The 56,725-nt window shown below is 55.1% G+C and carries 53 protein-coding genes, 1 tRNA gene and 3 pseudogenes (2 of these 57 cut by a window edge); 35 read left to right on the top strand and 22 right to left on the bottom strand.

The genetic code is table 11. The annotated features are described in order from the left end of the window. The 8 genes from AC1D2Q_RS11635 to AC1D2Q_RS11670 all read left to right on the top strand — a co-directional run. Window positions 1-861, top strand: partial view of an NmrA family NAD(P)-binding protein gene (locus tag AC1D2Q_RS11635; protein ID WP_477813266.1) — the 3' portion only. Its footprint begins 21 nt before the window's first position; 861 of the gene's 882 nt are visible here — the last part of the coding sequence; its start codon lies beyond the left edge, outside the window; its stop codon occupies window positions 859-861. 208 nt (window positions 862-1,069) lie between these two features. Further along, entirely contained in the window at window positions 1,070-1,831 is a 762-nt protein-coding gene (locus AC1D2Q_RS11640) for an SDR family oxidoreductase (RefSeq protein WP_024777175.1), read from the top strand. 79 nt (window positions 1,832-1,910) lie between these two features. Beyond that, window positions 1,911-3,032: an alkene reductase gene (locus tag AC1D2Q_RS11645; RefSeq protein WP_477813267.1), complete on the top strand. Its 1,122-nt coding sequence runs from the start codon at window positions 1,911-1,913 to the stop codon at window positions 3,030-3,032. 102 nt (window positions 3,033-3,134) lie between these two features. Next, window positions 3,135-4,541 (top strand): aldehyde dehydrogenase family protein, encoded by a 1,407-nt coding sequence (locus AC1D2Q_RS11650; RefSeq protein WP_477813268.1) that lies wholly within the window; start codon window positions 3,135-3,137, stop codon window positions 4,539-4,541. A 78-nt stretch (window positions 4,542-4,619) separates the two neighbouring features. Beyond that, window positions 4,620-5,216 (top strand): SIS domain-containing protein, encoded by a 597-nt coding sequence (locus tag AC1D2Q_RS11655; protein ID WP_008071439.1) that lies wholly within the window; start codon window positions 4,620-4,622, stop codon window positions 5,214-5,216. 22 nt (window positions 5,217-5,238) lie between these two features. Next, entirely contained in the window at window positions 5,239-5,850 is a 612-nt protein-coding gene (locus AC1D2Q_RS11660; RefSeq protein ID WP_008071437.1) for a LysR family transcriptional regulator, read from the top strand. 35 nt (window positions 5,851-5,885) lie between these two features. Then, window positions 5,886-6,116, top strand: coding sequence for a hypothetical protein (locus AC1D2Q_RS11665; RefSeq protein ID WP_427544473.1), 231 nt, complete (start codon window positions 5,886-5,888; stop codon window positions 6,114-6,116). 42 nt (window positions 6,117-6,158) lie between these two features. Further along, window positions 6,159-6,779, top strand: a complete 621-nt coding sequence (locus AC1D2Q_RS11670) for a glutathione S-transferase family protein (RefSeq protein WP_008071433.1) — start codon at window positions 6,159-6,161, stop codon at window positions 6,777-6,779. A 495-nt stretch (window positions 6,780-7,274) separates the two neighbouring features. Here AC1D2Q_RS11670 and AC1D2Q_RS11675 read toward each other — a convergent pair whose 3' ends face one another. Further along, window positions 7,275-8,312, bottom strand: a complete 1,038-nt coding sequence (locus AC1D2Q_RS11675; RefSeq protein ID WP_427544470.1) for a GlxA family transcriptional regulator — start codon at window positions 8,310-8,312, stop codon at window positions 7,275-7,277. A 462-nt stretch (window positions 8,313-8,774) separates the two neighbouring features. Here AC1D2Q_RS11675 and AC1D2Q_RS11680 point away from each other — a divergent pair, with 462 nt between their 5' ends. The 5 genes from AC1D2Q_RS11680 (at window position 8,775) to AC1D2Q_RS11700 (ending at window position 14,050) form a co-directional block, all read left to right on the top strand. Further along, a complete protein-coding gene (locus tag AC1D2Q_RS11680) occupies window positions 8,775-9,314 on the top strand; it encodes a hypothetical protein (RefSeq protein ID WP_008071431.1) in 540 nt (179 codons plus the stop codon). Window positions 9,315-9,410: 96 nt separating this feature from the next. Then, a complete protein-coding gene (locus AC1D2Q_RS11685) occupies window positions 9,411-10,121 on the top strand; it encodes an SDR family oxidoreductase (RefSeq protein WP_008071430.1) in 711 nt (236 codons plus the stop codon). 1,380 nt (window positions 10,122-11,501) lie between these two features. Next, window positions 11,502-12,803, top strand: a complete 1,302-nt coding sequence (locus tag AC1D2Q_RS11690; RefSeq protein ID WP_008071429.1) for an MFS transporter — start codon at window positions 11,502-11,504, stop codon at window positions 12,801-12,803. A 156-nt stretch (window positions 12,804-12,959) separates the two neighbouring features. Beyond that, on the top strand, window positions 12,960-13,562 hold the full coding sequence (locus tag AC1D2Q_RS11695; RefSeq protein ID WP_063321038.1) for an SCO family protein: 603 nt from the start codon (window positions 12,960-12,962) through the stop codon (window positions 13,560-13,562). After that, complete coding sequence (locus tag AC1D2Q_RS11700) at window positions 13,562-14,050, top strand: copper chaperone PCu(A)C (RefSeq protein WP_063321037.1); 489 nt, start codon at window positions 13,562-13,564, stop codon at window positions 14,048-14,050. Before AC1D2Q_RS11695 ends, AC1D2Q_RS11700 begins: the two co-directional genes overlap by 1 nt. Window positions 14,051-14,300: 250 nt before the next feature. Here AC1D2Q_RS11700 and AC1D2Q_RS11705 read toward each other — a convergent pair whose 3' ends face one another. The 4 genes from AC1D2Q_RS11705 to AC1D2Q_RS11720 form a co-directional block, all read right to left on the bottom strand. Next, window positions 14,301-15,062 (bottom strand): NADPH-dependent F420 reductase, encoded by a 762-nt coding sequence (locus AC1D2Q_RS11705; protein ID WP_477813269.1) that lies wholly within the window; start codon window positions 15,060-15,062, stop codon window positions 14,301-14,303. Window positions 15,063-15,169: 107 nt separating this feature from the next. Continuing rightward, the gene (locus AC1D2Q_RS11710) at window positions 15,170-15,886 is read right to left on the bottom strand and encodes a nitroreductase (RefSeq protein ID WP_477813270.1); all 717 of its coding nucleotides are present in this window, start codon (window positions 15,884-15,886) and stop codon (window positions 15,170-15,172) included. 31 nt (window positions 15,887-15,917) lie between these two features. Further along, the gene (locus tag AC1D2Q_RS11715; protein ID WP_063321034.1) at window positions 15,918-16,349 is read right to left on the bottom strand and encodes a MarR family winged helix-turn-helix transcriptional regulator; all 432 of its coding nucleotides are present in this window, start codon (window positions 16,347-16,349) and stop codon (window positions 15,918-15,920) included. Between the two features lie 397 nt (window positions 16,350-16,746). Next, a complete protein-coding gene (locus AC1D2Q_RS11720) occupies window positions 16,747-17,505 on the bottom strand; it encodes an SDR family oxidoreductase (RefSeq protein WP_427544455.1) in 759 nt (252 codons plus the stop codon). Window positions 17,506-17,604: 99 nt separating this feature from the next. On the opposite strand from AC1D2Q_RS11720, the gene AC1D2Q_RS11725 reads away from it, so the two are divergent. After that, on the top strand, window positions 17,605-18,192 hold the full coding sequence (locus AC1D2Q_RS11725) for a TetR/AcrR family transcriptional regulator (RefSeq protein ID WP_063321031.1): 588 nt from the start codon (window positions 17,605-17,607) through the stop codon (window positions 18,190-18,192). Window positions 18,193-18,423: 231 nt separating this feature from the next. Here AC1D2Q_RS11725 and AC1D2Q_RS11730 read toward each other — a convergent pair. After that, window positions 18,424-18,558 (bottom strand): annotated as a pseudogene (locus AC1D2Q_RS11730) (arsenical resistance protein ArsH); the annotation flags it as partial. Window positions 18,559-18,874: 316 nt separating this feature from the next. Between AC1D2Q_RS11730 and AC1D2Q_RS11735 the strand changes: the two are divergent. After that, window positions 18,875-19,564, top strand: coding sequence for a haloacid dehalogenase type II (locus tag AC1D2Q_RS11735; RefSeq protein WP_063321030.1), 690 nt, complete (start codon window positions 18,875-18,877; stop codon window positions 19,562-19,564). A 78-nt stretch (window positions 19,565-19,642) separates the two neighbouring features. Here AC1D2Q_RS11735 and AC1D2Q_RS11740 read toward each other — a convergent pair whose 3' ends face one another. After that, window positions 19,643-20,104 (bottom strand): MarR family winged helix-turn-helix transcriptional regulator, encoded by a 462-nt coding sequence (locus tag AC1D2Q_RS11740; RefSeq protein WP_063321029.1) that lies wholly within the window; start codon window positions 20,102-20,104, stop codon window positions 19,643-19,645. A gap of 51 nt (window positions 20,105-20,155) precedes the next feature. Further along, the gene (locus AC1D2Q_RS11745) at window positions 20,156-21,037 is read right to left on the bottom strand and encodes an NmrA family NAD(P)-binding protein (protein WP_063321028.1); all 882 of its coding nucleotides are present in this window, start codon (window positions 21,035-21,037) and stop codon (window positions 20,156-20,158) included. A 544-nt stretch (window positions 21,038-21,581) separates the two neighbouring features. Between AC1D2Q_RS11745 and AC1D2Q_RS11750 the strand changes: the two genes are divergently transcribed. Continuing rightward, window positions 21,582-22,385, top strand: coding sequence for an HD domain-containing protein (locus AC1D2Q_RS11750; RefSeq protein WP_427544446.1), 804 nt, complete (start codon window positions 21,582-21,584; stop codon window positions 22,383-22,385). Between the two features lie 511 nt (window positions 22,386-22,896). Here AC1D2Q_RS11750 and AC1D2Q_RS11755 read toward each other — a convergent pair. Beyond that, the gene (locus tag AC1D2Q_RS11755) at window positions 22,897-23,490 is read right to left on the bottom strand and encodes a carbonic anhydrase (RefSeq protein ID WP_193861952.1); all 594 of its coding nucleotides are present in this window, start codon (window positions 23,488-23,490) and stop codon (window positions 22,897-22,899) included. 138 nt (window positions 23,491-23,628) lie between these two features. Between AC1D2Q_RS11755 and AC1D2Q_RS11760 the strand changes: the two genes are divergently transcribed. Next, window positions 23,629-24,246 (top strand): TetR/AcrR family transcriptional regulator, encoded by a 618-nt coding sequence (locus AC1D2Q_RS11760; RefSeq protein ID WP_477813271.1) that lies wholly within the window; start codon window positions 23,629-23,631, stop codon window positions 24,244-24,246. A gap of 418 nt (window positions 24,247-24,664) precedes the next feature. Further along, a pseudogene (locus AC1D2Q_RS11765) lies at window positions 24,665-24,745 on the top strand (HU family DNA-binding protein); the annotation flags it as partial. 130 nt (window positions 24,746-24,875) lie between these two features. On the opposite strand, the gene AC1D2Q_RS11770 reads toward AC1D2Q_RS11765, so the two are convergent. Further along, window positions 24,876-25,148 carry a LasR-specific antiactivator QslA gene (locus AC1D2Q_RS11770; RefSeq protein WP_427544440.1) on the bottom strand — a complete coding sequence of 91 codons (273 nt, stop codon included), beginning with the start codon at window positions 25,146-25,148 and terminating at the stop codon, window positions 24,876-24,878. A 168-nt stretch (window positions 25,149-25,316) separates the two neighbouring features. Between AC1D2Q_RS11770 and AC1D2Q_RS11775 the strand changes: the two genes are divergently transcribed. The 5 genes from AC1D2Q_RS11775 to AC1D2Q_RS11795 all read left to right on the top strand — a co-directional run bounded on the left by AC1D2Q_RS11775 (window position 25,317) and on the right by AC1D2Q_RS11795 (window position 29,873). Beyond that, window positions 25,317-25,571: a helix-turn-helix domain-containing protein gene (locus AC1D2Q_RS11775; RefSeq protein WP_477813272.1), complete on the top strand. Its 255-nt coding sequence runs from the start codon at window positions 25,317-25,319 to the stop codon at window positions 25,569-25,571. Window positions 25,572-25,676: 105 nt separating this feature from the next. Beyond that, on the top strand, window positions 25,677-26,633 hold the full coding sequence (locus AC1D2Q_RS11780; RefSeq protein ID WP_477813273.1) for a TIGR03756 family integrating conjugative element protein: 957 nt from the start codon (window positions 25,677-25,679) through the stop codon (window positions 26,631-26,633). Further along, on the top strand, window positions 26,630-28,012 hold the full coding sequence (locus AC1D2Q_RS11785; protein ID WP_477813274.1) for an integrating conjugative element protein: 1,383 nt from the start codon (window positions 26,630-26,632) through the stop codon (window positions 28,010-28,012). Before AC1D2Q_RS11780 ends, AC1D2Q_RS11785 begins: the two co-directional genes overlap by 4 nt. 3 nt (window positions 28,013-28,015) lie before the next feature. Next, complete coding sequence (locus AC1D2Q_RS11790) at window positions 28,016-28,324, top strand: hypothetical protein (protein WP_477813275.1); 309 nt, start codon at window positions 28,016-28,018, stop codon at window positions 28,322-28,324. Between the two features lie 10 nt (window positions 28,325-28,334). Continuing rightward, window positions 28,335-29,873, top strand: coding sequence for a conjugal transfer protein TraG N-terminal domain-containing protein (locus tag AC1D2Q_RS11795; protein WP_477813276.1), 1,539 nt, complete (start codon window positions 28,335-28,337; stop codon window positions 29,871-29,873). Here AC1D2Q_RS11795 and AC1D2Q_RS11800 read toward each other — a convergent pair. Next, a complete protein-coding gene (locus AC1D2Q_RS11800) occupies window positions 29,866-30,273 on the bottom strand; it encodes a DUF3742 family protein (protein WP_122419340.1) in 408 nt (135 codons plus the stop codon). The genes AC1D2Q_RS11795 and AC1D2Q_RS11800 overlap by 8 nt on opposite strands. Window positions 30,274-30,727: 454 nt before the next feature. Between AC1D2Q_RS11800 and AC1D2Q_RS11805 the strand changes: the two genes are divergently transcribed. Together AC1D2Q_RS11805 and AC1D2Q_RS11810 are read left to right on the top strand one after the other, a co-directional pair. Continuing rightward, window positions 30,728-31,066 carry a hypothetical protein gene (locus AC1D2Q_RS11805; protein WP_477813277.1) on the top strand — a complete coding sequence of 113 codons (339 nt, stop codon included), beginning with the start codon at window positions 30,728-30,730 and terminating at the stop codon, window positions 31,064-31,066. Window positions 31,067-31,191: 125 nt separating this feature from the next. After that, the gene (locus AC1D2Q_RS11810) at window positions 31,192-32,151 is read left to right on the top strand and encodes an ArdC family protein (RefSeq protein WP_477813278.1); all 960 of its coding nucleotides are present in this window, start codon (window positions 31,192-31,194) and stop codon (window positions 32,149-32,151) included. 129 nt (window positions 32,152-32,280) lie between these two features. Here the strand turns inward: AC1D2Q_RS11810 and AC1D2Q_RS11815 are convergent, their stop codons facing one another. Next, window positions 32,281-32,478, bottom strand: coding sequence for a DUF7740 domain-containing protein (locus AC1D2Q_RS11815; RefSeq protein ID WP_007901093.1), 198 nt, complete (start codon window positions 32,476-32,478; stop codon window positions 32,281-32,283). 223 nt (window positions 32,479-32,701) lie between these two features. Here AC1D2Q_RS11815 and mobH point away from each other — a divergent pair, with 223 nt between their 5' ends. Then, on the top strand, window positions 32,702-34,432 hold the full coding sequence (mobH, locus tag AC1D2Q_RS11820) for a MobH family relaxase (protein ID WP_477813279.1): 1,731 nt from the start codon (window positions 32,702-32,704) through the stop codon (window positions 34,430-34,432). 128 nt (window positions 34,433-34,560) lie between these two features. Here mobH and tnpC read toward each other — a convergent pair. Beyond that, window positions 34,561-35,213, bottom strand: a pseudogene (gene tnpC, locus AC1D2Q_RS11825) (IS66 family transposase); the annotation flags it as partial. A gap of 245 nt (window positions 35,214-35,458) precedes the next feature. Here tnpC and AC1D2Q_RS11830 point away from each other — a divergent pair. Beyond that, window positions 35,459-38,068: an AAA family ATPase gene (locus tag AC1D2Q_RS11830; RefSeq protein ID WP_477813280.1), complete on the top strand. Its 2,610-nt coding sequence runs from the start codon at window positions 35,459-35,461 to the stop codon at window positions 38,066-38,068. 118 nt (window positions 38,069-38,186) lie between these two features. On the opposite strand, the gene AC1D2Q_RS11835 is transcribed toward AC1D2Q_RS11830, so the two are convergent. Continuing rightward, window positions 38,187-39,053 carry a GIY-YIG nuclease family protein gene (locus AC1D2Q_RS11835; protein ID WP_477813281.1) on the bottom strand — a complete coding sequence of 289 codons (867 nt, stop codon included), beginning with the start codon at window positions 39,051-39,053 and terminating at the stop codon, window positions 38,187-38,189. A gap of 482 nt (window positions 39,054-39,535) precedes the next feature. Then, window positions 39,536-40,702, bottom strand: coding sequence for a restriction endonuclease (locus tag AC1D2Q_RS11840; protein WP_163854410.1), 1,167 nt, complete (start codon window positions 40,700-40,702; stop codon window positions 39,536-39,538). Window positions 40,703-40,967: 265 nt separating this feature from the next. Between AC1D2Q_RS11840 and AC1D2Q_RS11845 the strand changes: the two genes are divergently transcribed. Next, window positions 40,968-41,588 carry a hypothetical protein gene (locus AC1D2Q_RS11845; RefSeq protein WP_477813282.1) on the top strand — a complete coding sequence of 207 codons (621 nt, stop codon included), beginning with the start codon at window positions 40,968-40,970 and terminating at the stop codon, window positions 41,586-41,588. After that, window positions 41,581-42,693: a helix-turn-helix domain-containing protein gene (locus AC1D2Q_RS11850; RefSeq protein WP_477813283.1), complete on the top strand. Its 1,113-nt coding sequence runs from the start codon at window positions 41,581-41,583 to the stop codon at window positions 42,691-42,693. Before AC1D2Q_RS11845 ends, AC1D2Q_RS11850 begins: the two co-directional genes overlap by 8 nt. A 109-nt stretch (window positions 42,694-42,802) precedes the next feature. On the opposite strand, the gene AC1D2Q_RS11855 is transcribed toward AC1D2Q_RS11850, so the two are convergent. The 7 genes from AC1D2Q_RS11855 to AC1D2Q_RS11885 form a co-directional block, all read right to left on the bottom strand. Next, the gene (locus AC1D2Q_RS11855) at window positions 42,803-44,644 is read right to left on the bottom strand and encodes a tyrosine-type recombinase/integrase (RefSeq protein WP_477813284.1); all 1,842 of its coding nucleotides are present in this window, start codon (window positions 44,642-44,644) and stop codon (window positions 42,803-42,805) included. Between the two features lie 222 nt (window positions 44,645-44,866). After that, window positions 44,867-44,942: transfer RNA gene (locus AC1D2Q_RS11860), tRNA-Gly, on the bottom strand. Window positions 44,943-45,005: 63 nt separating this feature from the next. Continuing rightward, entirely contained in the window at window positions 45,006-45,566 is a 561-nt protein-coding gene (gene pgsA / locus AC1D2Q_RS11865; RefSeq protein ID WP_007933765.1) for a CDP-diacylglycerol--glycerol-3-phosphate 3-phosphatidyltransferase, read from the bottom strand. Window positions 45,567-45,599: 33 nt separating this feature from the next. Continuing rightward, window positions 45,600-47,423: an excinuclease ABC subunit UvrC gene (uvrC, locus tag AC1D2Q_RS11870; protein WP_007933764.1), complete on the bottom strand. Its 1,824-nt coding sequence runs from the start codon at window positions 47,421-47,423 to the stop codon at window positions 45,600-45,602. A gap of 2 nt (window positions 47,424-47,425) precedes the next feature. Continuing rightward, on the bottom strand, window positions 47,426-48,067 hold the full coding sequence (gene gacA, locus AC1D2Q_RS11875; protein WP_477813285.1) for a response regulator transcription factor GacA: 642 nt from the start codon (window positions 48,065-48,067) through the stop codon (window positions 47,426-47,428). Window positions 48,068-48,194: 127 nt separating this feature from the next. Continuing rightward, window positions 48,195-48,638 carry a GNAT family N-acetyltransferase gene (locus tag AC1D2Q_RS11880; protein WP_477813286.1) on the bottom strand — a complete coding sequence of 148 codons (444 nt, stop codon included), beginning with the start codon at window positions 48,636-48,638 and terminating at the stop codon, window positions 48,195-48,197. After that, complete coding sequence (locus AC1D2Q_RS11885) at window positions 48,639-49,397, bottom strand: carbon-nitrogen hydrolase family protein (RefSeq protein WP_477813287.1); 759 nt, start codon at window positions 49,395-49,397, stop codon at window positions 48,639-48,641. A 644-nt stretch (window positions 49,398-50,041) separates the two neighbouring features. On the opposite strand from AC1D2Q_RS11885, the gene AC1D2Q_RS11890 reads away from it, so the two are divergent. The 6 genes from AC1D2Q_RS11890 to AC1D2Q_RS11915 all read left to right on the top strand — a co-directional run. Next, on the top strand, window positions 50,042-51,130 hold the full coding sequence (locus tag AC1D2Q_RS11890; RefSeq protein WP_477813288.1) for a 3-deoxy-7-phosphoheptulonate synthase: 1,089 nt from the start codon (window positions 50,042-50,044) through the stop codon (window positions 51,128-51,130). Between the two features lie 276 nt (window positions 51,131-51,406). Next, window positions 51,407-52,288, top strand: a complete 882-nt coding sequence (locus AC1D2Q_RS11895; protein ID WP_019649160.1) for an esterase/lipase family protein — start codon at window positions 51,407-51,409, stop codon at window positions 52,286-52,288. 95 nt (window positions 52,289-52,383) lie between these two features. Then, on the top strand, window positions 52,384-52,665 hold the full coding sequence (locus AC1D2Q_RS11900; RefSeq protein ID WP_175378130.1) for a peptidylprolyl isomerase: 282 nt from the start codon (window positions 52,384-52,386) through the stop codon (window positions 52,663-52,665). Window positions 52,666-52,800: 135 nt separating this feature from the next. After that, window positions 52,801-54,669 (top strand): extracellular solute-binding protein, encoded by a 1,869-nt coding sequence (locus tag AC1D2Q_RS11905; RefSeq protein WP_477813289.1) that lies wholly within the window; start codon window positions 52,801-52,803, stop codon window positions 54,667-54,669. Continuing rightward, window positions 54,669-55,730 (top strand): microcin C ABC transporter permease YejB, encoded by a 1,062-nt coding sequence (locus AC1D2Q_RS11910; protein ID WP_018927670.1) that lies wholly within the window; start codon window positions 54,669-54,671, stop codon window positions 55,728-55,730. The genes AC1D2Q_RS11905 and AC1D2Q_RS11910 overlap by 1 nt, the downstream gene beginning before the upstream one ends. Next, window positions 55,730-56,725 carry the 5' portion of an ABC transporter permease gene (locus AC1D2Q_RS11915; RefSeq protein ID WP_305412210.1) on the top strand. 27 nt of this gene lie beyond the right edge of the window, so 996 of the gene's 1,023 nt are visible here — the first part of the coding sequence; the start codon lies at window positions 55,730-55,732; its stop codon lies beyond the right edge, outside the window. Before AC1D2Q_RS11910 ends, AC1D2Q_RS11915 begins: the two co-directional genes overlap by 1 nt.

The following is a 56,725-nucleotide window of genomic DNA, read 5'->3' on the forward strand; positions in this document are numbered from 1 at the left end:
GTCACCGGGGCCACCGGAAAAACAGGCGTGTATACCATTCGTTATCTCCTCAACGGAGGGCACGCGGTACGAGCTTTCGTTCACAAAGAAGACGAACGTAGCGAAGCACTAAAGAATGAGGGCGCCGAAATATTTGTTGGCGATCTCTTGGAGCATGACGACATCATCCGGGCGATGGATGGGATCACAGGTGCTTATTTGTGTTACCCCGTTCGGCCAGGCTACATCCAGGCGACTGCCTACTTTGCAGATGCTGCTAAACGAGCGGGCGTCGAGGTCGTCGTGGAAATGTCGCAGATTTCTGCTCGTGAAGACTCGTTGAGCCACGCGGCCCGCGACCATTGGATTGCCGAGCGCATTTTCGACTGGTCTGGTGTGCCGACCGTCCATATCCGCCCGACGTTCTTTGCTGAATGGCTGATCTTCCCGTGGGTCCTTGATCAGATCGTTAAAGAAGACAAGATCACGCTGCCATATGGTGATGGAAGACACGCGCCGATTGCCGCTGAAGATCAAGCTCGATTTATCGCCACCGTTCTCACGCAGCCTTCTGGTCATATCGGAAAGACCTACCCACTTTATGGCCCGGTCGAACTGGACCACGAAGAAATTGCCGATGAGATCAGCAGCGTTGTAGGCCGAACTATCACCTACAGCCCATCGACCATCGAAGAATATAGCAAGCACTTGGAGACCTACAATCTGCCGGACTTTTTGATCCAGCATTTCCTTGCCGTTGCTATCGACTACCAGAACGGAATTTTTGCTGGTGAAGATGGAGTGATTGGCGAGGTGACGGGTCAGCCTCCACAAACAGTTAGCGACTTCGTTCGTGCTAATAAAAAAGCATTTGAATCGTGATTTTTTTTGGCGCATGCGTTGGGTGTTTGTTGTCTTCGCATGCTCCATTTTTAACTCTTGGATTGACTGGGTGCAGGCGTCATCTGACTGGCTGCCGGCTGTATTTCACTTCCTGCGGCCAAACTAAATCAGGTAAGCGTAAACATTTTCATTAAGGTTTTTTCGACGAAAAAATCCCTAACCACAACTCTCCACAGAGGTACCTGCAATGAAAATCAGTGGCAATACTATATTTATTACAGGAGCAACTTCTGGCATTGGACGCGGGCTTGCCGAGGCCTTTCACAGTAAAGGAAACAAGGTAATTATCGGCGGCCGCCGCAAGGCACTGCTGGATGAAATCACACAAGCCAACCCTGGTATAGATTCGGTAGAAATCGACGTGAGTAACCCGGCGGAGATCGCCAGCGTCGCGGCAGATCTCATCCATAAGTACCCGGAATTGAATGTCGTCATCAATAACGCCGGCATCATGCCGTTCGACGATGTAACGGGCCCGCTCGACGATGCACAATCCACTTACCTGGTAGACACGAACCTGCTGGCACCGGTACGTATCAGTGGCGCGTTCATCGAACACCTGAAACGCCAACCACTGGCGTACATCATCAACAATAGCTCCACCGCTGCTTTTATTCCGATGGCAATGTTCGCGCTCTATTCCGCGACCAAAGCCGCCATCCACTCTTATTCGCTTTCCCAACGCTTCGCGTTGCGCAACACCAGCGTGCACGTCCTGGAAATTGCGCCACCTTGGGTTGATACCGACCTCGTTTATAAAAGCGGTGACGAACGCGCCTTGCAACTGGAGCCCTTCATCGAGCAAACGATGGCGTTGCTGGAGACTGCGACAACCGAGGTCGTCGTTGATGCTGGCCGCCAACTGCGCAATAGCGCAGGCCCGGGCGAACACGATGTCGTGAACTATCTCAACCAAATGTTCATTGACCATCCACTTCCGAAACCTTGACCTCGGGTCGGCAGGCCATCAAGCCATCGATGGCCTGCTGATTGCGCCAACGTCAACATTCCACGCGGGAAATTTTACCTTGAGTCTTTTTAACGATTTCAAACTGGGCGACCTGGTTCTGAAGAACCGCTTCGTCATGGGCCCGATGACACGCTCCCGTGCTTTTCAAGACATCGCCACTGAACAAACGGCGCTGTACTACACCCAACGCGCAACAGCTGGCTTGATAGTTACCGAAGGTACGCCTATCTCGCGAGAGGGCCAGGGCTACCTGTTCAACCCAGGCATTTACACGCCAGAGCAAATTGCTGGCTGGAAACTCGCCACTGATTCGGTGCACAGCGTCGGCGGCAAGATTTTCGCCCAGTTGTGGCATGTGGGTCGCGTCTCCCACACCTCGCTTCAAATCGACGGTGCCGCACCTGTCAGCGCAACCGGGAAGGCTGAAAATGGCGCTACAGCCTACGCCTACACCGAGAACGGTGAGCCAGGTTTTATGCCGACATCCACGCCCCGTCCCTTAGCGACCGACGAAGTACGCCGCGTGGTCGAAGACTTCGCCCAGGCCGCTGCTAATGCCATAGAAGCTGGCTTCGATGGTGTTGAGCTGCATGGCGCCAACGGCTATCTGCTCGAGCAGTTCATCAACCCGATGGTCAACGACCGGACCGATCACTACGGCTCGCAGAACCTGGAAAACCGCCTGCGTTTTGTTTTCGAAGTGGTGGACGCTGTGTGCGAGCGCATCGGCGCAGATCGTGTGGGCATCCGTATTTCGCCTTACGGTCAGTTGATGGACATGCCGCTCTACCCGGAAATCGACGAAACCTACATGGCCCTCTGCGCGGGTCTGGGCGAGCGAAATATTGCCTACGTTCACGTCATGGATCAAACACACTTTTTCCTGGCAGCTGAGAATTCGATAGCCCGCGAGGATGCATTGAAGGCACTCCTACGCAGCTGCCGCAAAGGCCTGAACACGACCGCATTGATCCTGGCTGGAAACATGACACTGGAGCGTGCCCGCGAATTGGTCGAAGCCGATCTGATCGACTTGCCGGCGTTCGGCCAACCCTTTATCTCCAATCCCGACCTGGTGGCGCGACTGCAAAATGGCTGGCCGCTGACGCCGCCGGATCGTGACACCTACTATCAGGGCGAAGCCGAAGGCTATATCGACTACCCGCCGTACGCGGGATAGGTTACCGCTTGGATGATTGCCCCCCCAGACCAGAGTAGGCGGCGAAACCTGCTCACTTTGGCTAGGGGCATTGCGTATCGCGTTAATGGATAGGTGAGCCCAATGTCTGAACAAACCCTGGCTGTACACTCCCCTTACGATGGCACTGTCATTGGCAAAGTGGAGGTCTCTACCCTGGCAGATGTGGAGCAGGCGCTGGCTGTCGCGCATAGTATTTTCCGCGACCGTAACCAGTGGCTGTCAAAGCCAAAGCGCATAGAAATCCTGCACCGCGCCGCCGAGTTGATCAGTACGCGCAAGGTACAGATTGCGACCCAGGCCGCCAACGAAGGCGGCAAACCGTTGAAGGACTCCATCACTGAAGTAGAGCGCGGCATCGACGGAATCCTCAACTGCATCGAAGTACTTCGCACTGAAGCCGGTCATGTTGTCCCCATGGGCTTAAACGCTACTTCCGCAAATCGTGTGGCGTTCACCCAATATGAACCTATCGGCGTAGTCGCCGCGGTCTCGGCGTTCAACCATCCGTTCAATTTGATTGTGCACCAGGTGATACCGGCCATTGCTGTCAGCGCGCCAGTGATCGTAAAACCCGCATCCAACACTCCGCTCAGTTGCCAGACCCTGCTCGATATTTTGGCTGAAGCTGGCCTGCCAAAAGGCTGGGCTCAAATGGTGCTGCCAACTGAAAACGCTATTACCGGCAAGTTGGTTTCTGACCCGCGAGTAGGTTTTTTTAGCTTCATTGGGTCCGCTGCCGTCGGTTGGATGTTGCGTTCGACCCTTGCCCCAGGCACTCGTTGTGCTTTGGAGCACGGCGGCGTGGCGCCGGTGATCGTCGCTGTCGACGCTGACCTTGACGACGCCCTGCCACGTATCGCCCGCGGCGGTTTCTGGCACGCCGGACAGGCATGCGTCAGTGTGCAGCGAGTTTTCTGTCACCGCAGCATCGCCACACAGGTCGCGGTGCGTCTAGGCCATATAGGTAATGCTTTGATGGTCGGTGATCCAGCTAGCATCCATACCGACGTCGGCCCACTGATCGCCGAACGCGAAGTTGAGCGAGTTGGCCAATGGGTCGATGAGGCCATTGCCGGTGGTGCACGCTTGATCACAGGCGGTAGTTCGCTGAGTCACAACTGTTATGCGCCCACGGTGTTGTTAAATCCGCCGATTAACTCGAATGTGATGCAGAAAGAAGTGTTCGGACCGGTGATCGCGGTGTACGCCTACGAAGACCTCGCAGATGTAATTAAGCTGGCTAACGCCCTGCCGTTTGCCTTTCAGGCCGCAGTGTTCACCCAGGATCTGGACACCGCCATGCAGTGTTACCAGAACCTTGACGCTACTGCCGTCATGATCAATGAGAACACACTGTTCCGAGTGGACTGGATGCCGTTCGCCGGAGCGCGGTTGTCCGGTCATGGCGTAGGTGGGATCCCGCACACCATGAAGGAAATGCAAGTCGAGAAGATGATGGTCTGGCGCTCTCGGGCGGTACTCGGTTGAAAGCATGATGCTTGGCCAGACAAGCTTCTGGCCGAGATTCCCACCGCATAAAACTTCCATAGGCGCGAGGTACTCGCCATGAGCCAAAGACTGAATAGAATCAAAGGTATTTTGGCTGCAGAAGCCAAGGCTATCAGCAGTGTTGAAATCGACGATCGTTACGACCAAGCCATTGAACTGATGAAAACCTGTGAGGGAAAACTGATCATCACCGGCATCGGCAAAGCGGGGTTTATCGCTAAGAAATTCGCGGCGACGCTTTGTTCAACGGGAACCCCTGCTGTCTACATTCATCCCGCAGAGGCCGCTCATGGTGATCTCGGCGTCATCGAGAAAAATGACCTGATTTTTGCGTTTTCTACCAGTGGGAAAACTCGAGAAGTCATTGAACTGATTAAGTTCAGCCGGCACCTTACTTCCGGGAAAGTTATCGCTATCACTTCTCATCCAGAAAGTGAACTCAGGGACAACGCTGATCTGGTTCTCGATATGGGAATTATAGAAGAACCCTGCTACTTGGGCTTGACTCCAAGCGCGAGCATCGCAGTCATGAGCGCGATTAGTGACGCTATTACTCTAACGCTGATGGAGGAAAAAGGAATCACGCGCCACGATTATGGTATTCGCCATCATGGTGGTTACCTAGGCCATAAGGCCAGGCTGGACAATGAATAAAAACTTAAAGCGACCGTAACCAATGAATCGTAGCAATCTGTACGGTATCGATTTTAATTTGTTAGTCATTTTTGAGACGCTGTTTCAAGAGCGGAGTATGGCTGGTACAGCGGAGAAGCTGTCGCTAAAACAACCGGCTGTCAATGCAGCGCTGAAGCGCTTACGCACACTGCTTGACGACCCCTTGTTTGAGTACATTGGGCGGAAGATGGAGCCCACAGCCATGGCAATACGCGCTGCACATATGCTTACCCCAGCTCTGGATTCAGTCTGTACTGCAGTGAGTGCGATGAGCAACGTTAAGCCAATGATCAGCCCTGTTGAGTTTCACATCGGTGTCAATCTTGACATTGCACCCGCTCCGCTCTCTACGTTGACCAAGAGAATCACGTCAGCAATGCCTGGTGTAGGGTTAGTCGTACGGTATACAAGTGCCGAACAAATGTCTGAGATGTTAATGTCTGGCGACATTTCAGTGGGTGTAGGCCACGCACCCAATTTAGCGCCTGAACTACAGAAAACCGCACTCGGAAAAACTGCTATCTGTCTTGTTTGGCGCCGCGCAGATGAATCTGATCCGGCCGAGGTCTGGCTTCGAAGTGAACTATTGAAATGTTTCAACGAGAAAACCTAAACCCCATAGCCCTTACGAGATCAGAAAAGGAACGGATGACCAATGTCGATCTCAAGATGATCACAGCACTGCACACGTTTACTCGCTCGTTCAACATGATTGGCGGACCATCGGTAACATTGTCTTGTGGCGTGGGTGAAAGCACGACTCCTATTGTGTTTCAGCTGGTAGGAGCGCAATTTTCCGAGGACAGGCTACTGAATCTTGGCCACGTGTTTCAGCAGAGTACCGAATGGCATCGCCGTCGCCCCGACCTCGCATCCTGAGGCAGCGCGTGCCTAACCAAATCCCGCGCGAGGGAGTGTCTGATGAACGCTGTTATAGAGCTGTACGGCGCCCAAACCGGCAACAGCCTGAGGGCTGCAATCGCCCTGGAAGAAGCAGGTGTGCCGTACACGGCACGCCTATTGAATCTGCGGGCACTTGAGCACCGCGCCCCGGCGTACCTGGCGCTCAATCCCGCTGGAAAAGTCCCGACGCTGGTTGATAACACATCAGTACCGGCACGGATCATCAATCAATCAAACGCAATCATTCAGTTCGCCGACGCTAGTGCTCCCGGCCGGCTAGCACCCGCACAACTTGGATCGGAACGTGATCGGGTTTTTGATCGGTACTTCTTTTTCGTGACTGACGTCATTGCGCCTAGCCATGCAGCTTTCTTCTTGCGCCAAACTGGACTTGACGATGCAGCTGCAAAGATCGAGCGGCTTGTCATCGAGCAACTGGTCTATTCGGAAAGTTTTCTTACCGACGCCTTCATGGCTGGCGATCATTTCTCCATGGCGGATATCTCAGCGTTCACCATTGCTGCATCAGTACGTGACAAATTGAACTGGGCAACGCTGCCTCGCTTATCGCGGTGGTTCAATGCAGTCGATGCTAGACCTGCCGTACAACGGGGAATAAGAGCTTTCGAGAATCCGTAGTCGCAATTTTGGGGAGCACTCTGACAACCAGATTCTCGGCCCACGTGCAAATTCTAAATTTGGCAAAAATCATCCAAAAACAGCCAATTTTTACTGATGAGGAATACTTAAGCTTATCCGTTTAGGGCTGCCGAGTTCTCGCGAGAATGAGTATGTACCAGGTCGCGGATCGTGCGTGGTTGTTCACTTATCACCTGTTCAGGCCGCTTACCTTGTAACTATGAGAGGCAATGAGTTCCACGCCCTCTCCAAGAAGCAAACCTATGCTTTCCGGATGGCTCTCTAGTGTCCTCGCCCGACGTAGTATTCACACTGCTGAGCTATCTGCCCACGTTCTTTACAGAACGCGTACTCTGCTTGATCGCCGCTGGAAGTCGTCCGGATCGACGTCGCCATAGAACCCAGCATATTGGCCGATGATTTTCTCCAGCCTGCTCGGTTCATGCCTCAGAAGGTAGGTTTGGGGGTATTGCTTGTCGGAGCTGGAGGCCGATATCAACCGGACTCCGTCGGCTCGGTGCCTTTGCCGAAATGGTGGGAATATTCCATTGGGCTCAAGCCGAAGCGGCGCGTAAATACCCTCCTGAGCACGTCGACGCTGTGGTAACCGTTCCGGCGACTGATGTCGTGCATCGATTTCTCGCCAAGCGCAAGCGAACGGCAGACAGCCTCCAGCCGGACGTTTTCGACGTATTTTGCAGGTGTGGTCTGCAATTCTCGCTGAAACATTCGTATCAACGTTCTGACGCTGGTTGAAACTCTGGCTGCCATTATCTCGACTGTGAGATCCATATGCAGATGCTCACTGATCCAGAGGCATAATTCGCTCAGACTTGAATTGTGCGCATGCTGTGACTGAAGCGCGAAGCTAAACTGCGCCTGTCCGCCCGGACGATGCAAGTACAGAACCAAATTCTTCGCTATCTCCATGGCGAAGTCGTTTCCAAGATCTTCACTTACCAGCGATAGCGCGAGATCGATTCCGGACGATATGCCAGCCGACGTGTAGACATTGCCGTCTTTCACCCAAATGGGAGACGGATCGACCTGTACCTTGGGATAGCGCTCGGCCAAGCGTCGTGCCACGCTCCAATGAGTCGTCGCCCTGCGGCCGTCCAGAAGACCCGCGGCAGCCAGCGCGAACGCCCCAACACATATAGAGCACACGCGTCGCACAGTCTTCGAGCGCGCTCGAAGCCACTCTATGGCTTCCTGGTCGATCTGTTCGAACGACCTGGAACCCATTGTCACGAGCAAGGTGTCAATGGGTTTGTTCGCACGCCGCTCTTGCTCGAGTGTGCTATGCCCTCTGAGTGCAATACCTGTTTCGCTCTCGAGGTGCACATCAGCGGCAGAGCTAACTAGTTCGAGCAAGTAAGGGGCAAGTCCACCGCGGTCCAGTTGATTCGCCCACGCGAATACTTCCGCTGGGCCGATCACGTCGAGCGCGTCCACCGGTGGCAAACCCAATATGACAATCCGCTTATGCCTCATGTTCGCAGGCGGAGCAGCTGGTTTCGTCAATTTTTTCATTGGAAGTGGCCCCGTGCGTCCGGGCTTAGAGTGAACATTTGTGGCAGAAATAGTCTTGGATCTGTCACTTGTGCTCCGTCCGAACAGCATAGACTGAAATTCGCTGCCCCTCGCATTCCTCGGCGAGCCTGCCATTCGTGAGCTCGTAGATAGACGCGGAGAACGGAAATGTTTAGCACTGGACACCTGTCACCGCTCGAAAATCCTGAGGCGGTCGCAACGGCTATTCGCCAATTTATGCAACATCTGAGGACATAGCTCTAAGGAGATGCCCGAAGGGCTGTTCGCCCTATGACCGTCGCTTGTGGGCCAAGTGGACAGGCCGGTTGCTGCAGAGGCTTGTGGCGTGGGTGGGAGCCAAGCGCACTATAACGAACCTTACCCAATCGGGGTAAGACGGAACGAGCGAACCGAGCATTCGCTTTGCAGTGTCAGTGCTAACTATTTGTTTAGGAGGTAAAGATGCGCTTCTTTCCGAAGGTAGTTGCTGCGCACAAGATTGATCCCGATAAGCGAGCGAGTGCAGTTGATTTCGTCAACCGAGTCAATTGGCTGTTCGAGACATGGGATCTCGAGGAAATGATCAGTTCATTTACTGCTGATGCGAAGGTCATTCATTTCAAGGGTGAAGTAAGCGGCGAATCCAACATCCGCCATTTTCTCACTGAGATCTATCCTTATCTGGTTCCAGGAATCAGTCGTTGCGGCTCAGGTCACATTGTTGATGAAGAAGAAAATGGACTCATCGCAGTCCGATATCACAACCTTCTTGTGCGCTACGCCGTACCGGAAGACGCTCCGAAAATGAGCGACGGTGAGCTGACCGAGAGCGATTATCTACCGATGATCTGGATGTATTCGCCAATGCTTGATCGACTTCGCGAGACCGAAAACGGTTGGAGGATCGCCGAGCGCTACATCGGCGGCTCAACGACGAATCGCCGACTGACGCCGCCAGATATCTCTGCCGCGGCAATACGACCTTTCCTGCCTGGTACTTAAGGAAAGCCAAGAGCGGGCTGCTCGGGCTGGCCAGCACTGGACATCCCGAGCAAGGGCCTTCGATCCTTCTATTGCACTGCCCCTGGAGTTTTGAATATGAAGATCAAGAATTCAGTCGTGTTCGTGACGGGAGCGAGTCGCGGACTCGGCCTGGCATTTTCCCGTGAGGCGCTCGCTCGCGGTGCTAAAAAGGTCTATGCAGGGATCCGCAACCCCGAAGACTTCACGGAGCCCGGCCTCGTTCCAGTCAAGCTCGACGTCACCGATCCAGAGTCCGTCATCGCGGCGGCAAGGATCGCATCCGATGTGACTCTTCTGGTGAACAATGCCGGGATTGCGGAGATCACCGAGTCGCCGTTTTCCGAAGGCGCAGATGATCAAACGCGGCGAATCTTCGAAACGAATTTTTATGGCCTTATGCGAACGACTCGTGCGTTTCAGGCTTCCCTTCCCAGCAATGGCACGGGCGGTATCATAAATGTATTGTCCGATGTCACCTGGAGAAGCGTGCCAATGCTTGCACCGTATTCAGCATCGAAGGCAGCGGCATGGAGCTATACCAACAACATCAGGGTGCATCTTAAAGAAAGAAGCATTCAGGTGGTCGGTTTGCATGTTGGCTTCGTAGATACCGACCTCACGAAGGGTTTCGACGTGCCGAAGGCGAACCCGATGGACGTAGTCCGCCAAGCCTACGATGCCCTTGAGGCGGGCGAAAGTGAGGTTCTGGCGGATGAAGGTACTCGTGCATTGAAGCAAACGCTTTCGTCCAAGGTTCCAGCGTACATCGATCCTGAAATTCTCTAGTCGAGGGACGCATGAACTGAATCTCACTCGAGACTCAGGCACTTTACGATCAAATTCAGCTCATTAAAACTTTGCACCAGATTCGCGCCACGTGCTGGTTGCACGTGCCGATAGTGAATGCTTCAGAAATGTCGTTAAGGGCCCTGTCACCTAAGAGCATCAGAGGAATGAGGTACTGGGTGATTCGGAGACTCGATGGCTCAAGCTGAGCATCGTATAAGCGAGTGATCTGCCGACTCGCCTTCCTTATTGCGGAACAATTGCACTGATCGATACCTAACGATTGGCTAACCGGCAGCACCTCTATATTGACTCTCTGCTACTGATGATTGCTTAAGCATTTGCGTACTGGTTACGCATAGACATCTCGGTATTTTTCAATGAAAGCCTGCATGGACTGCGCGGGTGCGCCGGTACCCTTCCCACTACGTCATTCACAGCCGAGCCCCCCCCTCTTAGTAGTCCTGAGCGACTTCAACCAGATGCCGTACCAAGGCTGGCGGAAACTTGGAATCCTTCGTCAGGCCCGCTGTGCAGCGGAGATTAAAAGCGTTCGAGGATCTGTAACGCTGCCGGCTGAACTGTTGGACTCCGGGTTTTCTCCTGAATAACGCATGGGTTTCGATCTTCGCAGCCCCCCCCATAGACGAATGTGTTTCTTGAGAACGAACGGTGACGCTTGGCAGAGGCACGTGAACAGCAGTGAAAGTCGGGGCCCGCGCGTGGAGTGATGATTCGGTATGCCTACAAGGCCAGAATAGATCCGCCTCAAAATTTGGCACAAATCATCCAGAAACAGTCAATTCTTACCTATGAAAAACACATAGAGTCGGTTTCGGCTAGCTCTTGCTGGTGGATGCAAGATATCCGGTATCCAGCCCCCCAGTAGCGGCAGCCCAGGAAATCAGCCGTAGAAACCGACCTGTCGGGTCGGTTCGGAAAAGATCCAAATACTCACGGAGGAGGCTTTCTGGTTGGCCAAACGCGATGTGATACATCGCTTCATATGACGATAATAATTTAAATAACAAGCTCGCCATTGACAGTGACTAGGCTGGGTAGAAGTTCAAACCGAGGTAACGCGAGCGATGCCTTTTGCGGCAAGCACTTCGCTCGGAATCACCCGGTTGCGAAAAGAAGCAGCCAGTCCCGTCCGTAGCTGTATCGGGCGCAGGCTAGGAGCCGGCAGGCCGCTAGTTCTCCTGTTGTTCAGCGATGTTGAATACCTCGGTCGAATGAAGACTGACGAGTGATTCCTTGGAGCTTGAAACGCACGGTACGCGAGGCGAGAGCCGCTAAAAAGCTGTTGAATTCATCGTTCGACAGCTCTCACTTTCTTGCAATCGTAGTGGCGATGAGTGCCACAAAAAAGGAGTACCTATGATTTCCGGATGGCTCTCGAGCGTTCTCGCCCGTCGTAACATTCACTACGGCTGGGCCATGATCGCGGTCACTTTCTTAACCGCCCTGATCAGTGCTGCATCGGTAGGTGCACCGGGTGTCTTCATTGTGCCGATGCAGATGGAGTTCGGCTGGAACACTGTGGAGATATCCTCCGCCCTTTCGATCCGTTTCGTGCTCTTCGGGCTGATGGCTCCTTTCGCCGCCGCACTGATGAACAGATACGGCTTGCGCCATGTCACCCTCACTGCATTGACGATCATTGTGGTCAGCCTATTGCTTTCGCTCGGCATGACGAAGGTCTGGCAACTGGTAGTCTTGTGGGGCGTCGCAGTCGGCATCGGCGCTGGCATGACCGCGTTGACACTCAGCGCCACTGTCGCGTCGCGTTGGTTCAGTGCTCGTCGAGGTCTCGTCGTTGGCGTTCTCACCGCCAGTACAGCGACTGGGCAGCTTATCTTTATGCCGATTCTCGCAAGCATCACCGACCAATGGGGATGGCGCTGGGCTCTCGGTTTGATGTGCGTCATGTTGGTGATTGCTGCATTGGCGGTGCTGCTGGTAATGCGTGATCGTCCGAGTGACATGGGCTTGAGGCCCTACGGAGATGTCGGAACTGATCCGATCACTGTACCTACGTCAAGCAGCGCGTCGATCATCGCCGCCTCAATCGGCGCCCTGCGCGACGCCGCAAAAACCAAGGTGTTCTGGATCCTGTTCGGAACATTCTTCATCTGTGGCGCGACAACCAACGGCCTGGTGCAAGTTCACTTGATCCCGATGTGCGGCGACTTTGGTATTTCGCAGGTGAAAGCTGCCGGCTTACTCGCTGCCATGGGTGTATTCGATCTTGTCGGTACCATCGCGTCCGGCTGGCTGTCCGATCGCTTCGACAACCGCCACCTGCTGTTTTGGTATTACAGCCTTCGTGGATTGTCATTGATCGTGCTGCCTTTCACTGACTTCTCGATCTACGGCCTTTCATTGTTCGCTGTGTTTTATGGCCTCGACTGGATCGCGACCGTTCCTCCAACCGTGCGTCTTGCGGCCTCCCGTTTTGGTGCGGAGCGCGCAGGACTTGTATTCGGGTGGATTTTTGCCGGTCATCAAATCGGTGCGGCCGCCGCCGCTTTTGGGGCCGGTTGGTCACGGGTGACACTCCTGAGCTACCTGCCTGCATTCTTCACAGGCGGTGCGCTTTGTCTGATCGCTGCGGTAGCCATCATGACGATCAGACAGCAGGAAAAGAAAATCGCAACGACAGTCCCAGCTGCGAGTTGAGCAAAACGAGATAGGTCAATTCATGCGGTTGGTGGCTCCGTTCGCGCAAACCGCTAGGGTGTCGAATTCTGATGCTTTTCGTTAAATCCTTAGCTCAGGGAGGAGCACACACACTGAAATTCGGCAGCACATTCATCTTCATATAGGCACCTGCACATGAATACGCTTTTAACTCGCCGCAACGTGATCGCAGGCATGGGTGTGCTCGGCCTGGGCATTTTTGTAAGCTTCAATAGCTTCGCTTCGACCTTTAAAAACGGCTGGGATTTGAGAGGTCAAACTCGCGGACGTTCGTTCACCTTGAACGACACGCAAGGCAATCAAAAGACACTGTCGAGCTATCAGGGCTCGGTCGCGATGATTTTTTTTGGCTTTACCCAATGCCCTGCCGTTTGCCCTATCACACTGTCCAAAGCCGCAAAAATCAAAAAACTTTTAGGTCCTGATGGCGACCGACTGAAGGTCGTCTTTATCACGTTAGATCCGGAGCGCGATACGCCAGCCGTCCTGGACGCCTATGTAAAAACTTTCGATCCAACGTTTGAGGCACTGTATGGAAGCCTCGAAGTCACGGCGGCAACAGCTGCAGAATTTGGCGTCATCTATGAAAAAGTCCCCCTCGGCGAGACCTACACCATTTCTCACACCGCAATGAGCTATGTCTATGACTCCAAGGGGACGCTGTGTCTTGGGTTGAGTCAGTCGCTCACGGAACAGGAATGCGCGGAAGATCTACTCACTGTCATTAAGGTCAGCTAATGAAATCTCAATCCTACAAAAAATCGCTCATCAAGCCTCTGGGGCAAATCGCGCTTCTTTTTTCTCTGCTGGGAATGGCCTGGCAAGCGAGCGCTCAGACCAAAATTGAAGACGCATGGATTCGGGCAACCGTGCCTGGGCAGCAATCAACCGGAGCATTCTTGAAGGTTACGTCCAGTACGGACAGTAAACTGGTTAACGTTCAATCCCCGGCTGCAAAAATGGTCCAGATTCATCGAACGACCATGCAAAACGAAGTGATGCATATGGACCCCGTTGATTCGGTCGCGTTACCTGCTGGCAAAACCGTCGTCTTTGACCCAAGCGGCTACCACGTGATGTTCATAGGGTTATCCGCCCAAGTGAAGGAAGGTGACAAAGTGCCTCTGACACTGACAGTGGAAGACGCTACCGGCAAGAAGGAGTCAGTCAAGCTGGACGTCGATGCACGAGCACTGAATGCGTCTGACAGCGACGACATGAAGTAACCCTTCCCCTTCTCACTCGACGAAATTTGATCCTGGCAGTTCGGCTACGATTGCCAGGATCTGCGGCAAAAAACTTGTCAGAAAGTAAAACCTGAACACCTTACTGCGCCAACAATGGGAGATTCGCGGTCTCATCCAGACGCTGAGTTTGGCGCCCGTTTGCACCGCACCCTTTTTATGTAAACAGCTGAGCTTACCGACGTCATCAAGTAGGTGGGAGTCTAGATATGGATCCCACCTAATCCGGTAGTCAGGTCGTCATAGCGCGATTCGTGGCAACAATCTGCTCATGTGTAAACTGACTGCCGGGTGCCATAAACTTGGCGATCAGTACGTCGCGGTTTTGAGGCGCCCGTGCCTTGTCTGCCGCTTGCAGCGCCAACTTCAGCTCCGGCAATGTCAACTCGGTACAGTAGGCAGGTGTACCAGGTTGCTGACGCCATGAGTCTTCAAGGTTGCCAGCGGCAAGCGCGATAAAGCCAGTATCCTCAACTAGATCCTGCGCGATTGCCTCAGCGGTGATATCCCTCCCAGCTACAGGTAGAGCTATACGCGTTATAGACCCGGCTGGTTGGCCTTTGTCAGCAAGGGTAGCTGCGAGGACGGCGTTCCATGCCTTAATGACCGGGCGGCCAATCTGCTCGCTTACCCAAACGCTCTCAGGCTTGCCGTCGTCAACTTCTTTAATCGCCCCGTCGCGTCCCGGGTAGTAATTGGACGTGTCGATGACAACGACTTTCTCGGGGACATGACTCAACGTCTGTTTGAGATCCGGGTATTTTGCGAAGGGGATCGAGAGGATCACAACGTCTACCTCGGACACAGCATCTTCCTTGGTCACCGCGTGTACGCCGATTTCATTGGCAAGGTTCTGAATGCTCTGAGGGTCTTTCGAGTTTGCCAGTTTAACTTCATGGCCGCACGCAGCGAGCTTACGGGCAAGGGTAGCCCCAATATTGCCGGCGCCGATAATTCCGATTTTCACTTCAATAACCTCCTTACCTACAACCAATACTTAAGTGACTGGTTGGCTGGGTGTGCGAATGAATTAAGCGTGTCGCGAAGCCCCGCGATTTGGGGTGTGCATGCATGTCGCCTGACTCAAGTAAATACGACTCTTCAAGAATGAAAGGTCACGCTGTTGGTAATCGGCACACGATCCATATGCATGCGGTTGCCTGGAGCGCTCTCATCCGGGTAGCCGAATGACATCCCAAAGAGCATTTTCATTTCTTCAGAAATGCCTAGCGCCTCTCGGATCGTAGCTGCATAGAAACCAAGCGAGGTTTGTGGAATGCCGCCTAACCCTCGGGCAGCAAGCGACAGTAGGAAGGTCTGCCCGTACATGCCAATATCGCCAGCAGTTCGAACACTGTCACCAAACACCGGCATGAATAAAAAAACCGCTTGGGGGGCATTGAAAAAGGACAAGTTCATGGCTGCCGCGCGCCGGCGCCCCTCCTTGTCTTCGCGCATAACATTCATAGCCTCGTAGTAGGCTTTGCCTTGTGCATTCTTACGATCCCCATAAATGCCGTAAAAAGCATCCATATCGAACGAAAAGTCTGGCGTGAATTCGCCAGCAGTATTTTTCGCGTGGAGAATTTGCGAAAGCTCTTTCAGTTTTTGGCCACGAACGATGTGTACATCCCAGGGTTGGGTGTTGCAGTTAGAGGGAGCGCATTGGGCATCCTTCAACATCTCCTGAATGGTCTGATCGGGCACAGGGGTGTCTAAAAATCCACGAAAAGACCGACGCGTACGGGCCGTCTTTTGAAATTGTAGGGTTTCATCCATCGCTGTATCAGCATCAAATCTAGCCATTGAAATGGTCATGATTTCCTCTTTGTGCAAATGTGAAAAATGTTCAGTCGGTTGCCGGATGACCGAGCGCATCGAGTGTTTGCCGAAGCTCATCGATACCCCGCTCATCAAGCTGGCAAGCTGACTTAATTTTGCTAGTGATTCCCCGAATGTCAGCTTCCAACATGCGGCTATTAGGCGTTAGGTCGATCATCACGCGACGCTCGTCGGCAGGATCCCGTGTGCGGCTGACGAGCTCGGCAGCCTCAAGCCTTTTCAGCAATGGCGTGATGGTTCCAGCGTCCATCGCAAGCCGGGTTCCGAGGGCCCCCACAGTAAGTGGCGAGCCGTTTAGAAGTTCCAAGATGACCAGGTACTGCGGGAAGGTTAGACCCAACGGCTCCAGATAAGGTTTGTGCAATCGCACCACCCGATTTGCCGCCGCATAGAGTGAAAAAGACAGCTGGGTACCCACCCGCTTCCGGTTCGAAGTCATTTCATAGCTCGCTATTATATAGTGCACTATATATTCTAGAAGGAGAGTTCTGCTGTCAACCGACGCCTTCTGCCCTCGACGAATGGCTCATCTGGCTAAGTAGACTATGCCTTACAGTCCCTACGATTTGAGGCGGACGTCGGGTCATGCGGTAGCGAATGACCAATCCCACTTGCCATCTGCGTCAGCCAGCGTTTCAGGCTGTAACAGAGTGCTCTGCTGGTAGCCAAACCTTCGGGCGCGAGATTGCGCACCGCATTCATCCAAGAGCTCCAATTGGGTGATCAGCTTTGCCCACCTTTCCCCAATATGAATCGGAGCAAGAAGAAACTGTGCCTCCAGGTAGGCAGAGGCAATCTGCTTGCCTGGACGCAAGGCGCGTCCTACAAGGTAATCGTCACTCTGCCGGTGGTTTGTATCCCGCAAGCATTTTCAACACCTCATCATGTGCACCGCTCGCTTCAGCGAACCGTAATGGCTTGGCGCGCTCGACTACGAGTTCGGGTGGGGTCGGAGAAATCTCGAGCAGTTCGAAAATTTCATCTAAAAACTCTTCCAAGGGCATCGCATGCTCGTCATTTTCCTGCCCAAGCAAAGTAGTACGTACCCCCGGCGGCGCAAGCTCGACAACCTCGACTGACGAGGCCTCTAGCTGCACTCGAAGACTTTGAGTGAACGAATGAACTGCCGCTTTGGTTGCACTGTAGGTCGGCGTTGCAGGCAGCGGAACGAATGCCAAAGCTGAACTGACATTCATAATCGTGGCACTGGGCTGCTTGATCAGCTGGGGAGTAAATGCATACACCATACGAATCGTGCCAAGTAAGTTCGTTGTCACGATATCTTCGGCTGTGCTCAGGTTTTCCGGATCAGTCAGATCCTCCCAATGCATGATGCCAGCGTTGTTTATGAGAACGTTCAGATTCGGGTAGCTGATCGCAAGCGCTTCGCTGTTGCCCTGGATGGATTGTGGATCGGAGACGTCCAGCAATACTGATTCAATACCCGGATGTTCCGACACGATCTTTTCGAGCAGAGCCTTGCGACGTCCCGCAATAATGACTTTATTGCCCGCCTTGTGAAGCCTAAGTGCCAGACCAAGGCCGATACCTGAGGTACCGCCAGTAACCAGAATCGTGTTGCCAGTACTGTTCATAGTAAACTCCAGAAACGTTGAGTAAGCGGACAAGTGTCCACTTGCAAACCGTACCGGACAACTGTCCGCTTAGCAATGCAGTGGAGGAAAAATTTGCTCATGACTGACAAGTTGGTGATGCGTTCTGACGCCAAGAAAAACCGGGAACGGATACTGGAGGTCGCGGTGGTAGAGCTGACTAGCGATCCTGCGGTTCCGCTGAGTACGATTGCGAAGAAGGCTGGGGTAGGACAGGGAACGTTTTATCGCCACTTCCCTACCAGAGAGAAGCTGGTATTCGAGGTCTATCAATTCGAAATGCAGCAGGTGGCCTCGTTGGCGGAAGTGCTGCTCGCGACAAAACCACCTAAGGAGGCCCTCCGAGAGTGGATGGACTGCCTCGCTGAATATGCAATGACAAAGGCAGGACTCGCTGCTGCGATACAACAAGCTGCGTCTATTTACGAGTTCCCAGGGAAGTCGGGATACGCTCCAGTCCAGGCAGCTGCCGAGTCGCTTCTGAGGGCAAATGAAAAGGCCGGAACGATTCGTAGCGGGATTACTAACGACGACTTTTTTCTAGCCATCGCTGGAATATGGCAAATGGATGTCCAGAGTGAATGGCGCTCGCGTCTCGCCAGATTGATGAACTTGGTGATGGATGGTCTGTGCACTGGTAGCCCCGAAAGCCTAAAGAAAAACGTGTAGCCTTAAAAACCGGATATCGCGTCGTACGGCTAAAGGAGTGGAAGCTCAGTGCCCTTTAGCTAAAGCCGTTTTAGCTTGATGCGGCTTAAGTAGGTGCCTACCGAGAAGGTGCGCTCTATCCAATAGGCGGCCACATTGCCAGCGACGTTGAGGTCACTCCGTCCACCTGCGTCCTAGCCCGAGGACATTCACGAATGTCTCTAGGTCGCTGTTCTTCGAGACCCATAGGCATAACTCCGCGACGCTGGGATGGGTATCAGATGCATCGTCCGAACACGGCAGCTCTGAGTGATCGAAAATTTTCGTTTCCGCACCAAACTACTCCAGCAGGCGTGGTGCCTCTTTGATGACCCGCCGGCTGAAAGAAGCAGGTGGGCTGAGCGGGGTTTGAGGTTTTCTGTCCTCGTGAAACCTTTGCTCATTTTGGCTTTAGCGTGATGACCTTTCTTGATCTCACTCAGCGATAGCCGAAATCCGTCTCACGCCCACGCAACTGAGAGCGCTTTACGCCCCCATTCAGTATCTAGGGCATAGTAGAGCAGCGACGCCAGCGAGTTTTCAGAAACAGCCCAAGGCTTTGATGCATCGATTAAGCGCTTTAACGCTACAGAGAGCGCTGCACGATAAGCAAATGCGCGAGCTCCAAACCCTGTTAACCAGTTAAGAATGTTTAGGGGCAATCATGACCACACCACGAATCTCCGCCTGCGTGTTTGATGCCTACGGGACTCTTTTCGACGTCCATTCTGCGGTCGCAAGACATGCCGATGAGTTGGGTAAGCACGCTCGCGAAATATCGATCTTATGGCGCACCAAGCAACTGGAATATTCGTGGGTTCATACCCTGATGCGGCGCCATACAGATTTCTGGACGTTAACCGAGGCAGCACTCGACTATGCCCTGGCTTTTTACAATGTGAAGAATGAGCGGCTAAAACAGACGTTACTAACAAGCTACCTGACGCTGGACGCCTACGCTGAAGTCCCAGCAGCATTGCACAGCCTTCGCGAAGCTGGCGTACGAACAGCGATCCTTTCGAATGGATCTCCCCGGATGCTGGAAAGCGCGGTTCGGTCTGCGGGTTTGGATATTTTGCTTGATGAGTGCCTTTCCATTGAGCAGGTACAAATCTACAAGCCGGATCCGGCGGCCTACGAGATTGCAGTAGCAGCACTGAATGTGTCGTCGACCAAAGAGATCGCTTTTTTCTCATCCAACGCTTGGGATGCCATTGGGGCTCATGCGTTCGGTTTCCGTGCGTTTTGGCTTAATCGATCCAAGCAGCCCGAAGAATATGGGTTGTATGAAAAGGCAACGAAGCTCGAATCGTTGAGCGGCATAGCTTCGCGTGTGACTGCACAGATCCGCTAATTGATACGAAGGCAGGACTCGGAGGAATCTGTCGGTGATTGTTGTGCACGGGTTCGCCCTGGAAGGCAGTGCAATAACTCAGTCATTCGATACAACGCGCTCGATATCACCGACCACCACAGCAGCCAGCCCCTGCCGCAACGAACTTACTTGTTCCGTGCCGTTCAATCGTTCAAATTGCCGTTGAGCCTCTTCCCATAGAGGCGCTGTTTTTTCAAACAAGTTCCGCCCCGCCTCGGTTAATTCAACGAGGCGACTCCTGGCGTCGGATGGCGAAGGACTGATCGAGATCAATCCATCGCGCTCCAGTAGGCCGGTCATTTTTCCCATCGCCGTGCGCTCGATGTCGAGCCGCTCAGCAAGGGTATTGATTGCAGCACTTCCCAATTCATTAAGCGCTGCCAAGGCAAGGTACTGAGTGATTCGAAGCCCCGAAGGCTCGAGCTGCGCATCATAGAAACGGGTGATCTGCCGGCTCGCCTTCCTTATGGCGGAACAGTTGCAATGGTCGATCCCTAGTGGTTGTTTCACCGGCAGCATCTCTACTTCCTCTTCACTACTGTTTGATTTTTTGTGCCCTGGGTATTCAGGTCACACGTACACGTCTCGGTACTTTTCCACGAAGGCCTGCACCGACAGTGCGGGCGTACCGGTAACCTTCTCGACTACGTCGTTCACACCCGCAAAGACACCCTCGCGGTAGTTCTGAGCAACCTCGACCAAGTGCTGTACCAGAGCCGCTGGAAACTTGTACTCGTGCTCCATCTTATGCTCGAACGCCTCGATTGATGTCGGTGCGTACTGGATTTCCGCGCCAAGCACTTCGCTCATGGCGGCGGCGATTTCGGTATGGTTCATTTCGACCGGGCCATGAAGGCTGTAGATCTTACCTTCGTGCCCCGCTGGGTTAGCCAGGATATGGGCAATCACCCGGCCTTGGTCGTCAGTAGCAATAGGCGCGTGACGGCCATTTTCAAAGGGGAACTCGATTTTTTTCTTGGCCCAGATTTCTTTTGCAAAGTGAGGATACGCCAGCCAGTCTGCGAAAAAAGTGGGGCGAAGATGCGTTGTCGGTACGCCTGACCAGTCGAAAACGCGCTCTGAGATCCAGTGATCCTGCGCCAGGTGACTTTTGGAATCGCGGCGCGCGGAGATCTGCGACATGTTCACGATTGCCTTTACCCCAGCCTCTTTCGCTGCCTGGGCAAAATAGGCTGCACCTTCGACGATCCCAGGTGCCAGTGGATAAAGGAAATAGGCCGCGCGAATTCCTTCCATTGCCGCACGAATAGCATCGATGTCGGTGAAATCGCCAATAGCAATTTCAACTCCGCGCTGGCGCAGAGCAGCAGCCCTTTCGTCGTCCGAACGCACGTAAGCGCGGACGCTCTTGCCCAATTTAAGCAGTTCATCGATTGCTGCTGCACCAGTTCGCCCGGTCGCACCGCTTACAAGAATATCCGCTGCGCTCATGTTCGTAATCCTCTCAATTGGTTAGAGCATATGCTCGTTGATTCACGATAAGAGCATATGCCCCTATGTGGAATTCAAGATAGGAGCGTACGCACCTATTGTCAATCAATGATCATGACCGTTCAGCGGGTCGACCAGTCTATGCACCCACGCGGCCTCCTTGCTGACCGGACGCGGGGCCTCGTACTACATGGGGTGGAAGCCTATTTAGTGGCCGATCCAATGGTTCCGCGAGCAGCATGCGACAGCGCACGAGGTCATTGATGTCAGTTAGCCGGCGAAAGCGAAGAGTGTCGATATCGACTCCGATTATGTCGATATCGCCAATGGTTACCACAAACCTCCCCCCGTATTCTCAGTCTCATGCGGGTAGCTCTAAAGCCCGCAGGTAGCTGTCGCAAGATCGGAGCGCAGACCCAGCGAGGTTCTCGGACCATTTTGCTTCGGCAGGACAGTAAAAAATCAAATCCCTACTTACAGCACTTTGCTGAATTGCAATAAGTAGTAGTCGCAACACCGTGACGAAAACGTCCAGGAGTTAAGAATGAAGATTGTGTCTAGCTCATCAAGCGCACTCGATGTTTCAGTCGGATCCGTGGAATGGGGAGAATCCACCAAAGGCATTCTCCGTGAGAGCGAACAAGTCCAGCTCATCGAAAATTTGAAGTACATATTTAGCCAAGAGAAGCTGGATGCAGAACGCCACCGACTTGGCCTTCTGAATCCAAAGTACATTTCCATCGATGACCTTTTACCGCCTGATACCAAAATGGTTAGAGAGTCTCTAGCCTATGTTCAAGACTTGTATAAGCCGACTTTGATGCGACACTGCTGGCGCACCTACTACTTCGGGTCAATGATCGCGTTGCACGATGGTATCGAATTTGACCGTGAACTAGGTTTCGCCTCGGCCATGCTTCACGACCTTGGCCTAACACCCACAGCTGACCCGCGCCCGTGTGACTGTTGCTTCGCCGTCAACGGTGGCGTGCACGCACGAGACTTCCTGTTAGGACAGGGCTTCGCGCGCGCGCATGCCGATACGGTGGCGCACGCCATTGCGGTGCACCTTAATTATCACGTTCCGGCTGAGGAACATGGTGCAGAGGCATTCTTGGTTACGCGCGGCGCTATCTGTGATGTCTTCGGCACAGGTGTGTCACGAATGTCTCAACAATCAGTAAAAGATGTGCTCGCCAAGTACTCCCGAGACGAACTCTACAGCGTGTTCAGCGCGACAGCATTTGAACACCTCGTCGGCACGCGATTTGAAGTTTCGTTTAAGGCCGTGACAAGTGGGCTGGTGGAAACAGTTCCGCACGCACTTGATTTACCTCCTTTCGTTTAATCTGCTTACAGAATGTCCAGACTGCGACTTACTTAGGTAGTAGTTCGCAGCCTGGCTTCTGCCCTTCCGAAACATCTTATAAGCCAACTGACGTTGTGGCGATCTGAATCAGTGTTAAAAATACAAACGAGTTGGACGCTTACAAGGGAAAGCTCTGTGGATACTTGTCGAGCATGCGATAAAGCGGAGCGCAGCGAGATCGTCAGCAGTAGGCTAAGGGAGAATACTGTAGCGAGTCGCCTACCAGACCTTCACGTGCGTGGTTAGCACAGGCGAGATGTCAGGGACCCAAGCGCCGGGGTTTTCATCGATCGCCTAAAACAGCTTAACAATTAAGTAAATAGTTCAACGTTGCCGTTCCACTCCGAGCGAGAGTCGGCAACGGCCGCACCGCCATTTATTCGGCGGTCGAGGGCTGTTCAATGAGAGACGTGCAGCCACCTGGGGGCTGAAGACCACATCCAACTGCACGTAAATACGGCGACCAACACTGTCAGTCGCCGCTCTGAAATCAGGCCTTGGCCTGGTCAGGAATGTCGCTCACTACCTCAGTCAGTTCCAGCGTATCGATATTGTAGAAGAAGCCGTAGATCTTCACGTGCGCTGGCACCCCTGGGTTTGCTCGAACAACTCCGACATCGTATTTGAGCGAGGTCTCGAAATCCGAAATGCAGATGCTGTCATGGTCAAACGCCGAGGAAATATCGCTGCCGTGCTCATGTTTGAACGCGTCAATGATGCCTTCGTTGGTGAAAGACGTAGCACCGCAGAATGAGTGGTGCACAACCACTACCCTTTCGATGCCGAAGAGATGGACCATCGTGGCGATCGACTGCACACCTGCGACGGCCCGACCACCAGCGACAGACACTGGGAACAAGGTCGTCGTATGTCCTACCCGGTTTCCAGCTTCGTCGAGAACGTTCTCGCCTGGGTAGACCTCACCAAAATGCTTGGCAACAACGGCCGGTATTTCCGAAGCACGTGGATCGAAGCAGTGGATGACGATGGTGTTGAGACTCACCGCCTTGGCAAAGAGCGGGCGGAACTCCGCTTCGTTGTACCAAGGCTGTGCTTTGAAAGAGAAATCATTGAAGTTGGGCATTTTGTGTCTCCAGCGCTCTTGAATATTTTGTGACTGGGCCGAGCCAGCCAGCTAAAAGTACACAGATCTGTCTACCCTTTCAAGAAAAAAGTAGACAGATCTGTGTACCCCTGCTACGGTGCAACCTGGAGGGTTTCCATGACGAATTTTGCTTCAGGTTTCAAAGACCTTCGCTTCGAGGACATTGCATCTCTCAAGCCACGGGATCGTATATTAAAGACGGCAATCATCCTCTTTAATGAACGTGGTGTGCACACCGTCGGAATTGATCGAATTATCGCTGAGAGCGGTGTATCGAAGAGAACCTTCTATAACTACTTCCCTTCGAAGGCCGACCTTATTGCCGCCTATTTGGATTTTTGGCATTGGCTTCGATTTACAAACCTTAATAAATACGCTGCGCGAGTTAGCGGCGACCCAAAAGCTGAACTGTTGGCAATTTTTGATTTCCTTGAATATTGGTTTTCTGAACAAGATTTCAGAGGCTGCGCATTTGCCCGAGGTCTGAATGACTTTAATGACGACGCATCGAAAATTTTACGCGCCAAAGTCAGCGTGCATTTCGATGAATGGGCTAACTTCATTATGGTGCGCTTATCCCTGTTCGTGGAACCTGAAAAGGCAGACATTATTCTCCCACAGTTTCTAAGCCTTATTACCGGAACAACGGTTGTTGCGCACGCCTCCGGCAACGTAAAAATCGCGCAACTAAACAAGCAAATAGCCGAAATATTATTAACTGCCAGTGCAGGTTAATTTTCAGGACTGTATCTATCCTCGGCGACTTCTTGATCCCAACTTTTCCTACCTTTTCGCTTTGCGTTTCAAGTCGTTGTCGCCGAACGACATTGAGCTTATGGCGCCCCCTGCCTCTAGTTGATATTGCGACATTACACCTACTTAACCACCTAAATACGTTGTTAATGACCACCTAATTATCGTCGAATTAACCAATCGGCTTTGAAATGGTGACTCACTGGGAGCGGCTCGGCGAGAGGAGCAACTCGTCTCAGCGTAATTGGGTGGACAGGCACAGCGCATAGATACTCAAATAAAAAGATCAAAACCTTCGCCAATTTCATTTAAAGTGAAAAAATCCCGAAAGGAATGGAATAACTTTCGTCAACCTACTGATTTATCGTAACCTTCTCTTCAACCGTACTGAAAATTCATGACTGGGGCCATCATCAAGATCGCAGCCGCGAAGACGCCTAGGTTCAAAGCCGGTAAGTCGCTGAAAGACGCGGTTAACTAGAAGCTGGTGGCGATTGCCCAATACCAACTCTGCGAGAGCGCTGGTATTGGGGCTTCGGCAGCCGAAACGCTTGCTGAACTCCGAGAGCCGTTCAAGCATGAGTATGAACGCGTCTTAAACGTCGTTTTTCTCAGCTTTGATTTGGGCTGGGTGAAACACTGCTTAGCCGCTGCTGAATCCTCAACAAGAATCCGGCTTCAAAGGCATCCTGGCAGTCACCGACAGGAAAGGTCTTGCGCGCTTGTGCCAACTCCCACCACAGTGGAATCTCGTCGGACGTATCGAGCCAAGCCTGGGCGCATTGCACACCACGTTCGATCATCGAGGCAAATTCGTTGCCCCAAGGTGTCAGAAGACTTGGGCAACCATCCGCCGCCGGAATTGAAATGTAGTTTTCGTCCATACACACCCTAGACTTTGATTTTTTGTTAGACGCTGGGCCCAGCTTCAAAAAGTTTAACGTCACCAAATGAATGCTCAATAACAGGCATGAGCATCAAATGGCCTAGATCAATACCAATGTAGACTATATCCCGTGGATTGAGAGTCCCTCAAAGCGCAATTTGCGCGCATGACTCAAGACTACGAACAGCTTCGTCTGCATCTGGCGGAAAACATCCGCTTGATGCGACGCGTGAAAAACCTTACCCAAGAGCAGCTCGCGCTCATGGCCGAGGTGGATCGCACCTACGTCAGTCAAATCGAACGATGCACGGGCAATCCGTCGCTGTTGGTCCTGTGCAAGCTCGCCAATATTTTCGAAATTACCGCAGATCAGTTACTTGTGGACCCCGACATCCTGCGCAGCGCCCTTCACGTCAAATAATAGTCTCACGTCTCACAAACCCGATAGACCCGCCTTCATAATTTCCACTGACAGTCTTCAGTCCCTAACCGAACCTGCCCAGGCCATACACCGAGAGCCTGGATCATGCCTGTTGCCTGCTCGTCAATCCCGCCCACAAAGCTACGGCCCTTGGCGCTGAGCGTCCTGCTGGCGTGCGGCCCAAGCATGGCGCTGGACACCGGCAGCATCACGTCCTCCGTGCTTTCTCCAAGCTGTCTCGACTACCGGATCGTCGGCATTTGTTTCTGGCTCCTCTGCACGCCCTTCGGCTGCACAGTCAAAACCTCGACCAAGGTTCGTCATTTCATTCCTGAGCTGGTGGTCTCGAGCTACGCCACCACCGGCAACAATCCCTGGACCGAGATGGCCACCCTCTCCGCTCCCATCAGTGGTGCGGAAGGTGGCGGTAACTTGATCACGCCAAACACCCAGCGCGACAACCTACCCCGCTTCAAGAACGTCGATGGCATCGGTCACCCCGCTGGCTGGATCGCAACACAACTGGCTTCGCAATCAGGCTACGCCTGCGCCAGCGGCGCTACTGCGTTCATGCCCTACTACCTGAGCACCTTGGACTCACTGGCCTGGCGTCATGGCATTCCGGAAAGTCTTTACCCCGAGTCGCTCATGCCGGGGATCCGTGAAATCGGTCGTCAGGCCTCAGGAAACATGTGGGGCAACGTTTATCCCCGGCAGGGTTTTCTGGTGCAGCCCGACGATTTCAAGGCGGCCGCCGTCATGGCGCAACGGGCCGGCGATGTGATTACCCGCAATCGGCAGCCGCATGCGTACTTACCACTCACGCCCGCCAAACGCGACGGCTACTGGCCGCCGGGTCCGATCGTTGAAAACGACGCTTCGACCCACAAATGGCAATTGCTCTACCCCCAGGTGCAGCCCACATGCGCCATCTTCCCCAGCGATCCGGTACAGAGCGCGGATGGCGGCTACGCCTGGTCACTGTGGCGGCCCTATAGCTGCTGCAAACGTGAGGGACAGACCTTCCTGTTCAGCATCGACTTCGAAGGAGGTGCTTCATGAGTCGACTTCGCGCGCGACCATGGTTGGGCGTGGTGAGTTTGTTGCTCTACGGACTGCTCACCATGGCCACTCATGCCCACGCCGCCGAGGGCGATTACCGCCTGGGTACTCAAGGCGAAGTACTCGACGACCGAGTGATGTACACCATTGGTGGCGGCTCGGCAGTCGGCTCACCGAGTTCGCTCTACCGACCCAGTGGTCTCGGTGTCGGCGGGTCCTGGCGAGCAAACATGATGTGCGGAAACATGAGCCTCACCAATACCCTGCAGAACCAGCTGAACGGCGCCACCGAAGGTTTCCAGCAGATCATGGGCAGCATTGTGCAGAACGCGACCCAAGCCGTGATGTCGCTGCCAGCATTGATCATCCAGCGCGCCAACCCCGGACTCTATGAGTTACTCAGCAACGGGGTGATGCAGGGGCGTATCGACTTCGACCGCTCCAAGCTGACCTGCCAGGCCATGGCCGAAAAGATGGCGGACAAGGTCGGTCAAGCCGGCTGGGGCGCGCTGGCTAAGAACCAAGAAATGCAGGGCAATCTGGAGCAAACCGGCGGTGATGCGGTGGCTGCGGTAAAAAATACCGAGACCCATAACGGCAACAATGGGGTGTCCTGGGTCGGCGGGCAGAAGGCTGGAGGTAGCGGGCAGACGCCCATCCGGGTGACCTCCGACGTAGTGCGCGCGGGCTACAACCTGCTGCATAACCGGACGGTGGACGACAGTGAGTCAATCAGTAGCAGCGACTGCTTAGGCGGCGCTATTTGCCAGACCTGGGCCTCGCCCCAAGAGGAAACCGAATGGGCTGTTCGCGTGTTGGGCGAGAGCGAAGTCGCGACCTGCGACACCTGCGAAACCCTGCGTGCGACCGCTGGCAGCGGATTGACGCCGCTGATCCAGGAGGCCTACAGCGAACGCCTCAAGGCCCTGCAAGGGTTGCTGTCCGGCTCTCTGCCGCCTACTTCTGACAATCTGGCTAAAGCCTCCAGCCCGATGCTGCCGGTGACCCGTGGTGTGATCGAAGCCCTGCGCGATGATCCCGACCAGGATCTGCTGGCACGGCGTCTGGCCAGCGAGACGGCCTTGTCCAGCGTACTCGACAAGGCGCTCCTGCTACTGCGTACGCTACTGGCGGGCAGCCACGAACCCAATATCGCCTCCGCCGAGCCAGCACAGAGCGCTTTGACGAAAAACATCGACGCCCTGGAGCGCGAAATACGCCTGCTGCAGACCGAACTGCAGGTCCGGCAGATGTTGGCCACCAACACCGCCAGCCTGGTGCTCGATCGGCATGCCGGTGGTGCCGATGCTTCGCGCACCGTCGAGCAAGGCGACCCGGAGCCGGGACGACTCAATGATGCTGACGCCAGGCGCAAGTGAGCCATGAAACGCTCACTCCTATTCACTTTGCTTTCAGGTCTGGGGATTGCCGCGGTGATGATCCTGAGCGCCGCACTGGTCGCCTGGATCGGCCGCACTGCGCTGGGCAGTTTCGAGGTCTGGCAGCAGGCATTCGAATCCGTACGGCCCTATCTGCGGTGGTGGCGCGTCCTGCTCTACGTCGCCCTCTTTGCGCTCTGGTGGGACCTGCTTCGGCGCTACCGACATCGACCACAGGATCGACTGCGCGTGCAGCGCATTTGGGCAATGGGGCTCGCACTCTTCATCTGCGTCGAGTTCACCCGATTGTGAGGTTGTCACCATGCTCATGAGCACCAACAGCTACCTGGAGTTTTACCTCTCCCTGCTGGCCTGGATCATCAACAACGGCCTCTGGAGTGTCCTGTCCGACACCGGGCTATTCGCCGCGCCCTTTGGTGCAATCATCTTGCAGGAATGGTTGTCGGCCCGTCAGCAAGGCGCGGATGAAGACAACAAGGGACTGCTCTCGGTGCCGCGGATCGAGAACCGGCTGTGGCTGGCCTACATCGTCGTCTTGTTCGGCTGCGCGCCTGTCTTTCCGTTGAGCCTCTCGTCAATGACATTCGATGATGTAGCGAGCCAGCGCTGCGGAGTCAGTGTGGCTAAGCCAGCAGAAACCGCCTGGGGGACGACCTTCAATACCATTGGCGAACGCTCTGCCAACGTGCCGATCTGGTGGTTTCTGGTGCATGCCTTGAGCAAAGGGGTAACCGCCGCGGCCACCGCCTCCATCCCCTGCGCACCGGATATCCGGCAGATGCGCATGGAGATCGACAGTTCGCGCATCGATAGCCAGGTGCTGCTGCAGGAAGTCACCGACTTCACCCGCGACTGCTATGGCTATTCCCGTTCTCGGTTGTTTACGAATCGCCCCCAGTTGGACAAGGCGCAAAGTCACGACGCGTCTTGGATCGGCTCAAGCTATTTTCTCGACACGCCCGGCTACTACGATACGGATCGTTCACGCACACCGCGCGTCAGCTGGCCGTATGACGAAAGCCGCGACATTTCATTACCGCGGCTGGAGAATGGCGCGGGCTACCCCACTTGCAAACAATGGTGGACTGACAGTGGTGTCGGCTTGCGCGAGCGTTTGATTGAGCAGGTCGATCCTTCACTGCTGACTCAGCTGAAAGGGTGGTTGGCTGGCCGCTCGAGCAACGAGATTGAGGACGCCACCCTGCGCGAGCTGGTCAGCCCGCGCCAGCAATCAATGTCCATGTCGCCCGGGCAGGTGTACCAGGACTATGGCTCCAGTGCCCGCGGCGGCTCGATCAATCAGGGCCTCAATAACCTGGCCACCAATACCGGATTGGCACTGGGATCCTTCAGTAATTTTCCCGCAATGAATGCGCTACGCGCCGCCCTGCCGATGGTGCAGGCTTTTCTGATCATGGGCGTCATCATCAGCTTGCCGCTGATTCTGTTGGTCAGTACCTACCAGTTGAAGACCGTCATGACGGTGACGTTTGCGTTGTTCACCTTGCACATGCTGAGCTTCTGGTGGGAACTGGCCCGCTGGGTCGACTCCAGCATGCTCGACACCTTGTACAACCAGGTTTCGGCGTCCAATCAGGTGCTGTTGTCGCTGCCCACATCCGGGCTTATGTATGGGACTGTCACCGCGCAGGTGATCGAGTACGTGATGGGGGCGATGTTCTTGGTGCTGCCTGGACTATTTTTGGTCGCCATGAGCTGGGCTGGCTACTCAATCGGCAACAGCCTTGAGGGGATGTTAGGAGGTGCAARCAAAGCCGCGCATGGAGCAGCGGGGAAAGGAACAGATCAGTTGATGGGTGCTACGAAGAAATTCATCTGACGTCATCAGATGATTTGAAATGACCTATGTAGTGGCCATTGTCATCGTAGTTGCCAAGATAGGAGTTAGCCCCAAGATAGTCTGGACCTGGATTATCCCCTTCAAGATCCGTGTCAATGACAACCTGGGACTGCAGAAAAGCAATCACAGCGATCATCACCACAACAGAAGCGACCAGCCAGAAACCGATAAAGAGCAGTCCCCCAACCAACGCCAACTTGGCAGTCAGAAAACACCCGCGAACAAGCAATTTACCTGCAGGCATACCTGCCGTCACCGCACGCTCAACCACGCGGGACTCAAACGTTTTCAACTTGCGATACCCGCGTTTTATCGACATGCCACAGGTATACGCCCAGCGGTGGGCACGTGAATTCCGAACAGGTTGCTGAGTCGGCATGGTCTCGCCCTCTTTTGAGCGTTTTCATGGTGAGACAGGAGTAACAGCCTACTACTGAAAACGGTCCGTGCCTGACCGTTTATCAGTTTGCCCAGCCGAAAAATCTTCACTGGAAGACAGAAGACAAGCCCCGTGAACCAGCTTCTCTACAGTGATTGACCCATATAAATCGTCCGGCTAAATACTAGGTACGGATCGCTGTTATCGACAGCACCCTGCCCAGGTAGCCAGAGCCTTCAAGGCTACGTCACTTTGGTGATGGTTCTCCCCAAGTGCGATTAGCGTTCGGTGGCTCGCACGGTGACCGTTGCTACGGTGATGAACGCCTACTGCTCTCCTGAGCGCCTTTCGAGCTTTGCTCGCCAGACAAACCTTCTTGTTTTTCTTCAACCCACTGCGGGGAAATCTTTCCCGCACGGGACAGGTTTCTTCGCGTTTTCAACGGAGACATACCATGCCCGACTCACTTACACCGGAAACACTGAACACCCTTCGGTTGCCCATCGTGTTCACTCCTAGCGCGTGGCAACGCGCAGTACTGCTCGAGCGCTCCGATCACGCTGTGAAGCTGCAGGTCGATCGGCTGAGCCACGTATTGCGCGCAGCCTTCGAGGCTCACCTGGCCTCTCCACACGAGCCCTTTGTGCTGTTCGAGGTAATCCACATTGAACCAACAGATCACTTAGACCACGACCCGTTGCTGCAATTGAGTCTCAGCCTACTCCAAGAACCGGGTCAGCCTGGCGCCTTGCTGATAGCGCTTGCAGGAGAGGCCAACGCTAAACGCAGATAACCGTACTCGGTACCCCGATCCACACTCAGACAGCATGCAAGACCCGCATCAATCCAACCATCACCCACCGGGGAACCCTCCCCGACGGGCAAGGCGTTCCTCCGTTTTCTCTCGAGGAAAATGCCATGCGCGATATCTACCAAGACGTGACTGACAAGATCGTTACCGCTTTGGATCAAGGCGTTGCCCCCTGGATCAAACCATGGTCCTCAAGTGGCTCAGCTTACATTGGTCATCAACCCTACCCCATCAACGCCATCACGCATCGTCCCTACTCGGGGATCAATTTACCGTTGCTCTGGGCCGAGGCCAGGTTGCAGGGGTTCACTCAAGATCGTTGGCTGACCTTCAACCAAGCCAAAAAAGCCGGTGGGCACATCCGTAAGGGTGAGCAAAGTGCCCTAGCTGTGCTCTACAAGCCGATGGAGCGCGAGGAACAGACGGAGTCAGGCCTCCCCGTACTCGACGAAAATGGTCAGCCCAAGGTCGCTTACTTCGGCATTCTCAGAACACATTTTCTGTTCAACATCGAGCAAACGGAGGGGCTCGAAATGCTCAATGAAACCCTGCTCGAAACGGAACAGACTGATCCCTTCCAGCCCAACAGCGCCGCGGAAAACCTGCTGTTAAGTTCAGGTGCACGCATCGTTCATCGACCTGCCGACGAAGCCTTTTACCATCCGATCAGGGATTTCATCCAACTGCCGACAAAAGCACAATTTCAAGATGAAGGCGGGTACTACGCCACGGCACTTCATGAGCTGACGCACTGGACCGGGCATCAAGCTCGGTTGCAGCGCGAAGGCCTGACGTCAGCCTGTACGTTCGGCTCGCCAGGCTACGCGTTTGAGGAGTTGGTCGCCGAGATGGGCGCTGCTTTTTTATGTGCCTACGCCGGTATACAGGGAGAGCTGCGGCACGAGGGCTACATCGACTCCTGGCTAGGCCTACTCCAGGCTGACAAACGCGCGATCTTTCGCGCCAGTGGTCAGGCCCGAAGCGCCTCGGAGTATGTATTCAACCTGGAGCAGCAACTGAAGCAGGTGGTAATGGATGACTCACGATGCATGAACGATGGAGTTTGATCGTTAACTCACCATTGCAATCGCATCACAGGGCCCAACGCGAGTTGGGCCCTTTTTTCTGCGCCCAGAAAACCCATGTCGCGGGACTCTGATGCAACGGGTCAAGGATGGGCGCACACCCGCAGCCTGTCATTCCGCATCCAGATTCTGCGCCAGAAAATCCACCAGCTCGAGCGGACTCCGGCTGTCGATTACCTTGTAGATCAGATCGCGTTTACTGCGCGGCAACTTCTTGACCACGCTCTTCGCCGAGGCCCGGACGGCTTCGTCAGTTCCATGGATACGTGCCGCGAGCAGCAGCACGAGCGTGGCGTCAGTGAGGTTCATGGCAAGACCCAAAAAATATGCACCGCAGTGTACCGACTCTTGTCTTTTCCGTACCAGCCCCCCAACAAAACGATGTCGAGCAGTATCCATATTCCGATTGCCGCACAAAGGGACACCAGCCAAAAGGACAGGTAAGGGTTAGAAGGGAATGGGGATTCAAGGGTAAGAGCCCTATCCGAAAAGGCTAAAAGGCCACTGACCCAGTCACTTCCCGGAGGTCACGATGCTCAGTCTGTTTCGCCACAAAAGGCAGAAGCCCCTTCCGCCACCGACCGTGAGCGTCGCCGAAGGTTACCTGCCCATCGAGTCGGCCCACAGCTTGTTAGCAGCGGAGCATCGCCGCCAGTTGCTCGATCGCATCTGGCAGTACACCGCCCTCTCCCACGCGCAGTTCATCCAGCTCTATTTAAATCCGATCCATCGCTACGCCGAACAAGTCCAGCAACTCCCGGCCAGTGAGACGCACCACCATGCGTATCTCGGCGGCATGCTCGACCATGGACTGGAACTGGTCGCCTGCAGTCTGAAACTGCGCCAGTCGTATCTGCTGCCCACCGGGGCCGCACCCGAAGACCAAGCCGCCCAGACTGATGCCTGGTCCGCCGGCATCGCTTATGGTGCCCTGCTGCATGACATCGGCAAGATTGCCGTGGACCTGCTGGTCGAACGCCAGGATGGCGGTGTTTGGCATCCTTGGCAGGGTTCCCTGGATCAGCCCTACCGGTTTCGTTACCTCAAAGGTCGTGACTACCACCTGCATGGCGCCGCCGCAGGTCTGCTCTACACCCAGATTCTCGACCGCCCGATCCTAGACTGGCTCAGTGGATTTCCGTCACTGTGGGCCAGCTTGCTGTATGTGCTGGCGGGTCAGTACGAACGTGCCGGTGTACTCGGCGAGTTGGTTATTCAAGCCGACCGCGTCTCCACCGCGCAGAACATCGGTGGCAACCCGAGCAAGGCGCTGCAAGCGCCGATTCATTCACTGCAACATCACTTGATCACAGGGCTACGTCACCTGGTTCAGCACGAGCTGAAACTCAACCAGCCGGGTGCCGCGGGATGGCTAACTCACGACGCTCTGTGGCTGGTCAGCAAGACGGTCACGGACAAGCTGCGAGCCTATCTGCTGTCGCAATCGATTGAGGGGATTCCGTCGTCCAACCTTGCCGTATTCGACGAACTGCAATCGCATGGATTGGTCGAGTCCACTCCGGAAGGCAAAGCCATCTGGACCGCGCTTATCGCGCAGGGCAACTGGCAGCAGAGCTTTACATTTCTGCGCATTCAACCAACGTTGATTTGGGGAAGCGAAGAACGGCCAGAAGCTTTCAGCGGAACAGTGAGCGTTGCAACCAATGACCACCAACCTGACGGTCCGCCATCCCCCTCACCGCCCACGGCAGTCAATACACGATCAACTCGAAGCCAATCGCAACCTGATTCACTAGTCATGGAAGATGACGACTATTTAGGAACGTTGCTGGACATGTTCGAAATAACAGAACCCGAAACCAATCGTTCACCTTTAGAAAGTGCTCACGAAATCTCAGATCCTGCTTCGGATAACTCTGGCCAGGTTTTCCTGAGTTGGGTCAAGGAAGGTATCCAGAGTCACAAGCTGATCATCAACGACAGCAAGGCCAAGGTGCACACGGTGAGTGGCCGCGTATTTCTGGTCACTCCTGGCATTTTTCAGCGCTATGTTCAGGAGTTTCCGGGCATATCAATGGGTGCCTATTACGAAGGTGAAGAATGGCGATGGGTGCAGAAACAGTTCGAGAGGCTGAAGACCCACAAAAAGCGCGACGATGGTTTGAATATCTGGCTCTGTCAGGTCGAAGGCCCCAGGAAGAAGGCAAAACTCAAAGGCTATCTTCTAGAAAACCCAGCACTCTTATTCGAAGCTGGGCCGGTACCTGCCGATAATCCTTTCCTTAAAGTGGAAAAAGCATAAACGTCCGAAGCCTCCCAAAAGAGCTCAACACGCAGAGTCAACGCTGGCACACCCGCCACTGAACGTTACTCTTGCCGCCTCTCAGTGGCCCATAATGTTCAATGATGAACTTGATGCAGTAAGCACCGCACAGCACCATTTTCCAGGTAGTGCGTCAGCGCTACCCAGCGTTTAATACTGTAATCCAGGGTCTTGGACGTAGCCGAGCCCTCGGGTACACGTTCGCGTTGGGCCGGCATCCACTCATGAAGTTTTTCAGCGATGGGCGCTGCTGTTTCCTGGCGTAATCGCCACCTGTCTTCGCCACTCATTTCCTTAGCGTGTCGCTCGACTTCGTACAGCCCGCCAATCGAGCGAAGCGCCTGCTCCGCCCACTGGCTTTTGTTCTCCACGTGCTGGTCGTAGAACTTGCGCCGAGCATGCGCCATACAGCCGATTTCGGTGATGCCCAACTCGAAGCTGGCCTTGTAGCCGGCGAGTCATCACAAATTAGCTTGTCGTTCCATGTGCCCAGGAAGTTACGCGCATGTTCGCCGACACAACTGGGGCTGAAGTCGTAGACCACAGCCTTGAGTGCCGAGAATGGCGTGCTGCTGTAGGCCCAGACCTAAGCGCGGTAGGTTTTCTTCTCTCCTGGAGCCAGCATTTGTACCGGTGTTTCATCAGCGTGGACTACGCGCTGGGCCAGCACTGCTTCGCGCAGCGCATCGACCAGCGACTGAAGCTGCACGCCGGTTTGACCCACCCACTGCGCCAGTGTCGAGCGCGGGATACCGACGCCATCATGCACCAGCACTTTCACACGGTTGGCCCGGCGGTTGGAAAGAGATCGGCGCAGTGCCGCTTCGCCGCACCGAATACCGCGACCACTCTGGCCAATGCGCTCTCCGTGCCGGCACGCCATATTACATTTCCGCCATCTGGGGCTTCCCATTGGAGTGTGGTACCAGCCCTACCCATGCTCAAGGCAATTCGCCAGCATTGGTCTATCCTTGCTTTCTCACGGTATTTCATGGAGAGGTCTCAATGACTGGCGTTCAAGAGTTGGGCGAGGAAGATGTACCTGTTGTTGACGCATTTGAAGGCTGGCTTGGCGAGAGAAACCGCTGGTTGCAAACAGCAGCCAAGAATCTCATTGAAACCAAAAAGCCTCCAACGGATGACCAGGTCGCGGAGCTGGCTCGGCTCTGTATCACCGAATCAAAAAAAGGAGAAGATCCTGGCTTCGGTACAGTGACACCCGGCTCTCTGGCTCTTGCCGCCAACCGCCCAGCCATTCGTATAGACGGCATAACAGATGTCTATGGGCTGAATGCGGTGAAATCAGGAGCAGCACTACCCTTTTGTGCTGGTAACATAACCGTTTTCTATGGCCAGAACGGCTCAGGAAAAAGTGGGTACGCACGACTACTCAAACAAGCTTGTGGCTCAAGATCAAAAGACGAGATTCACCCCAATGTGTTTGTCGAAGAGCCGGAGGCTTGCCGAGCGACTTTCCAAATCTCCGTAGGAGGACAGGTAGGAAAAATCCCGTGGACACTTGCAGATGGTGCGGACTCAAGGCTTCGCCACGCCCAGATTTTTGACTCCAAAACGGCTGCCCACTACATGGGTAAAAATGAGGCCAGCTACGAGCCTAGTCAAATGAGGTTCGTATCATCATTAATTGCCATATCAGACCGTGTTAACCAGCACCTGACAGCTTCGAAAAACGCCTTGGTCAGCACATTACCCCGATTTCCTGTAGACCTAGTAGCCACTGAAGAAAGTAGGTGGCTAGCAGGTCTGAAGCCGACAACCACCACGGCAACCATCGATAAAGCTTGTCAGTACACCCAAGAGCAAGATGCTGAGCGAATTGCTATCGAAGGTGCGCTGGCACAGAAAGACGTTGCAGGAAGACTGGCCTTAATTAACAAAGAAAAACTGGGACTGGTAACCGTAGAGCAGGCCACGAATCAATTCAAGGAAAAGCTCTCCGTCGAGGCGGCGCAGGCCATCGTGGGGGCTCACTCTGATGCAAAATTGAAGCGACAGGCTGCTCAGAAATTCTCTCAACAACTTTTTGCTGAAAGCCCACTTGAAGGGGTTGGTGAGACCACATGGCAGCAGCTGTGGACTCAAGCACGGCTGTTCTCTCAAACTCACGCCTATCCCGGACAACCATTCCCTGTTATCGGAGAAGGAGCCAGGTGTGTACTTTGTCAGCAGGATCTCAACGAGGATGCCAGCGAAAGACTACGGCACTTTGAGCAGTTCGTGACAGAGGGACTAGAGCTCGCCGCCAAGCAAGCAGAAGACAAGCATAAAGGGCTTATCCGTGCCCTACCTCAGTCGCCAAAAGAGCAAGATTGGTTGGCTCACATGGCTCTGCTCAAGCTGGAGCAACAGAAGGCCATTGACCTGCACATAGCCTTGGTTAAAAGGCGCAGCGATCTCGATACCGCAGACCAAATCGGAAGTGTTGCCGCATTCGACTGGTCACTGGTAAATCAAGCACTAGCCGAGCAAAACGAGTTATTGACCAACGAAGAGAAATCGCTGAACGATCTGTTGCAAGACGGCAAGCGGCGGCAGATGGAAGAGCGACTCCTTAGGCTGAAAGCCATGCAGTGGCTGTCGCAAAACAAGCCAATCATCTTGATTGAACGAGACCGGCTGCTGGCAGTTGATCAGTACGGAAAAGCAATTCGGCTGGCAGCGACAAATACTTTGACGACGAAGAACAATGAGCTGGCGAAATCTGAAGTGGAAGCTGGCTATCAGACACGCTTTGCTCAAGAACTCAAACTACTAGGCGGCTCAAGGCTCCCCGTAGCCCCTCAGAGCAAGACGGTCGGTAAGGGAAGAACGACTTTTGGGCTAGCGCTCGTTGGTGCAAAAGGAGCGCGTCCCCCGGAGCAGATTCTTAGTGAAGGTGAAACTCGGATTGTCGCGCTTTCGGCTTTCCTAGCGGACATAACCGGCTCAAACCAGGTAGCCCCATTCATCTTTGACGATCCTATCTCTTCACTTGACCAAGACTTTGAGGAACGGGTTGTCGCACGCCTCGTCGACCTTGCGCAGACCCGCCAAGTAATCATTTTCACTCACAGGTTGTCTCTGGTCACGCTGCTGGACAATGCCGTGAAAAAAATCAAAGAGCACCCGGATCTTCCGGACATAGTACATGAGGTTCAGACCCTTCGGCGCATGGACAAAATCTCCGGAATTCTGACCGGGCAAAGTGCTCGCGACTCAAAGCCCCAAAAAGCTATCAACAAGTTGCTGAATGAATCGTTACAAAAGCTCAAGAGGCATCAAGCAGAGGGCGAAGCGGAAAACTATGATCTTATGGCCAAAAGTGTCTGCAGCGATTTCCGAATAATCGTGGAGCGCACCGTGGAGGTGGTCATGCTAAACAGCGTCGTGCTGCGATTCCGTAGAGAAGTGATGACCAAAGGGCTTCTCAGGCAGGTCAGCAATGTCACCCAAGAAGATTGCGATCTGATCGATGATCTAATGACTAGGTATTCGGTATATGAGCACTCCCAAGCGGATGATCTTCCAGCCGTTCCACCTGAGTTGGCGCAACTTGAAGCTGACATGAGATCCCTTGCGGACTGGATGGAGGGATACTCAAAACGAGTTGCGTGATCCCGCTCACCTAAGTCAGTCATGAGAATAATTTCGTGGCTGACCATCCTGGGCAAATTTTAGGACTTTCAACCTGGGGATCCACTGCTCATCTGCAGCGACGACGATTACGTCTAGGTTATGGAACCCCCTTCACTCTCGAATAAGTATTCCCGCTGATGATGCTTTGGATTTGGTCGACTCTCGCCCCTGTTCTCTTAGCAATCTCTTGCGGGCAATGGCTGGTGGCTAAGTCACGAATGGCCGTGATTTGGAGTATTGAAAGGCGGTCTGAACGGCTGCATATCTGGGCGGCGGCCCAAGTCTCGTCCTGCCACCTGTCGGCGATAGTTATGGGAGGAAGGCTTTTCCCTTGATGGCCAGTGAGCCACGCATCCACGACACCGTCTCGCTCATCCGGTGTAGCAATTACTCCGTCATTGAGTATTGAATGTTCCCTAAGGTATCGGAGACCAGCCTTGCCACCTGGGATCATGTTGAGCCTTCGCTCATCATCCCAGTGTCCCTCGATCAAAAATTTCTCAGTGTTGTAGAGTTTATCCAGGTCGTCCGTGATCGCCATCACCTTATGATGGATGTAAGTAATCCTTCCCGCTTCCCTCTCCTCTCTAAATTTTTGATGAAAATGTAGATTGCTTCCCTTCTCCACTGCTCGAAGATGTTCAGCCCACCGGGTTTGCCATCGTCGCTTGGTTATCCCCACATAGAAGAAACCATCGTCGGGATAGGAATTACCCATTCCAAAAATGTGCTGATAAAGCGCGTACGCTTTGTCAGGCCATCGTTCGGGTGAGAGCAGGTAGTGTGCTGGAATGGTAAAAATAATGCTTGGAGCCTTGACTCCCGGAACGTGTGCTTCGAGTCGAAGTTCTTTGGCTGCACTGATCAGCGCCTCGTCGCTCACTATATCCAGCCGGATCAAAGGTCCTATAGCTATTTCGCCTTCAGCAAGAGGGCGCCCAGAAGCAAAGTCGCGCGCGCCCACGAACCTATGCCCAACCCTCACTGGTTGCTGGGGGACAATGAAAATTGGTCGGCTACCGAGAGCGACTAGGTGCACTACGGGAATAAGTTGGCCGGGAAGAAGCCTAAGTGCTTGTCCTGGGATTCGAGCAACCTTCAGCCAGTGGCGCCCATAATCAGTGTTACACCAGCCCGACAGTAGCTGCTCCACTTCAACTAATCGACGATGCATCGATTTGGGAGCCAAATGCTGCCACCAAAGGCGATTCAATCTTATCGTCACGCTCTGTGGCCTCTGAGTTAAGTTATGGGCGGTTTCCGCCTATGCGTGGTGATTCCTTGCTCTTAGGGGTCAAGCCAGCTTCTGACACCGACGTAAAAAATTAACTTGAGGGTAAAGATGATTCCTGGGCTCGCACGCGGTCAGCTTCCGGCGAACTAACCTAGCACCGTGTCACAACCCCGCCCTGCTGCTTATGTTGATGAACTCCAAAGGATCCATCTCTAGGCACTTTCTTCCTCTGCCTGGAAGACCTCGATGAGCTTCTGATTGTAGTCATCAAGGTAGCTTTGAAGCCCATCCCGGTCGATTAGCCGCACGCCCGCCGTGCTGGCCAACTCTTTCGCTGATTTCGTGTAGTAGGAGTTCGTGACGACCATGGCCTCGTCACACCCGTAGAAGGCTTTAGCAGAGATGGCCTGCTGCACAGCAGCATTGCCTACAGAGCCAGAGTAGTTCTTAGCCTGGATGACCATGTTTTTACCGAAGCGGGTAACAAAAAGGTCGGCGCCCTGATCAGCAGTCTTCTTGGTCTCTTTGACGTCATAGCCGATGGTCTGAAAGATCTCAACCAGAAAGGCTTCGAACTGAAATCCGTCCATGGCATCCACCAGGTACATGGTGATGAATTGGTTCGGATTGAAATGCTCCAGCTGAGACCCCAGTCGCTCGACGAGAATGTCGAAATAAATCTCCTCGCAGAGGCTCAGACCGTTTCGAAAAACCTGTAGTGAAAGAAGTGGTATGCCAGATGTGGAGGCAGCCTGGGGGTTGAATTGGACATTGGGAAAAGCAACATCATTTTCCCAAAGGTAGTAGTAGAACAGGGCCAAGTCAGACCTAAACGTTGTCCCGGCCTCTTCAATCCAAGAGCGCAAGGTGTCGGCCAGGTCAGCTCGAATGTGGCGGGTCAGCTCTCTCGAGAAACCCAGATAGACCGAGTTGAAGGCGGTTGTTTGCAGCAGCTTGTCCATGAGAGATGGAAGCCCTTCAAGCTCGTCAAAGCCTTTGCGAATCAAAACCTCCCTGAAAAGCTCCCTCTCGCTGTACACACCATCCAAGCGTGGGCCTGGCACGCCCGCGTCATCACTACTACTCGCACTCTCGCGGGTCGTGTGAATGAAATTTGTGAAGTATGGATGCTTCAACTCCGCATATTTTCTCAAGACGTTGTTCAGAAGATCGTTGAGCTGGGCTTGCTCTTTCTTCTTACCGAAGAAGTCTTGAATCAAGCCTTTGGATCGGTATTGAAAATCGGGGTAGAACGAAGGATCCAGCGGAGTGAGGTGCCGCAAAGTAAGCTCTGATGACGGCGAAACCTGGGAGCCCATGCACCATGGGCATGCCGTCTCGAAGGTAGTCCTGCTGCATCCATTGCATTGGTAAATCATTGTACCAACCCCTGTCCTAAGTCATCGCGCGGGCTCGCACGTAATCTTGCAGCGAACATAGCTCAGTGCCATCTGCGCGTCCATTGAGACTACCCTGGGCAAGCAATTCGTCCTCATTCAAATCTCTTAACTGCTAATGAAAGCCAGCTATCACGGCCGGAGTAGTCTCAGTACGCCAACGCCCCGAGTGGTTGACAACCAATAGAAAATGCACAAAAATGGCGGTTGACACTACTTAATATTTGCACGCTTTTCGGAGAGCCGAATGCCAGAATTCCAGCATCCAAGCGAGCTTGAGCCTAAGCTCAGCCGAGCCCACCTCGATGTCGTTTTCAATAATCTCTTGGACGCTGCGTATAAGGCACTGGAAGCCACTTCGACAGACGATGACACCAATTGGACACGAGGCGTTTTTCCTTATGGGCGCATCCATGGTCGCTTCATACGTCTTCAACGTGAGGGTAACCTCTCTTGGTTTCGGCTCGTCAACAAAACACTGGATTACACGGTCAGCGTCAATGGAGTTTTGATGCAGTTCGTGACTGATGACCCTGACCTACGCAAGAAAGGATATCGTTTACAGAAGAACCAAGTTGAGCGATATCACGACAGCCTTCTCGGGCCAGCCAACGATGGCAACCTCACTTGGCGGGTATACGTAGATAGTGACCGCAACCCTGATGGGCCGACCCTGACAGTCTCAATCCTGGGTTTCGACACGAACCGGAATGTAATCTGCAAATGGGTTCACAACTACGAGCCTCTGGTCTCGGTTCGCACGACCGCACTGTCGCCAGTCGTTGAGATTGTTGACTCGCTACCAATCCGTCGCGACAAAGACGCCGCACAGACAGAAATGAAAGATACTGACTCGAAAGATGAATAACACGACAGGCCTTCTGCCTTGGGGTGACGAGTTTTCACCCGACAAGCTCCGCCTCGCCAGGTGTGCGGCGGGGCGATCCCTTGCTGAGATTGGTGAGCTACTTGGCGTTACCAGGCAGTACGCGCACAAACTTGAGGTCAACGCGATACCCTCCCCCAATCAACTGGAGCGGCTTTGCGAAGTCCTGCGTGTTGAAGAAAACTTTTTCTTTGCCCCCCGAAAAAGTGGCGTCGAGCTAGAGCAATGCCATTTTCGGAGCGTTCGAACTTCGACCCTAACTCTCAAAAAAACCATCGCCGCCCAAGTGGAAATGTTCGAGTTGTTGGTTGATGAGCTGGACAAAGAGGTCGCATTTCCTATCTTGGACTTCGCTGCCCTTGATGAACCTGTCACCGGTGCAGGCAAGATTGAATTAGTAGCAGAGCGATTTCGCAGGGAACAAGGATTAGGCTTAGGCCCACTCTCGAATGTGACAAAGTTAGCAGAGAAGATTGGCGTTCTGGTGGTCAACCTTGCAGATGCTGATGACCGAGTTGATGCTTTTTCTCTCTTTAACAAGCGCCCTTTAATTGTTCGCAATACATCCAAGGCCAACCCTGGAAGGCAACGGTTTGACCTGGCTCATGAGCTCGGCCATCTAGTCATGCACCAAGGGATCGAGACAGGGTGTCGTGAAACTGAGGAACAAGCCAACCAGTTCGCCAGCGCACTCTTGATGCCACGAGCAAGCTTCGCAGCCGAATTCCCAACTATGAGAGGGAAGTACCTAAACTGGACAGCGCTCAAAGAGCTAAAGCTTCGTTGGAAAGTTAGCTTCAAGGCATTAATCTATCGGGCTCGTGCGTTGGATCTGCTAACTGCCGATCAAGCGAAGAGCGGCTTTACCTACCTCGCGCGTAAAGGGTTTACGAAAAGCGAAGAGTTTGACGAGTTGATTCCGATGGAGTCCCCCCTCCTCGTTCAGCGCGCAATCGACTTACTGGACTATACGACTTGGAATCGTGTGCTTGCTGCTRCCGGCTTGAGCACGGAGATGGTGAAGAATCAGTTCATGTTAAACGTACCTATCGCCCCTTTACGGTTAGTGAACAATGCCCAACGCTAGGCCTCCGCCGCACCTCAGGCATCGTGATGTCCACGCATTCAGGGTGTGCCCGAGCTAGATAGTCCCAAGCAAGCAGCGACATCCGTTATCGCAGCACGAAGACAGCATCTCAGCTTGAACTCAGCGCACTGCAAACGATTCGTGCGGTCCCGTCGAAATTTGCCATATTGAGCACATCGATTGGCGCGCGACCTTTTAATCGCTCATGAGGCTTACAAAGGGCGCCATAAAGCCTCCACGCATCGACATCCGGAAATTGCGCTAACGCCGCAAGCACCAACTTGTGCCGCAGTGGATCAAGCTGCCAATCGGGAATACGCTGACCGCGATTCCCGAGGCTCAGAGACAGTAGGCGCCGAGCCTTGATATCGCGGTTGATCTGATCTCTGGATTTGCCTGCCAATTTGGCGAAGACAAGCAGCGGCAGATTACTCGAAGCTTCATAGGTGGCGAGCATCTCGGCGCGCTGACGTTGTATGTCTGATACTTGGGGTTCGCGCAGCTGTTCAGTCTGCGTTGGAGCTGGTAGGACCGGTGAATACGGAGCCGCGTTAAGGACCGGTTCGTTGCTGACGGATGTTTTGGAGGCTGAGACCGTCGTCGCTGGGAAGCCACTGCCGTACAGAACGGCGTTTGTGTTCGCGTTTTCCAACGAAGGTAACGAAGCTGCACCCTCTAAACGAATGGTAAGCGGAGAACTTGCCGCTTTCAGCTGGCCCTGCCCCCACAGATCCAGACGGTTCGCCCAATCCTGCATCATGGTCCGGCGCTGCTCCACGTATTCCGCGTGATTGTAGGCCGCACTCACCTTGTCCGGGTCGGCATGAGAAAGCTGGGCATCCACCCACACCTTCGGATATCCGATCTCGTTCAGCGCCGTCGAGATCGTTGCCCTCATCCCATGACCGGTGAGTTGATCGGCATACCCCATCCGACGTAACGCGCCATTCAGCGTGTTCTCACTGATACGCTTGCTCAGGTCGCTTCGATGCGCAAACAAGTAGCACTGTGCGGGGACAACCTGGTCCAGCAAGTGACGCACGATCTCCAGCGCCTGAACCGACAGCGGGACAATGTAGGGCGGTACATTTTGAATCTGCTTACCTGGCTTTCGCATGGCTAGCTGGAGCTGTTTCACCACCTCCGCCGGTATGACCCACAACCGCTTTTCCAGATCGAACTGGTCAGGTGTAGCCAACCGCAACTCGCCCGTGCGGACGCCGGTCAGCAGCAACAACCGAAGGCCAAGCCGAGTTTGGTTGGCGCCACCGTAGTTTCGAAGAGCAGCCATCAATGCCGGGAGCTCGTCCATGCGAAGAAATGGATTATGCGTAACCGGAGGTTTGGGGAGTGCAACTACGTCAAGGTCTGACGCTGGGTTGTGCTCCAGCCCCTCGATCTTCACCAGCGCATAGCGGAACAATTGGTTGAACCAAGTCCGGCATTTTTCGGCTGTCGTTAAGGCCTTGCGCTGTTCGATCCTGCTCAGCAAATCCAACAGATCGTGACGATTGATATCGTAGATAGAACGCCCACCCAGTATAGGCAGGACGTCTTTACTGAAGATCCTCAAAATCTGCGAGAGCGTGCTCTGTCGCCCTTCCTTCAGGCTTAGCCTGCGGAACTCCACCCACTGATTGAACACGGCCTCGAAGGTGTGCTCCTTCGCAGCATGAACAGCAAGTCGCTGTTGTTTGCGATGCTCATAGGGGTTGATGCCCTGGGCAACCAAGGCGCGCGCATCGTCACGTCGTGTACGGGCTTCTTTGAGGGAGATTTGTGGGTAACAACCCAAGGACATGCGCTTCTGCTTGCCTGCCCAGTAATAACGGAAGAGCCAGACTCTTCCGCCTCTGGCCGTCACATTGAGCGTGAGACCATCACTGTCACCGAGGGTGTAGTCGTTACCGGTGATTCGGGCATGCCGAACTGTCATTTCTGAGAGTGCCATCGCGAGCTCCTGAACAGAGTCAGGGCCAGATGCTCATCTCACTACACAATCTGCTCCAGCATTAAACCGATTCAGTGCTCGTCAGAATCCTGGACTCAATTCTGGACTTAAACGCACCGGATAGTGCTGGATTTCAGTAGTTCCCGCTGGAACGAAAAAAGGGCCTAAAGGCCCTTATTTCAATCACTTACAGAATTCAGTGGAACTCTGTAGCGCAATATTTGGAGCGGGAAACGAGACTCGAACTCGCGACCCCGACCTTGGCAAGGTCGTGCTCTACCAACTGAGCTATTCCCGCGTCTTGGTGAGGCGCATTCTATAGAATCCAGATGCCCCGTCAACCCCTTGATTCAAAAAAGTTTTATTTCTTTTCCACATCCGTCTTCAGATGCGGCCAGGCGGCCCGCAAGTATTGGACCATGGACCACAAGGTCAGGCCAGCGGACACCATCAGCAAAGCGTAGCCCATCAGGACCCAGAAGCTGAAGTCCGACGGATTGGCCAGCAGGATCACCAGCGCCAGCATTTGCGCGGCGGTTTTCCATTTGCCCAGGTTCGATACCGCCACATGGGCACGGGCGCCGAGTTCGGCCATCCACTCGCGCAGTGCTGAAACGACGATTTCGCGACCGATGATGACGGCGGCCGGCAGTGTGAGCCACAGGTTGCCGTGTTCTTGCACCAGCAGCACCAGCGCAACGGCGACCATCAGCTTGTCCGCAACAGGATCGAGGAAAGCCCCGAACGGTGTGCTTTGTTCCAGACGTCGGGCGAGATACCCGTCCAGCCAGTCGGTCGCGGCGGCAAAGGCAAAAACCGAAGCCGACGCCAGATAGCTCCAGTGGTAAGGCAAGTAAAACAGCAAAATGAAGATCGGGATGAGCAGGACGCGTAGAACGGTAATCAGATTAGGGATATTCATCGACACAACTGGCTACGAGGTGAGTTGGGCATTCTACTCGCTGTGCAGATTTGCATAAATCAACTCTGCGAGCTTTTTACTGATCCCGGGTGCTTTGGCGATCTCTTCGATGCTGGCACGAGACAGCTCCTGCAATCCACCAAAATGTTTCAACAAATCCCGTCGACGTGTCGGTCCGACACCGGCAACCCCCTCAAGCGTCGAGGTGCGGCGAGTCTTTCCGCGCCGTGCACGGTGCCCGGTGATGGCGAAACGGTGAGCTTCGTCGCGGATCTGCTGGATCAAATGCAGCGCGGGGGAATCACCGCGCAAGGTGAATTCGTGGGCCGCGTCGTTGAGGTACAAGGTTTCGAAACCGGCCTTGCGCGTCGCCCCCTTGGCCACGCCCAGCAGAATCAGGTCGGGCACGGCCAGCTCATTGAGCACGTCACGGGCCATCGACAGCTGACCTTTACCGCCGTCGACCAGCAGAATGTCCGGCAACTTGCCCTCCCCGTCCTTCAACTTGCTGAAGCGTCGGGTCAGGGCCTGGTGCATCGCGGCATAGTCGTCGCCTGGCGTGACGCCTTCGATGTTGTAGCGGCGGTAGTCGGACTTGATCGGGCCTTCCGGGCCAAACACCACGCACGACGCCACGGTGGCCTCGCCACTGGAATGACTGATGTCGTAGCACTCAAGACGTTGCGGCGGCTCGTCCAGGCTTAGCACTTCGGCCAGGGCATCGAAACGCGCCGCGACGTGTTGCCGGTTCGCCAGACGTGCGCCCAGTGCTTGCTCGGCATTGGTGACCGCCAATTGCTGCCAGCGCGCTCGGGTGCCCCGTACACGATGACTGATGGTCAGTTCACGACCGCGCAGCTCTTCAATGGCTGCAATCAGGGTCGGAAAGTCTTCGTGAACCACGTTGACGATCAGCTCGCTCGGCAAGTCGCGCTCGGGACTGCTGATGAAGTACTGGCCGAGAAACGCCGCCATGACTTCGGAAACATCTTCTTCAATACCCACCTGCGGGAAGAAGTTCTTGCTCCCCAACACCCGGCCGCCGCGTACGCTGATCAAGTGCACACAGGCGCCACCCGGATTGACGAACGCTGCGATCACATCGACATCGCCCGTCCCGCCTTCCATGCTCTGCTGGTCCTGGACCCGCCGCAGCAATGAAATCTGGTCGCGCAATTCGGCGGCACGTTCGAACTCCAGATTGACCGCCGCTTCCTCCATGGCCGCGGACAACTCGTCCGCCAACGCATTGCTGCGCCCCTCAAGAAACATCACCGAGTGGCGAACGTCTTCGGCATACACCTCAGGCTCCACCAGGCCGACACACGGCGCCTTGCAGCGCTTGATCTGGTATTGCAGACAAGGTCGCGTGCGGTTCTTGTAATAGCTGTCTTCACACTGACGAACAAAAAAAGCCTTTTGCAGCAGGCTCAGGCTTTCGCGTATCGCTCCTGCGCTGGGGTAAGGGCCGAAATATTTGCCCTTGGCCTTTTTCGCTCCGCGATGGATGCTCAAGCGCGGGAACTGGCCATCCGAGAGAAAGACATAAGGGTAGGATTTGTCGTCGCGCAGCAGGATGTTGTACGGCGGGCGCCATTCCTTGATCAGCGTCTGCTCGAGCAGCAAGGCCTCGGTTTCGTTGGCCGTGATGGTGGTTTCGACCTGGGCGATACGGCCTACCAGCGCGGCGGTCTTGGGGGCCAGACCGGTTTTGCGGAAGTAGCTCGCCAAACGCTTCTTGAGATTCTTGGCTTTGCCGACATAAAGCAGACGGGCATCGCTGTCGAACATGCGATAGACACCCGGCCGCCCACTGACCGTCGACAGAAAAGCACTTGGATCGAAAGTTTCAGTCATTTTCAGAGGCTGGCATCAACCATGCCGTGACGAACCGCCAACAGCGTCAACTCGACATCGCTGCTGATCGAAAGCTTTTCGAAAATACGGTAACGGTAGGTATTCAMTGTTTTTGGCGACAGGCACAGTTTGTCGGAGATGATCTGTACCTTCTGACAGCCGACAATCATCAACGCAATCTGGATTTCCCGCTCAGACAAGGCGTCGAACGGCGAATCGTTGGTTGGCTGGAACGACTTGATCGCCAGTTGCTGGGCAATTTGCGGGCTGATATAGCGTTGCCCGGCAAACACCAGGCGAATGGCCTGGACCATTTCCGGCAGTCCGGCGCCCTTGGTCAGGTAGCCTGCGGCACCTGCCTGTAACAAGCGGGTTGGAAACGGATCTTCTTCGCACACGGTGACCGCGACGACTTTGATGTCGGGATGACTGCGCAATAATTTGCGCGTGGCTTCAAGACCGCCGATCCCGGGCATCTTGACGTCCATCAGCACCACATCGGGTTTCAACTCACGCGCTTTGAGCAGGGATTCCTCTCCCGACTCGGCCTGACCGACTACTTGCAGGCCATCGATGTCAGCCAGCATTCGTGTAATGCCTGTACGAACGAGATCATGGTCATCGACTACTAGCACCCTAATCAAGCAGACACCTCGCGATTTGGTCTTATTGGGTTGCCGGACACCTTAGCAAAAAGCGACTGGCAGACCTAGCGGAAAGCAGCATATAAAAAGTGTCAATTCTTCTGGCGAGGCTTGCTGGCAGTGTGTTTCAGCGATGCAGTCCATTGATATCACGCTGCATTCTCAGGAAACACTGGTCCTTGCCGACCACCTTCAGTCCTTTTCTCTCGTAAAGTATTTTTGCCGGATTATTTTCAAATACGGTCAGACGCAATGCCGGGCGCCGTTCCTTGCAGGCCATGGCGTATACCTGATCGATCACCCAGGAGCCGGCGCCCTGCCCCCGGTACGCTTCAAGTAAATGCAATTCGCGGATATACAAGGCGCTGGCGTCACGGCTCAGGCTGACATACCCCATCAGCGTGTCATCACGCACAATCAGCCAGTTTTCGCGTCCCTCCCAAGCAACATCGAAAGCCTCGTCCAGCCACAACAGTTCATGTTGAATGTAGTAGCGCAGCATATTTCGACAAGTCAGGTCACGCGCGAAGTCCAGGTCACGAGACGTTGCCGGGCGCAATTCAAACCCCATTCAAGCCTCCGCGACAGCCACGATTTGCCCCTTCCAGCCGTCAGCATTGCGACGAGCAACCACCATGAGATTCCCCGTCCCCGGTGCCGCCGCAACCAACGAGCCGTCCGCCGCCCAGATTGCACTACGCCCTGCCGACTCCCAGCCACCTGTTGCGCCACCATGGTTGGCCATCAGTACCGCCATCGAGTGGGTGCGAGCATAACCTTGCAACAGTGCGGTATCTGGAGCGTAGCCGCTTTCTGTGATCAACACGCCCGCGGCATAAAGATCAGCGCCCTGCCGTGCCGCGGCGGCTGCATGACTGGCGTGAGAAAAATCGGCGCATACCGCCAACGCGACGGTGTCGGTGCCGATCTTCAATGTCGAACCGCCTGTTCCCGGGGCAAATGCCATCTCCTCCCCTGAGTGCAAATGCTGCTTGCTGTAGATTTCGAGCGAACCATCGGCCCCCAACATCAGGGCACCGATCAACACCGGCGAATCGTCCGACAGACGAATCGGCATCCCGACGACACTGGTCACACCGACCTCCCGCGCGAAATCGCGTAGAGGTTGCAGCACCCTGGCGTCTGGCGCGATGGCCAGCTCCGCTGCCAGACCGCGCTCGTAGCCGGTCAGCGACAGTTCTGGAAACACCAGCAATTGCACGCCCTGCTCCGCGGCAACCTGCATGAAGCGCAGATGCCGGGCAATATTGGCGGCAAGATCACCGGCGACGGAGATCGATTGTGCGGCGGCGATGGTCAGTGTCGTCATGGTTCGTCCTTGTGACGTTGATGGTTTGGGCGCCGGTTACACGCCGCCCGTTGCGTAAAGTGTGTCACAACTCCCGACGTACCCAACCGATAGAAACGCCCCGTGATGCCCGATAGCATTTTCTGATTGAATCCGCGTACCGGCCTCTAGTAAGCTCGGCTCATTCATCGGAGACAGACCATGTTCAACGCCCTCTCACCGCTTCGTACCGCCAGCGCCCCGCGCTCGGTTGCGGCTGCCCGGGCAAATGACGTTTGTGCTTCGGTCAGCTTTTATTTTGGGTATTGGTTTAGCCACTGGCGCGCCTGATACCCACACGGCGCCCACTTTAAACGGGTCGCCACCAGAGAATTCTCAACCCCCGGTCGGCCTCCCGACCGGGGGTTTTGTTTTTTCAGCCCTGAACCTTTTTAGCGTCACACCAGACATCTAGGAGTTTTGAATATGAATTACGCCACTTATTACCGTTACGACACTTTTACCGCCTGGCGATTTACCAGCTTCCGCTCGGGACAGCCTGCCGCCTCCGATCGGTCACCCACAGGTGGCAAGCACACACACGCAGCCAATCCGGCCAATTGTCGAACACCCCACTAGGGCCGAGCGCGCGGGACGAACCCGCCGCCAGCCCAGGAAGCCCGAATATGAACTCGTCCGTCTCTGCTCTGCCGCTGTCCACCTTGAGCCCTGCCAATGAAGCGCTGACCTTGCGTCTGCCCAGCTCATTGCAACTCAAACAGCAACTGCCACTCAGCAATGCCCTGACCCAACAAGTCGCCGCCCACCGCCAGGCCGTCCGCGCGATCCTCAACGGTGAAGACTCCCGTCTGCTGGTAATCGTCGGTCCCTGCTCGATTCACGACCCGCGCTCAGCCCTCGAATACGCCGCCAACCTGGCCCGTCTGTCTGCACGAGTCAGCGACGAGATGCTGTTGGTGATGCGCGCCTACGTCGAAAAACCCCGCACCACGGTCGGCTGGAAAGGCCTGGCCTACGACCCACACCTGGATGGCAGCGATGACATGGCGGGCGGTTTGACCCTGTCCCGCGAATTGATGCGCGAAATGCTCCAACTCGGCCTACCCGTTGCCACCGAGCTGCTGCAACCGATGGCCGCCGGTTACTTTGACGACCTGCTGAGCTGGGTCGCGATCGGCGCCCGTACCACCGAATCGCAGATCCATCGGGAAATGGCCAGCGGCCTGAGCATGCCGGTAGGGTTCAAGAACGGCACCGATGGTGGTGTGGCTGTCGCCAGCGACGCCATGCGCTCGGCCGCTCATCCGCACCGTCATTTCGGTGTCGACAGCCAGGGCCATCCTGCGATTATCCAGACACCGGGCAACCCCGACACTCACCTGGTATTGCGCGGTGGCCATCGCGGGCCGAACTACGACCGCGACAGCATCGCCAATGTGCACAGCGACTTGACCAGGCTCAAGATCCCGGCGCGGATCATGGTCGACTGCAGCCACGCCAACAGCGGTAAAGATCCGTTGCGTCAGCCCGCCGTGTTCAACGACGTGCTTGAACAACGCCTGCAAGGTGATCGCTCGCTGGTCGGCATGATGATTGAGAGTCATCTGTTCGAAGGCTGCCAACCATTGAGCCCTTCGTTGCGGTATGGGGTGTCGGTAACGGACGGCTGCCTTGGCTGGACCGGGACGGAACAATTGTTGTTGCAGGGAGCCGAGCGACTTCGTGCACAACGAAGCACTCAACAGCCAAAGTAAGCTGTGGCGCCGAGATCCGCGATGCAGCGCGATCGGGTCGGTCTACGCGGAAAAATGACCTACCAGAGGTAGGTCATTGAAAGAAATATCTCGGCCATCGTTAAAAAGATGTCCGGATATTCCGACCAAGACCTCACGCTCATTCGAGTTTTCGTACGATTTCTATTCCGTTTTCATCAGGTTACAGCGGTTTTTTCATACATCGCCGAGCAGTGGCTGTGCTTTAGAGTGCCCCCCATGAGCACACACCTGACTACTCCGAAAAAGGAAATGTACATGCTACGGAATGCAACCACTGACTATCCGATCCTGCTGGTCCACGGGCTCTTCGGCTTCGATCGCATCGGCAAACTGGAACTGTTCCATGACGTCAAACAGGCCCTGAGAAGCGCCGGCGCGAGGGTTTTCATCCCGCACCTGTCGGCGACCCACAGCAATGAAACCCGTGGCGAACAGTTGCTGGTGCAGATCGAACGGGTACTGCAAGGAACCGGTGCAAGCAAAGTCAATCTGATCGGTCACAGCCAGGGTGCATTGGCTGCACGATATGCGGGGGCGCTGGCGCCACAGGTGGTCGCTTCGGTGACATCGGTCAGCGGGCCGAACCACGGCTCGGAACTGGCCGATTTCCTGCGCAAGGCGCTGACACCCGGGCGCCTGCCGGAACAGGTCGCCGGGGCGGTGGCCACCCTGTTCGCCGACTTCCTGTCGTTGCTCAGCGGCAACCGGCACCTGCCGCAGAACGCCATCGCCGCACTCAACGCGCTGACCACCGAAGGCGTCGGCGCATTCAACGACAAGTACCCTCAAGGGTTGCCGAAAACCTGGGGCGGCAAGGGTCGCGAACTGGTGAACGGCGTGCGCTACTACTCCTGGAGCGGCACCCTGCAGGGAAACATCCTCGACGAAGGGCTCTATGCGCTCAACCCGCTGCACGGGTTCCTGCGGGCGTTCTCCCACTACTTCACCACCGAAGCCGAGCAGAATGACGGCATGGTCGGCCGGTTCAGCTCCCATCTGGGTAAAGTGATCCGTTCCGACTATCCGCTGGATCATCTGGACAGCCTCAGCCAGACCACCGGTCAGGTCCGTAAGGGCATCGACCCCATTGACCTGTATGTGCAACATGCCGAACGCTTGAGAAATGCCGGCCTTTAGGCAATGCCTCAAGCCGGACGGCATTTTGAGAAGAAATAGCCCACTGAATCCGGTAGGCTCCGCACTTTACTGAACATTGAATGGAGTATTTTCCCATGGCCAAAGCCACTGCCCGCCACATCCTGGTTTCCAGCGAAGCCAAGTGCAACGAACTCAAGGCCCAGATCGAAGCCGGCGCCGATTTCGCCGAAGTCGCCAAAGCCAACTCCACCTGCCCATCGAGCCGCCAGGGCGGTGACCTGGGTTCGTTCGGTCCAGGCCAGATGGTCAAGGAATTCGACACCGTGGTTTTCAGCGCGCCAATCAACGTGGTGCAAGGCCCGGTCAAGACCCAGTTCGGCTACCACCTGCTGGAAGTGACCAGCCGTCAGGACTGATCAACCCTTGGGTTTCCTGCACAACGGCCCGCCTTTTGGTGGGCCGTTGTGTTTTCGTTACGTGATACGGCTGGCGAGGGACGCGCCGCTAGCGTACAAATTGTGCTTATCGATCACCCGGCTCTAAGGCTGACAATGCGACTGGCTTTCCCCACTTTACTGTTCACTGCCGTGGCCCTGCTGTTGGGCGCCGCCGGTGTGAGCGCTGCACCGCAACAGGCGTTGACCGTGTACGGTGAACCGGCGAAGTATCCCGCCGGTTTCAGTCATTTCGATTACACCAACCCGCAAGCGCCCAAGGGCGGCACGATGCGTCGCTCGGCGCTGGAAATCGGTCATTTCGACCACGTCCTGCCGTACATCGACAAAGGGATTGGCGTTACACAAGTCGATGGCTGGATCTACTCGCCCCTGGCCGTGCGTTCACTGGACGAACCCTACACCGTGTACGGCCTGGTGGCGCAGCAGATGGAGCGTTCCGACGATGGACTGTCCCTGCGTTTCTATCTGAACCCGCAGGCCCGTTTCGCCGATGGCAAGCCGATCACCGCCGAAGACGTGCGCTACACCTTCGACCTGTTGATGACCCAGGGCAGCCTGCGCTATCGCACGCAATTCGCCGACGTCAAAGGCGTCGAAGTGGAATCGCCGCGAACCATTCGGTTCGACTTCAAGAGCAACGAAAACCGCACCCTGCCCCTCGACATCGCCACTTTGCCGGTGCTTCCCGAACACTGGTGGAAGACCCGCGACTTCGCCAACGGTGGCGGTTACGAGCCGCCGCTGGGCAGCGGGCCGTACCGCGTGAGCAAGGTCGACTCAGGGCGCAGCATCACCTTCGAGCGTAACGCCGACTGGTGGGCCAGGGATTTACCGGTCAGCCGCGGCCTCTACAACTTCGATCATTTCAGCATCGAGTACTTCGGCGACACCGACGTCGCCCGTCAGGTCCTGCGTGGCGGCGCCTATGACTACAACCGCGAGTTCTCCGCCACCGCCTACTCCATCGGCTACGAGAGTCCGGCCTTGCGCGACGGTCGCCTGCAAAAAGCCCACCTGGCAACGCAGGCACCACAACCGTCCCAAGGCTTTGTGTTCAACCTGCAAAACCCGATGTTCCAGGACCGCCGCGTGCGCCAGGCACTGGCCATGCTCTGGGACTTCGAGTGGAGCAACCGGCAGATGATGCGCGACCTGTACATCCGCCAGCAGAGCTTCTTTTCCAACACCGACCTCGCCGCCCGACAACTGCCCGACGCGGGTGAGCGGGCGATTCTCGAACCGCTGCGCGGGCAGATCCCCGACGAAGTCTTCACTCAGGTCTTCGAAGCACCGAAAACCGATGGCAGCGGCGTGATTCGCGACAAACAGTTGCAAGCCCTGGACCTGCTCGAACAGGCTGGCTGGAAACCCGATGGCGATCAACTGGTCAACGCCGAAGGCCAACCGCTGAGCTTCACCTTCCTGATCAGCCAGAACGGCATGGACCGATTGCTGCTGCCTTACAAGCGCACCCTGAAACAAATCGGCATCGACCTGAACATTCGTCGCATCGACGCCTCCCAGTACGTCAACCGCCTGATGTCCCGGGACTACGACATGATCGTCACCGGCTACCCGGTCACCAACTCGCCCGGTAACGAGCTGTACAACTACTTTGGCTCGGCGGCGGCCAGCGATCCGGGCTCCAACAACTACATGGTGCTGAAGAACCCGGCGGTCGATACGTTGATCAACGGCCTGGTTCGGGCCAACACCCAGGCCGACATGCTGCGCTACGCCCATGCCCTGGACCGTGTCCTGCAATGGAACTTCTATTGGATTCCCAACTATTACCCGCCCGGCAGTTCGACCGTGTGGTGGAACCGCTTCGGCATTCCCTCTGTACAAGCAAGCAATGACGAAGCCATCGAGAGTTGGTGGGAAGTCAGCTCCACACCCCTGACCAACGAACAGATGACCGCCGAACTCATCAAGCGCGGCAAATCCGGAGGGTCGCACTGATGTGGGCTTACGTACTGCGGCGCTTGCTGCTGATCATCCCGACTTTAGTGATCATTCTTCTGGTCAACTTCGCCATCGTCCAGGCCGCGCCCGGAGGCCCGGTGGAACAGGCCATCGCACACCTGCAAGGCATCGGTGGCGCGAGTGTCGGCGGCGGTTCCAGTGAGACCATGCACGGCAGCTCTCGGGCCAGCCGTGGGCTTGATCCGCAGCTGATCAAGGAGATCGAAAAGCAATACGGCTTTGACAAGCCAGCACCGGAACGCTTGTGGCTGATGCTCAAGAGCTATGCCCACCTCGACTTCGGCAAGAGCTTTTTTCGCGGCGCCACGGTCACCGACCTGATCCTGGATAAAATGCCGGTGACCATTTCCCTCGGGCTCTGGGCGACGCTGATCACTTATTTGGTGTCGATTCCGCTGGGCATCCGCAAGGCCGTGCACCACGGCAGTCATTTCGATATCTGGAGCAGTACCGCGATCATCATCGGTTACGCGATGCCGGCGTTCCTGTTCGCGATGTTCCTGATCGTGGTCTTCGCCGGTGGCACCTCGTTGAACTGGTTTCCGGTGCGCGGCCTGGTCTCGGACAACTTCGATTCGCTGTCGACGGTAGGCAAGATCGCCGATTACTTTTGGCACCTGGTGCTGCCAGTAACGGCGTTGGTGGTCGGCGGCTTCGCGACCCTGACCATCCTCACCAAAAATTCCTTCCTCAATGAAATCACCCGCCAGTACGTGGTCACCGCCCGGGCCAAGGGCTTGAGCGAACGCCAGGTGCTTTACGGCCATGTGTTTCGCAACGCCATGCTGCTGGTGGTCTCGGGAATTCCCCAGGCCTTTATCAGCGTTTTCTTCGCCGGCTCGCTGCTGATCGAGGTGATTTTCTCCCTCGATGGCCTGGGTCGCATGAGTTACGAAGCGGCGGTATCGCGGGACTATCCGGTGGTCTTCGGTTCGCTGTTCATCTTCACCTTGTTCGGCCTGCTGATAAAAATCATCGGTGACCTGTGCTACACCCTGGTCGACCCGCGTATCGACTTCGCCGCGAGGAACGCCTGATGTTCAAACTCTCGCCGCTGGGCCGTCGCCGTTTTGAACGCTTCAAGAAGAACCGCCGGGGCTGGTGGTCGTTGTGGTTGTTTATCGGTTTGTTCCTGCTGACCCTGGGCGGCGAACTGATCGCCAATGACCAACCGCTGGTGGTCAGTTATCAGGGCTCGCTGTACTTCCCGGCGTTCAAACGCCACACCGAGCAAGAGTTCGGCGGCCAGCTGCCTTTTCAGGCCGATTTCCGCAGCGATTACGTGCAGAAGCTGATTCACAAGGGCGACGGCTGGATGCTGTTTGCGCCGATCCCGTTCAGCGACGACACGCCCAATTACGATCTCAATCAACCGGCGCCAAGTCCGCCGTCGAAGGTCAACTGGCTGGGCACCGACGATCAGGCCCGGGACGTGCTGGCGCGAGTGATTTTCGGGGCACGGGTGTCGATCCTGTTTGCGCTGATGCTGACGTTTATCAGCGCCTTGATCGGTATCGCCGCCGGTGCATTGCAGGGCTATTACGGCGGCTGGGTCGACTTGCTTGGTCAGCGCTTGCAGGAAGTCTGGTCGGGGCTGCCGGTGCTGTACCTGCTGATCATCCTGTCGGGCTTCGTCGAGCCGAATTTCTGGTGGCTGTTGGGGATCATGGCGCTGTTTTCCTGGCTGGCGCTGGTGGACGTAGTGCGCGCCGAGTTCCTGCGCGGCCGTAACCTGGAATACGTCAAGGCCGCCCGTGCGCTGGGCCTGACCGACCGCAAGGTGATCGTGCGGCACATTCTGCCCAATGCGATGAATGCGACCCTGAGCTATCTGCCGTTCATCCTGACCGGGGCGATTTCCACCCTCACGGCGCTGGATTTCCTCGGTTTCGGCATGCCGGCCGGCAGTGCGTCCCTGGGCGAGTTGATCGGCCAAGGCAAGCAGAACCTGCAAGCGCCGTGGCTGGGGCTGACGGCGTTTTTCACCCTGGCGCTGATTCTTTCTTTGCTGGTGTTCATTGGCGAGGCGTTG

The sequence above is a fragment of the Pseudomonas sp. P1_A1 genome, from assembly GCF_056406935.1.

Coding starts and splice junctions, on each gene's coding strand:
- AC1D2Q_RS11855 (WP_477813284.1), bottom strand. CDS start 44,644: ATGGCACTCTCAGAAATGACAGTTCGGCATGCCCGAATCACCGGTAAC.
- AC1D2Q_RS11700 (WP_063321037.1), top strand. CDS start 13,562: ATGAAATCTCAATCCTACAAAAAATCGCTCATCAAGCCTCTGGGGCAA.
- AC1D2Q_RS11665 (WP_427544473.1), top strand. CDS start 5,886: ATGACCAATGTCGATCTCAAGATGATCACAGCACTGCACACGTTTACT.
- AC1D2Q_RS11895 (WP_019649160.1), top strand. CDS start 51,407: ATGCTACGGAATGCAACCACTGACTATCCGATCCTGCTGGTCCACGGG.
- AC1D2Q_RS11785 (WP_477813274.1), top strand. CDS start 26,630: ATGAGTCGACTTCGCGCGCGACCATGGTTGGGCGTGGTGAGTTTGTTG.
- AC1D2Q_RS11715 (WP_063321034.1), bottom strand. CDS start 16,349: ATGACTTCGAACCGGAAGCGGGTGGGTACCCAGCTGTCTTTTTCACTC.
- AC1D2Q_RS11735 (WP_063321030.1), top strand. CDS start 18,875: ATGACCACACCACGAATCTCCGCCTGCGTGTTTGATGCCTACGGGACT.
- AC1D2Q_RS11790 (WP_477813275.1), top strand. CDS start 28,016: ATGAAACGCTCACTCCTATTCACTTTGCTTTCAGGTCTGGGGATTGCC.
- AC1D2Q_RS11720 (WP_427544455.1), bottom strand. CDS start 17,505: ATGAACAGTACTGGCAACACGATTCTGGTTACTGGCGGTACCTCAGGT.
- AC1D2Q_RS11670 (WP_008071433.1), top strand. CDS start 6,159: ATGAACGCTGTTATAGAGCTGTACGGCGCCCAAACCGGCAACAGCCTG.
- AC1D2Q_RS11660 (WP_008071437.1), top strand. CDS start 5,239: ATGAATCGTAGCAATCTGTACGGTATCGATTTTAATTTGTTAGTCATT.
- AC1D2Q_RS11750 (WP_427544446.1), top strand. CDS start 21,582: ATGAAGATTGTGTCTAGCTCATCAAGCGCACTCGATGTTTCAGTCGGA.
- AC1D2Q_RS11830 (WP_477813280.1), top strand. CDS start 35,459: ATGACTGGCGTTCAAGAGTTGGGCGAGGAAGATGTACCTGTTGTTGAC.
- AC1D2Q_RS11900 (WP_175378130.1), top strand. CDS start 52,384: ATGGCCAAAGCCACTGCCCGCCACATCCTGGTTTCCAGCGAAGCCAAG.
- AC1D2Q_RS11885 (WP_477813287.1), bottom strand. CDS start 49,397: ATGACGACACTGACCATCGCCGCCGCACAATCGATCTCCGTCGCCGGT.
- AC1D2Q_RS11710 (WP_477813270.1), bottom strand. CDS start 15,886: ATGACCATTTCAATGGCTAGATTTGATGCTGATACAGCGATGGATGAA.
- AC1D2Q_RS11760 (WP_477813271.1), top strand. CDS start 23,629: ATGACGAATTTTGCTTCAGGTTTCAAAGACCTTCGCTTCGAGGACATT.
- AC1D2Q_RS11685 (WP_008071430.1), top strand. CDS start 9,411: ATGAAGATCAAGAATTCAGTCGTGTTCGTGACGGGAGCGAGTCGCGGA.
- AC1D2Q_RS11675 (WP_427544470.1), bottom strand. CDS start 8,312: ATGAAAAAATTGACGAAACCAGCTGCTCCGCCTGCGAACATGAGGCAT.
- AC1D2Q_RS11880 (WP_477813286.1), bottom strand. CDS start 48,638: ATGGGGTTTGAATTGCGCCCGGCAACGTCTCGTGACCTGGACTTCGCG.
- AC1D2Q_RS11655 (WP_008071439.1), top strand. CDS start 4,620: ATGAGCCAAAGACTGAATAGAATCAAAGGTATTTTGGCTGCAGAAGCC.
- AC1D2Q_RS11690 (WP_008071429.1), top strand. CDS start 11,502: ATGATTTCCGGATGGCTCTCGAGCGTTCTCGCCCGTCGTAACATTCAC.
- pgsA (WP_007933765.1), bottom strand. CDS start 45,566: ATGAATATCCCTAATCTGATTACCGTTCTACGCGTCCTGCTCATCCCG.
- AC1D2Q_RS11775 (WP_477813272.1), top strand. CDS start 25,317: ATGACTCAAGACTACGAACAGCTTCGTCTGCATCTGGCGGAAAACATC.
- AC1D2Q_RS11695 (WP_063321038.1), top strand. CDS start 12,960: ATGAATACGCTTTTAACTCGCCGCAACGTGATCGCAGGCATGGGTGTG.
- AC1D2Q_RS11805 (WP_477813277.1), top strand. CDS start 30,728: ATGCCCGACTCACTTACACCGGAAACACTGAACACCCTTCGGTTGCCC.
- AC1D2Q_RS11815 (WP_007901093.1), bottom strand. CDS start 32,478: ATGAACCTCACTGACGCCACGCTCGTGCTGCTGCTCGCGGCACGTATC.
- AC1D2Q_RS11910 (WP_018927670.1), top strand. CDS start 54,669: ATGTGGGCTTACGTACTGCGGCGCTTGCTGCTGATCATCCCGACTTTA.
- uvrC (WP_007933764.1), bottom strand. CDS start 47,423: ATGACTGAAACTTTCGATCCAAGTGCTTTTCTGTCGACGGTCAGTGGG.
- AC1D2Q_RS11640 (WP_024777175.1), top strand. CDS start 1,070: ATGAAAATCAGTGGCAATACTATATTTATTACAGGAGCAACTTCTGGC.
- AC1D2Q_RS11780 (WP_477813273.1), top strand. CDS start 25,677: ATGCCTGTTGCCTGCTCGTCAATCCCGCCCACAAAGCTACGGCCCTTG.
- AC1D2Q_RS11755 (WP_193861952.1), bottom strand. CDS start 23,490: ATGCCCAACTTCAATGATTTCTCTTTCAAAGCACAGCCTTGGTACAAC.
- AC1D2Q_RS11725 (WP_063321031.1), top strand. CDS start 17,605: ATGACTGACAAGTTGGTGATGCGTTCTGACGCCAAGAAAAACCGGGAA.
- mobH (WP_477813279.1), top strand. CDS start 32,702: ATGCTCAGTCTGTTTCGCCACAAAAGGCAGAAGCCCCTTCCGCCACCG.
- AC1D2Q_RS11770 (WP_427544440.1), bottom strand. CDS start 25,148: ATGGACGAAAACTACATTTCAATTCCGGCGGCGGATGGTTGCCCAAGT.
- AC1D2Q_RS11845 (WP_477813282.1), top strand. CDS start 40,968: ATGCCAGAATTCCAGCATCCAAGCGAGCTTGAGCCTAAGCTCAGCCGA.
- AC1D2Q_RS11840 (WP_163854410.1), bottom strand. CDS start 40,702: ATGATTTACCAATGCAATGGATGCAGCAGGACTACCTTCGAGACGGCA.
- AC1D2Q_RS11800 (WP_122419340.1), bottom strand. CDS start 30,273: ATGCCGACTCAGCAACCTGTTCGGAATTCACGTGCCCACCGCTGGGCG.
- AC1D2Q_RS11890 (WP_477813288.1), top strand. CDS start 50,042: ATGAACTCGTCCGTCTCTGCTCTGCCGCTGTCCACCTTGAGCCCTGCC.
- AC1D2Q_RS11740 (WP_063321029.1), bottom strand. CDS start 20,104: ATGCTGCCGGTGAAACAACCACTAGGGATCGACCATTGCAACTGTTCC.
- AC1D2Q_RS11650 (WP_477813268.1), top strand. CDS start 3,135: ATGTCTGAACAAACCCTGGCTGTACACTCCCCTTACGATGGCACTGTC.
- AC1D2Q_RS11745 (WP_063321028.1), bottom strand. CDS start 21,037: ATGAGCGCAGCGGATATTCTTGTAAGCGGTGCGACCGGGCGAACTGGT.
- AC1D2Q_RS11905 (WP_477813289.1), top strand. CDS start 52,801: ATGCGACTGGCTTTCCCCACTTTACTGTTCACTGCCGTGGCCCTGCTG.
- AC1D2Q_RS11680 (WP_008071431.1), top strand. CDS start 8,775: ATGCGCTTCTTTCCGAAGGTAGTTGCTGCGCACAAGATTGATCCCGAT.
- AC1D2Q_RS11810 (WP_477813278.1), top strand. CDS start 31,192: ATGCGCGATATCTACCAAGACGTGACTGACAAGATCGTTACCGCTTTG.